Origin of the sequence: Mycobacterium sp. DBP42 (genome assembly GCF_005924235.1) — a bacterium.
Lineage (GTDB): Bacteria > Actinomycetota > Actinomycetes > Mycobacteriales > Mycobacteriaceae > Mycobacterium > Mycobacterium syngnathidarum.
On sequence record NZ_VCMY01000038.1, the window covers coordinates 1 to 56,900 of the forward strand.

General features: G+C 66.1%; 49 protein-coding genes, 2 pseudogenes and 1 riboswitch. Of the genes and pseudogenes, 34 read left to right on the plus strand and 17 right to left on the minus strand.

The genetic code is table 11. The features are described 5' to 3' along the window. Nucleotides 1-187: 187 nt before the first annotated feature. A complete protein-coding gene (clpB, locus tag E0T84_RS25005; RefSeq protein ID WP_138745815.1) occupies nt 188-2,734 on the minus strand; it encodes an ATP-dependent chaperone ClpB in 2,547 nt (848 codons plus the stop codon). 156 nt (nt 2,735-2,890) lie between these two features. Here clpB and E0T84_RS25010 point away from each other — a divergent pair, with 156 nt between their 5' ends. The 9 genes and pseudogenes from E0T84_RS25010 to E0T84_RS32450 all read left to right on the plus strand — a co-directional run bounded on the left by E0T84_RS25010 (nt 2,891) and on the right by E0T84_RS32450 (nt 7,747). Next, complete coding sequence (locus tag E0T84_RS25010) at nt 2,891-3,559, plus strand: GAP family protein (RefSeq protein ID WP_138745816.1); 669 nt, start codon at nt 2,891-2,893, stop codon at nt 3,557-3,559. A gap of 37 nt (nt 3,560-3,596) precedes the next feature. Further along, the gene (locus E0T84_RS25015; RefSeq protein WP_070946367.1) at nt 3,597-4,220 is read left to right on the plus strand and encodes a hypothetical protein; all 624 of its coding nucleotides are present in this window, start codon (nt 3,597-3,599) and stop codon (nt 4,218-4,220) included. A 113-nt stretch (nt 4,221-4,333) separates the two neighbouring features. Continuing rightward, nucleotides 4,334-4,450, plus strand: a pseudogene (locus E0T84_RS32785) (DUF2510 domain-containing protein); the annotation flags it as partial. A gap of 195 nt (nt 4,451-4,645) precedes the next feature. Further along, nucleotides 4,646-5,113 carry a hypothetical protein gene (locus tag E0T84_RS32445; RefSeq protein ID WP_249383744.1) on the plus strand — a complete coding sequence of 156 codons (468 nt, stop codon included), beginning with the start codon at nt 4,646-4,648 and terminating at the stop codon, nt 5,111-5,113. Nucleotides 5,114-5,220: 107 nt separating this feature from the next. Beyond that, complete coding sequence (locus tag E0T84_RS25025; RefSeq protein ID WP_138745817.1) at nt 5,221-5,958, plus strand: EspA/EspE family type VII secretion system effector; 738 nt, start codon at nt 5,221-5,223, stop codon at nt 5,956-5,958. Nucleotides 5,959-5,972: 14 nt separating this feature from the next. After that, nucleotides 5,973-6,290, plus strand: coding sequence for an ESX-1 secretion-associated protein (locus E0T84_RS25030; protein ID WP_138745818.1), 318 nt, complete (start codon nt 5,973-5,975; stop codon nt 6,288-6,290). 116 nt (nt 6,291-6,406) lie between these two features. After that, nucleotides 6,407-6,925, plus strand: coding sequence for a hypothetical protein (locus tag E0T84_RS25035; protein ID WP_249383745.1), 519 nt, complete (start codon nt 6,407-6,409; stop codon nt 6,923-6,925). A 12-nt stretch (nt 6,926-6,937) separates the two neighbouring features. Continuing rightward, a pseudogene (locus E0T84_RS32790) lies at nt 6,938-7,054 on the plus strand (DUF2510 domain-containing protein); the annotation flags it as partial. A gap of 201 nt (nt 7,055-7,255) precedes the next feature. Further along, a complete protein-coding gene (locus E0T84_RS32450; RefSeq protein WP_249383746.1) occupies nt 7,256-7,747 on the plus strand; it encodes a hypothetical protein in 492 nt (163 codons plus the stop codon). 250 nt (nt 7,748-7,997) lie between these two features. Here the strand turns inward: E0T84_RS32450 and E0T84_RS25045 are convergent, their stop codons facing one another. Then, the gene (locus E0T84_RS25045) at nt 7,998-8,573 is read right to left on the minus strand and encodes a TetR family transcriptional regulator (protein WP_070185542.1); all 576 of its coding nucleotides are present in this window, start codon (nt 8,571-8,573) and stop codon (nt 7,998-8,000) included. A gap of 154 nt (nt 8,574-8,727) precedes the next feature. Between E0T84_RS25045 and E0T84_RS25050 the strand changes: the two genes are divergently transcribed. From E0T84_RS25050 to E0T84_RS25060, 3 genes are read left to right on the plus strand one after another with little or no spacing between them, the layout of a single operon-like run. Next, entirely contained in the window at nt 8,728-9,762 is a 1,035-nt protein-coding gene (locus E0T84_RS25050; RefSeq protein WP_138745819.1) for an ABC transporter permease, read from the plus strand. After that, nucleotides 9,749-10,915, plus strand: a complete 1,167-nt coding sequence (locus E0T84_RS25055) for an FAD-binding oxidoreductase (RefSeq protein ID WP_070185541.1) — start codon at nt 9,749-9,751, stop codon at nt 10,913-10,915. Before E0T84_RS25050 ends, E0T84_RS25055 begins: the two co-directional genes overlap by 14 nt. A gap of 18 nt (nt 10,916-10,933) precedes the next feature. Beyond that, on the plus strand, nt 10,934-11,836 hold the full coding sequence (locus tag E0T84_RS25060; RefSeq protein ID WP_138745820.1) for an aldose 1-epimerase: 903 nt from the start codon (nt 10,934-10,936) through the stop codon (nt 11,834-11,836). Here the strand turns inward: E0T84_RS25060 and E0T84_RS25065 are convergent. From E0T84_RS25065 to dnaK, 4 genes are read right to left on the minus strand one after another with little or no spacing between them, the layout of a single operon-like run. Then, nucleotides 11,833-12,216 carry a heat shock protein transcriptional repressor HspR gene (locus tag E0T84_RS25065; protein ID WP_070185539.1) on the minus strand — a complete coding sequence of 128 codons (384 nt, stop codon included), beginning with the start codon at nt 12,214-12,216 and terminating at the stop codon, nt 11,833-11,835. The genes E0T84_RS25060 and E0T84_RS25065 overlap by 4 nt on opposite strands. After that, entirely contained in the window at nt 12,213-13,379 is a 1,167-nt protein-coding gene (gene dnaJ / locus E0T84_RS25070; protein WP_075909152.1) for a molecular chaperone DnaJ, read from the minus strand. The genes E0T84_RS25065 and dnaJ overlap by 4 nt, the downstream gene beginning before the upstream one ends. Nucleotides 13,380-13,416: 37 nt before the next feature. Further along, complete coding sequence (gene grpE / locus E0T84_RS25075; RefSeq protein ID WP_138745821.1) at nt 13,417-14,058, minus strand: nucleotide exchange factor GrpE; 642 nt, start codon at nt 14,056-14,058, stop codon at nt 13,417-13,419. Then, nucleotides 14,055-15,914 carry a molecular chaperone DnaK gene (dnaK, locus tag E0T84_RS25080; RefSeq protein WP_138745822.1) on the minus strand — a complete coding sequence of 620 codons (1,860 nt, stop codon included), beginning with the start codon at nt 15,912-15,914 and terminating at the stop codon, nt 14,055-14,057. Before dnaK ends, grpE begins: the two co-directional genes overlap by 4 nt. A 313-nt stretch (nt 15,915-16,227) precedes the next feature. Here dnaK and E0T84_RS25085 point away from each other — a divergent pair, with 313 nt between their 5' ends. Together E0T84_RS25085 and E0T84_RS25090 are read left to right on the plus strand one after the other, a co-directional pair. Continuing rightward, a complete protein-coding gene (locus E0T84_RS25085; protein WP_138745823.1) occupies nt 16,228-17,355 on the plus strand; it encodes an NAD(P)/FAD-dependent oxidoreductase in 1,128 nt (375 codons plus the stop codon). 34 nt (nt 17,356-17,389) lie between these two features. Further along, on the plus strand, nt 17,390-19,036 hold the full coding sequence (locus E0T84_RS25090; protein WP_249383749.1) for a LuxR family transcriptional regulator: 1,647 nt from the start codon (nt 17,390-17,392) through the stop codon (nt 19,034-19,036). A gap of 27 nt (nt 19,037-19,063) precedes the next feature. Here E0T84_RS25090 and E0T84_RS25095 read toward each other — a convergent pair whose 3' ends face one another. Genes E0T84_RS25095 through E0T84_RS25110 form a run of 4 tightly spaced genes read right to left on the minus strand, consistent with a single transcriptional unit; the run spans nt 19,064 to nt 23,503 of the window. Beyond that, nucleotides 19,064-19,537, minus strand: coding sequence for a hypothetical protein (locus tag E0T84_RS25095; RefSeq protein WP_138745825.1), 474 nt, complete (start codon nt 19,535-19,537; stop codon nt 19,064-19,066). After that, complete coding sequence (locus E0T84_RS25100; RefSeq protein WP_138745826.1) at nt 19,534-22,449, minus strand: RND family transporter; 2,916 nt, start codon at nt 22,447-22,449, stop codon at nt 19,534-19,536. Before E0T84_RS25100 ends, E0T84_RS25095 begins: the two co-directional genes overlap by 4 nt. After that, nucleotides 22,446-22,892, minus strand: a complete 447-nt coding sequence (locus E0T84_RS25105) for an MmpS family transport accessory protein (protein ID WP_171055160.1) — start codon at nt 22,890-22,892, stop codon at nt 22,446-22,448. The genes E0T84_RS25100 and E0T84_RS25105 overlap by 4 nt, the downstream gene beginning before the upstream one ends. Continuing rightward, a complete protein-coding gene (locus E0T84_RS25110; protein WP_138745827.1) occupies nt 22,889-23,503 on the minus strand; it encodes a TetR family transcriptional regulator in 615 nt (204 codons plus the stop codon). The genes E0T84_RS25105 and E0T84_RS25110 overlap by 4 nt, the downstream gene beginning before the upstream one ends. 176 nt (nt 23,504-23,679) lie before the next feature. Here E0T84_RS25110 and E0T84_RS25115 point away from each other — a divergent pair, with 176 nt between their 5' ends. The 3 genes from E0T84_RS25115 (at nt 23,680) to E0T84_RS25125 (ending at nt 27,082) form a co-directional block, all read left to right on the plus strand. Beyond that, a complete protein-coding gene (locus E0T84_RS25115; RefSeq protein WP_138745828.1) occupies nt 23,680-24,774 on the plus strand; it encodes a class I SAM-dependent methyltransferase in 1,095 nt (364 codons plus the stop codon). Nucleotides 24,775-24,951: 177 nt separating this feature from the next. Then, entirely contained in the window at nt 24,952-25,770 is an 819-nt protein-coding gene (locus E0T84_RS25120) for an Abi-alpha family protein (RefSeq protein ID WP_110764924.1), read from the plus strand. Between the two features lie 4 nt (nt 25,771-25,774). Continuing rightward, nucleotides 25,775-27,082, plus strand: a complete 1,308-nt coding sequence (locus tag E0T84_RS25125) for a hypothetical protein (protein WP_070185533.1) — start codon at nt 25,775-25,777, stop codon at nt 27,080-27,082. Here the strand turns inward: E0T84_RS25125 and E0T84_RS25130 are convergent. Beyond that, nucleotides 27,079-28,470, minus strand: a complete 1,392-nt coding sequence (locus E0T84_RS25130; RefSeq protein ID WP_070185532.1) for an L-serine ammonia-lyase — start codon at nt 28,468-28,470, stop codon at nt 27,079-27,081. The two genes, E0T84_RS25125 and E0T84_RS25130, sit on opposite strands and share 4 nt — an antisense overlap. Nucleotides 28,471-28,499: 29 nt before the next feature. Continuing rightward, nucleotides 28,500-28,596, minus strand: a riboswitch (glycine riboswitch). A 234-nt stretch (nt 28,597-28,830) separates the two neighbouring features. Between E0T84_RS25130 and E0T84_RS25135 the strand changes: the two genes are divergently transcribed. The 5 genes from E0T84_RS25135 (at nt 28,831) to E0T84_RS25155 (ending at nt 33,074) form a co-directional block, all read left to right on the plus strand. After that, on the plus strand, nt 28,831-29,676 hold the full coding sequence (locus E0T84_RS25135) for an oxidoreductase (RefSeq protein ID WP_070185572.1): 846 nt from the start codon (nt 28,831-28,833) through the stop codon (nt 29,674-29,676). Beyond that, nucleotides 29,657-30,286, plus strand: a complete 630-nt coding sequence (locus E0T84_RS25140; RefSeq protein ID WP_249383747.1) for a TetR/AcrR family transcriptional regulator — start codon at nt 29,657-29,659, stop codon at nt 30,284-30,286. Before E0T84_RS25135 ends, E0T84_RS25140 begins: the two co-directional genes overlap by 20 nt. A gap of 164 nt (nt 30,287-30,450) precedes the next feature. Further along, complete coding sequence (locus tag E0T84_RS25145) at nt 30,451-31,320, plus strand: alpha/beta hydrolase fold domain-containing protein (protein WP_070185530.1); 870 nt, start codon at nt 30,451-30,453, stop codon at nt 31,318-31,320. Nucleotides 31,321-31,413: 93 nt separating this feature from the next. After that, nucleotides 31,414-32,262 (plus strand): SDR family NAD(P)-dependent oxidoreductase, encoded by an 849-nt coding sequence (locus E0T84_RS25150; protein WP_070185529.1) that lies wholly within the window; start codon nt 31,414-31,416, stop codon nt 32,260-32,262. Between the two features lie 23 nt (nt 32,263-32,285). Then, the gene (locus E0T84_RS25155) at nt 32,286-33,074 is read left to right on the plus strand and encodes an SDR family oxidoreductase (protein WP_070185528.1); all 789 of its coding nucleotides are present in this window, start codon (nt 32,286-32,288) and stop codon (nt 33,072-33,074) included. A gap of 16 nt (nt 33,075-33,090) precedes the next feature. Here the strand turns inward: E0T84_RS25155 and E0T84_RS25160 are convergent, their stop codons facing one another. Beyond that, the gene (locus E0T84_RS25160) at nt 33,091-34,404 is read right to left on the minus strand and encodes a CdaR family transcriptional regulator (RefSeq protein ID WP_138745829.1); all 1,314 of its coding nucleotides are present in this window, start codon (nt 34,402-34,404) and stop codon (nt 33,091-33,093) included. A 115-nt stretch (nt 34,405-34,519) separates the two neighbouring features. Between E0T84_RS25160 and E0T84_RS25165 the strand changes: the two genes are divergently transcribed. The 9 genes from E0T84_RS25165 to E0T84_RS25205 all read left to right on the plus strand — a co-directional run bounded on the left by E0T84_RS25165 (nt 34,520) and on the right by E0T84_RS25205 (nt 42,488). Next, a complete protein-coding gene (locus E0T84_RS25165) occupies nt 34,520-36,004 on the plus strand; it encodes a wax ester/triacylglycerol synthase family O-acyltransferase (protein WP_075909158.1) in 1,485 nt (494 codons plus the stop codon). Next, complete coding sequence (locus tag E0T84_RS25170) at nt 36,001-37,617, plus strand: long-chain fatty acid--CoA ligase (protein ID WP_371726333.1); 1,617 nt, start codon at nt 36,001-36,003, stop codon at nt 37,615-37,617. The genes E0T84_RS25165 and E0T84_RS25170 overlap by 4 nt, the downstream gene beginning before the upstream one ends. A gap of 14 nt (nt 37,618-37,631) precedes the next feature. Continuing rightward, nucleotides 37,632-38,228, plus strand: coding sequence for a hypothetical protein (locus tag E0T84_RS25175; RefSeq protein ID WP_138745831.1), 597 nt, complete (start codon nt 37,632-37,634; stop codon nt 38,226-38,228). A gap of 58 nt (nt 38,229-38,286) precedes the next feature. Beyond that, nucleotides 38,287-38,853, plus strand: coding sequence for a hypothetical protein (locus E0T84_RS25180; protein ID WP_138745832.1), 567 nt, complete (start codon nt 38,287-38,289; stop codon nt 38,851-38,853). Nucleotides 38,854-38,863: 10 nt separating this feature from the next. Next, on the plus strand, nt 38,864-39,487 hold the full coding sequence (locus E0T84_RS25185; protein WP_138745833.1) for a TIGR03085 family metal-binding protein: 624 nt from the start codon (nt 38,864-38,866) through the stop codon (nt 39,485-39,487). A 73-nt stretch (nt 39,488-39,560) separates the two neighbouring features. Further along, complete coding sequence (locus E0T84_RS25190) at nt 39,561-40,490, plus strand: LLM class F420-dependent oxidoreductase (RefSeq protein WP_138745834.1); 930 nt, start codon at nt 39,561-39,563, stop codon at nt 40,488-40,490. Nucleotides 40,491-40,529: 39 nt separating this feature from the next. Beyond that, complete coding sequence (locus E0T84_RS25195) at nt 40,530-41,012, plus strand: hypothetical protein (RefSeq protein WP_249383748.1); 483 nt, start codon at nt 40,530-40,532, stop codon at nt 41,010-41,012. Nucleotides 41,013-41,031: 19 nt separating this feature from the next. Further along, a complete protein-coding gene (locus E0T84_RS31945; RefSeq protein WP_070185522.1) occupies nt 41,032-41,481 on the plus strand; it encodes a hypothetical protein in 450 nt (149 codons plus the stop codon). Between the two features lie 71 nt (nt 41,482-41,552). Continuing rightward, complete coding sequence (locus E0T84_RS25205) at nt 41,553-42,488, plus strand: type IV toxin-antitoxin system AbiEi family antitoxin domain-containing protein (RefSeq protein ID WP_070185521.1); 936 nt, start codon at nt 41,553-41,555, stop codon at nt 42,486-42,488. A 64-nt stretch (nt 42,489-42,552) separates the two neighbouring features. Here the strand turns inward: E0T84_RS25205 and E0T84_RS25210 are convergent, their stop codons facing one another. The 5 genes from E0T84_RS25210 to E0T84_RS25230 all read right to left on the minus strand — a co-directional run bounded on the left by E0T84_RS25210 (nt 42,553) and on the right by E0T84_RS25230 (nt 49,914). After that, nucleotides 42,553-44,409: an Hsp70 family protein gene (locus E0T84_RS25210; protein ID WP_138745836.1), complete on the minus strand. Its 1,857-nt coding sequence runs from the start codon at nt 44,407-44,409 to the stop codon at nt 42,553-42,555. Nucleotides 44,410-44,431: 22 nt separating this feature from the next. Next, nucleotides 44,432-45,931, minus strand: coding sequence for a dynamin-like GTPase family protein (locus tag E0T84_RS25215; protein WP_070184554.1), 1,500 nt, complete (start codon nt 45,929-45,931; stop codon nt 44,432-44,434). A 42-nt stretch (nt 45,932-45,973) separates the two neighbouring features. Further along, the gene (gene iniA, locus E0T84_RS25220; protein ID WP_171055161.1) at nt 45,974-47,830 is read right to left on the minus strand and encodes an isoniazid-induced dynamin-like GTPase IniA; all 1,857 of its coding nucleotides are present in this window, start codon (nt 47,828-47,830) and stop codon (nt 45,974-45,976) included. A gap of 93 nt (nt 47,831-47,923) precedes the next feature. After that, nucleotides 47,924-49,072, minus strand: coding sequence for an IniB N-terminal domain-containing protein (locus E0T84_RS25225; RefSeq protein WP_070184552.1), 1,149 nt, complete (start codon nt 49,070-49,072; stop codon nt 47,924-47,926). 284 nt (nt 49,073-49,356) lie between these two features. Next, nucleotides 49,357-49,914 (minus strand): IniB N-terminal domain-containing protein, encoded by a 558-nt coding sequence (locus tag E0T84_RS25230; RefSeq protein ID WP_070184950.1) that lies wholly within the window; start codon nt 49,912-49,914, stop codon nt 49,357-49,359. Nucleotides 49,915-50,111: 197 nt separating this feature from the next. On the opposite strand from E0T84_RS25230, the gene E0T84_RS25235 reads away from it, so the two are divergent. From E0T84_RS25235 to E0T84_RS25245, 3 genes are all read left to right on the plus strand, one after another. Then, complete coding sequence (locus tag E0T84_RS25235) at nt 50,112-51,893, plus strand: Hsp70 family protein (RefSeq protein ID WP_070184949.1); 1,782 nt, start codon at nt 50,112-50,114, stop codon at nt 51,891-51,893. A gap of 10 nt (nt 51,894-51,903) precedes the next feature. Further along, nucleotides 51,904-54,396, plus strand: a complete 2,493-nt coding sequence (gene iniR / locus E0T84_RS25240; RefSeq protein WP_070184948.1) for an isoniazid response ATPase/transcriptional regulator IniR — start codon at nt 51,904-51,906, stop codon at nt 54,394-54,396. A 148-nt stretch (nt 54,397-54,544) separates the two neighbouring features. Then, nucleotides 54,545-56,900 (plus strand): heterodisulfide reductase-related iron-sulfur binding cluster (locus E0T84_RS25245; protein WP_138745837.1); only part of this gene is annotated, 2,356 nt, incomplete at its 3' end.

A 56,900-nucleotide genomic window follows, 5' to 3' on the forward strand; every position in this document is an offset into this window, starting at 1 on the left:
ACACCTGGTGCCGGCACTACTGCTCAAATGCCAACCCACAACGGGCGACAGACACAAATCGAGCCAGACACCAGATGATCCAGACCCAACCACCGCAACGCGGCAAAAGCCAGACTGACACTGAGACGCAAATGTGCCCAATTCCGCTTGGAAAAACGGCACAATTGCGTCTGTTCGGCGGATGAAATCAGCCCAGTACGAGGCTTTCGCCGTCGGCGCTGACGTTGACCGGCACCACGTCGCCGTCGTGCGCCTCACCCGCCAGCAGCATCTTGGCCAGCTGGTCGCCGATGGCCTGCTGCACCAGGCGGCGCAGCGGCCGAGCACCGTAGAGCGGGTCGAAGCCACGCTGCGCCAGCCACTGCTTGGCCGGCAGCGACACCTCGAGCGTGAGCCGGCGCTGCGCCAGCCGCTTCTGCAGCTGCTGCAGCTGGATGTCGACGATCGAGACCAGCTCGCCGGGTTCGAGGCCGTGGAAGATGATCACGTCATCCAGCCGGTTGATGAACTCGGGCTTGAACGCCGCCCGCACCGCGGCCATCACCTGCTCCTCGGTGCCTCCGGCACCCAGGTTGGAGGTCAGGATCAGGATCGTGTTGCGGAAGTCAACCGTGCGGCCCTGGCCGTCGGTCAACCTACCCTCGTCGAGCACCTGCAGCAGCACGTCGAACACGTCCGGGTGGGCCTTCTCGATCTCATCGAAGAGCACCACGGTGTACGGACGCCGGCGTACCGCCTCGGTCAGCTGACCACCCTGGTCATAGCCGATGTATCCCGGAGGCGCACCGACCAGCCGAGCCACCGAGTGCTTCTCGCCGTACTCGCTCATGTCGATGCGGACCATGGCGCGTTCGTCATCGAACAAGAACTCCGCCAACGCCTTTGCGAGCTCGGTCTTACCGACACCGGTCGGGCCCAGGAACATGAACGAACCCGTGGGCCGGTTGGGGTCGGCGACACCCGCGCGCGAACGGCGCACGGCATCCGACACCGCGGTCACCGCGGCCTTCTGACCGATGACGCGTTTGCCCAGCTCCTCCTCCATGCGCAGCAGCTTGGCGGTCTCGCCTTCGAGCATCCGGCCGGCCGGAATGCCGGTCCACGCCTCGACCACCTCGGCGATGTCGTCTGGTCCGACCTCTTCCTTGAGCATCACGTCTTCGCGGGCCTCGGCCACCGGCAGTGCGGCGTCGAGTTTCTTCTCGACCTCGGGTATGCGCCCGTAGCGCAACTCCGCAGCCTTGGCCAGGTCACCGTCGCGCTCGGCCCGGTCGGCGGCGCCGCGCAAGCTGTCCAGCTGCTCTTTGAGCTCACGGACCACGTCGATGGCGCCCTTCTCGTTCTGCCAACGAGTGGTCAGCTCAGCGAGCTTTTCCTTGTAGTCGGCCAGCTCGCCGCGCAGCTTCTCCAGCCGCTCCTTGGACGCGTCGTCCTCTTCCTTCTCGAGCGCCATCTCCTCGATCTCGAGGCGACGGACCAGCCGCTCGACCTCGTCGATCTCGACGGGCCGGGAGTCGATCTCCATGCGCAACCGGGACGCGGCCTCGTCGACGAGATCGATGGCCTTGTCCGGCAGGAACCGCGCGGTGATGTAGCGATCCGAAAGAGTCGCAGCGGCAACAAGAGCCGAGTCGGTGATGCGCACACCGTGGTGCACCTCGTAGCGGTCCTTGAGGCCGCGCAGGATGCCGACGGTGTCCTCGACCGACGGTTCACCGACCAGCACCTGCTGGAACCGGCGCTCCAGGGCAGCGTCCTTCTCGATGTACTTGCGGTACTCGTCGAGCGTGGTCGCACCGACCAGGCGCAGCTCACCACGGGCCAGCATGGGCTTGATCATGTTGCCCGCGTCCATCGCCGACTCACCGGTGGCACCGGCGCCGACGATGGTGTGCAGCTCGTCGATGAACGTGATGACCTGACCGGCCGACTCCTTGATGTCGTCGAGCACAGCCTTGAGGCGCTCCTCGAACTCGCCGCGGTACTTCGCGCCGGCCACCATCGAGCCCAGGTCCAGGCTGATGACGGTCTTGTCCCGCAAGCTTTCCGGCACGTCGCCGGCCACGATGCGCTGGGCCAGGCCCTCGACGATCGCGGTCTTGCCGACGCCGGGCTCACCGATGAGCACCGGGTTGTTCTTGGTGCGACGGCTCAGCACCTGCACGACACGACGAATCTCGTTGTCGCGCCCGATGACCGGGTCCAGCTTGCCTTCCCGGGCACGAGCGGTCAGGTCCGTGGAGTACTTCTCCAACGCCTGGTAACTGCCCTCGGGGTCCGGGCTCGTGACGCGGGCGCTGCCGCGCACCTTGGTGAATGCCTCACGCAGCGCTTCCGGCGAGGCGCCGTGTCCGGTCAACAGCTTGGCGACCTCTGAGTCGCCGGTGGCCAGGCCGACCATCAGATGCTCGGTGGAGACGTACTCGTCGTCCATCTCGGTGGCCAGATGCTGGGCCGTGGTGATCGCAGCGAGCGATTCCCGGCTCAGTTGGGGTTGGCTGCTGGCGCCACTGGCGCTGGGCAACTGGTCGAGCAACCGCTGCGCCTCGGTCCGGATCGTCGCGGGGTCCACGCCGACGGCCTCGAGCAGGGGTGCGGCAATGCCCTCCTTCTGGGTGAGCAATGCCATCAATAGGTGGGCGGGCCGGATCTCCGGATTGCCTGCGGAACTGGCCGCCTGCAACGCTGAGGTCAGCGCCGCCTGAGTCTTGGTCGTCGGGTTGAACGAGTCCACGACACCTCCCTTTTCCGATAGAGAAAATGCTTGTCGCGATGTACAACGTAGTCAAGGTTGAGTCTGTTCCGCTCAACTTTAAAAATTTTCCCGAGCTGCCCCGACCAGCCGCGTAACGCTGGTCCACGGCGTTTAGGTGTTGCTAGGTTGCTCGCTATGACGCAGAGCTGGGGTTCGGTATTCACCGAACTCATCCCGCTGGCCATGGTGGTGGCCCTCTCGCCACTGTCGATCATTCCCGCGGTACTGGTACTGCACAGCCCCCGCCCCCGGCCGACCGGGCTGTCGTTCCTCGCCGGATGGTTCCTCGGACTTACCGCGCTGACCGCCATCTTCGTCGGCGTCTCCGGGCTTTTCGGCCAGCTCGACGAACCCCCGACATGGGCGTCGTGGCTGCGCATCGTGGTCGGCGCCGCCCTGATCGTCTTCGGGGCGTATCGCTACCTGACGCGGGCCAAGTCAGAGCACAGTCCCAAGTGGATGGCCAACCTGAGCAAGCTCACGCCCGCCCGGGCAGGTGCTGCCGGCGCGGTACTCACCGTGGTGAACCCCAAAGTGCTGTTCATCTGCGTGGCAGCAGGTTTGGCGATCGGTACCGCCGGCCTCGGTCAACCCGGAGTGTGGGCGGCGGGGCTGTACTTCGTGCTGGCCGCCGGATCGACCGTCGCCCTCCCCATCCTCGCCTACGCGGTATCGGGCCAGCGTCTGGATCCCGCGCTGGCCCGCCTCAAGGAATGGATGGAACGCAACCACGCGGTGTTGGTTGCCGCCATTCTCGTCGTGATCGGCCTCCTCGTGCTCTACAAGGGAATTCACGCCCTATAGGCGACGTATTCGGCGCGGGACCGGCTACGGTGTGCGCATGTCCGAATCCGGTTTCGGTGATTTCGAATTCGAGCGGAAGTTCTTTGTCCGCGAATTGCCCGCAGCGGCAGCATCGGATCCCATGCCTGCCCTCATCGTGCAGGCATATCTGTTCGCATCCGACGGATACGCGGTGCGCGTCCGGGTACAAGGGCCTGCGCCCGCGAAATTGGAGGCCACGCCCGCAGAGCTCGTCGCGGCATTGGGCGAACAATCGCTCGGGACCATGACCGCCAAAGGCCCCGCCGTCGGCGGCACCCGATACGAGGCCGAACGCGAACTCGATCCGTTGGTCGCCGCCCAGATCGTCGGTCGATCCGAACACGTGATCGCAAAGGTCCGTTACTCGATGTGGCTGGGCGAGGACGGCTGGATCATCGACCAGTTCCTCGGGCGAAACGCGCCGCTATTGCTCTCCGAAGTCGAACGCGGCGGTCCCGTGGTCGATCTGGTGATTCCATCGTTCTGCGTTTCCGAGGTGTCCGAAGACGACCGGTTCCGCAATGAATATCTGGCACATCAACCATTCGGTACCTGGGCCGAGATGTATCTGAATGAACTCGAACGACGCGGGCCCAGTTTCGTCGACACCTTGGGACACAATCACTTCGAAGGCAGGTGAGCGGCAGGCCATCTACTATCTGCGGCAGCGGCTCGACGTCCCCGAGATAGCATCGACGAAACGCGGCGAGGCCGAGAGCGAATCTTCTCGGCAAGTATGAAGGGTTCCGAATCATCGACAACAGCGTTCCACCAGCTGGACCGCCCGGCTGGTTCACCGATCCGTGGAATCCTCAGCAGCTCCGCTACTTTGACGGCCGACAATGGACCACTCAGTCCGCACCCGGTGCCGCCGCTAAGCCGCAGTTCACAGCACCAGTAGAGGAATCCGGTTACCCGTTCGGTGAGAGAATCCTGATACTGCGCGCCATCGCGACCCAACATGACGCCAGCATCATGTGTGGGGTCGAGAATTCGCGCGGCGAGCACATCGGACTGATACGTCCTACGTCGAAAATCGGCTGGCTCACCAGGGGAGCCGAGGGGATGACGTTCGTCATGATTCGTCCTGACGGATCGCCGCTGCTGTACTTGACCAGTTCCGGCGGATACCGACAGACCATTCAGGTGCAGGACCCCGCCGGGCAGGCAGTGGGCAGTCTGCGTCGAGGTGGATCGCGTTGGCGGATTTACACCCTGACCATGGAGATGGAGTTTCAAGGGCAACGTCTCGGGCAGTCCAATGTAGGCACCACCATCGCGAAAATGGACAAGAAAGTCCACGAACCCATCTACGACGCCGCCGGCGGGTTGCTCGGCCACGTCGATCGCCAGTGGCACCCGAATACCGGATCACGAAATCCGCACTTTGACTACACGCTGGACTGCGCGGCGCCAACGTCACATCCACTCCCCACTCTGATGCTGACGATCGCCTTCGCGCACTACATGAACGACCGAATCCAGATGGGTGGCCCGCTCGGGGGCCCGCGTTGGAAATCACCGAACAACTGAGCGGTGACGGATCGCCCCGTGAACTTGCCATGGCGATCATGCACAAAATTGGTGAGCAGAGGCCCCTTGGCGCGCCGGTACACTCATCTGCGGACAGGGGGTCATAGGTGGCAGCTTGGGACGATATTCTCGGCGGTATCAACACGGCGTGGTCGGCAAAGAGCCACGTGGAGACCGCACAAGACGGAAATGTGCATCCAGTAACGAACGTCTTGACGACCGCATCCGACGGGATAGGGCTGACGCAGTTGGCCGGCACCGTGATTCCCGCCGTTGCGAACAAGTTCTCCCCGAACCTCATCCCCAAATGCCCACAGACCCCGATCATTCAGGGCGGGTTGCTGGCTATCGCCGCGATGAATCTGCAATGCGGAATCGGCACACCCGACAGCGGTGACCGGTTCGCCAACGGCAACAAGGAACTCAATACGGTCGGGCAGATACTCCAGTCGGCCACTCCAACTCAGAACTGGCAAGGCAGTGCCTCAAGTGCTTATGCCTCGCAGGACGTCAAGCAATTGGATCGCTCCCAGCTCATGGCCGAGGCCGACCGCACGATGCAGGCGGTCGTTCAAAAACAAGCGGGCCAAGTGACAAATACCCGGTCCATCTTGGACGCATGTTCGGTTGCACTGGGAATCATGGTCGCACCCGCAATGGCCGCCTACCCGCTCGTTCCCGCGGGGCCTGCTATCTCGATGTCGATCCAGATCGGTGCCGTCGCAGGCTCGGTACCGATCGCGATGGCAGCCATGACGAAAATGGGCGTCGACGCGGCCATGAACGGCGTCGAAGTCGCCAAGGCGACACGTATCTACAACCAGGTAGCCGCGACCGCGCGCTGACGAAGGAGGCATCCATGCCTGATTTCTTGAAGGTAAACACCTCCCACGTGCTGGATCTTGCTGAATTGCAGGGAAAGGCAGCACAACAACTTCTCACGGCCGCCGCGGCCGCACAGGGCGTCGGCACATCGATGATGGTGAATCACGGTCTGGTGTGCACGACGTCGAATACAGCTGTCCTGATGGCTGAACAGGCACGCGCCGCCGCCTGCGCAAAGTTGAATTCCGTTTCGACCGGCCTCTCCACGAAGCTGACGACGGCTGCGTCCCGGTACGATCAGACCGATGCGCAAGCCGCAGGCAAGCTCGGCAAGGAAATGCGTCCGCGGTGAGGGTGAAGCCGTAACAGGCTTGGTCACGATGGGATGCGAAACGACACATGACACCTCACGCTTCGGACGACAATTGGGACGCAGCAGACGACGCGAACGGCCTCGATGCTCTCGACGTGAGCATCGCTGAGTCCGACGGCGGCACATCCGAACTTGATTCTTTGCCGGACTACGCCCCCGGCGACGTTGACGAGAGAGTGGACCTCGACGCTGTTTACGACTATGGAAACCATGAGGCCGAAGACTCCGGAGTCGACGACTTCGCCTCCTCCCCGGCAATGGCCGACACCGAAGATGACGATCAGGGCACCGTCATGCAGGCCATCAACCCGCCGGGCACCGTCGCCGTCACGGCCTATCTCAACGGCTCAGTCGCCCAGGTTGACCTGGACCCGCGAGTGACAACATTGACGGAGTCCCAACTGGCAGACGAGATTCGCTTTGTGGCCGCGGTAGCCGCCGCGAAAGCGACGGCGGTGGTGCATGTCGGTGTGGTCGACATGATGGTCGAGCAGGGTGTGGATCTCGGGGAAGCCACGAATTTCGTGGCGGCGAACATGCCGTTCGCGACTCCGCAGCAAGCCGCAGACGCCGAGCTCGCGCTCATCGCGCGCCACTCCGAGCGGGAAGACTGACCGAGGAGCCACATCAACGAATTCCCGGCCCCGTCCGCGCATGCGGGTTGGTTCACCGACCCGTGGAGCCCACAGCAACTCCGGTACTTTGACGGCAGGCAGTGGACAGCCCATGTGACTTCCGGTCCGCCAATACAGCCGGAGACCGCGGCACCATTACCTTCTCCGCCTGTGTCGTCGGGTGGCTACCCGTTCGGGGAACCCACTCTGTTTCTGCAACCGATCCGCGGCAGCTTCAGCAGCGACATTCGTTGCCACATTACGAACCGCGGTGGGCAACTACTCGCTCTGATCCAACCACGGAAGGCATTGCCCCGAGGGGCTGAGGCAATGAGCGAACTTGCATTCGAGGTCGTTCGGCCCGATGGCACCCAACTGCTGCAGTTCACCCGATTCGTTGGATTCAGGGGTTATGGGAAACACCGTCTTCAGGTCCACGATCCGTCCGGCCAAGATCTCGGCTGCCTTCGCCAGACCAGCTCGTACTGGCAATACTTCCGAACCCACAAAATTTCGTTCGAGCTCGAGTATCAGAACCAACCGGTAGGCGCCACCAAAATACGTTCCTATATCCCGAAGTTCACCAAGTTGGAACTCGACGAACCGATTTGCGACGCCAGTGCAGAGATCGGACGCGTACAAAGTCAACGGAACCAATCCAAGCTTGAACGCATGTTCATGTACGCGACCTTCGATTACCGGCTCGACTGTTCGCGTCCCACTTCCCCACCAATGCCTACGCTGCTGTTGGCCACCGCATTTGCACACTTTCTGTACGACGATCTCGATTCGCTGGCGCCGTTCTCGCGGTTTGCCCGGTGAGCGTGCCGTTAGCTTAGAGGCCAGCCCTCCGCCCATTCAGTGTTGGTCCAGAGAACGCCAAGCCGCGTGTTGAACGCCCAAAATTGTTGTGTAGCAACATATTGCCATGCTATTGGGCTCGCTGCAGCAAGGAGGGCCAGACCGAATGCCAACACTCTGGGTCCACAAAGTCTCACCATGATGCCGGGGACAAGCTTGGGTGGGATCAGACGCGATCGGCGTCGTGCAGATGTTTCTCAACAAGTAGCACCTACAACTCAGGCAAGCCCAGCTCATCCGCATCGGCGGTGAGGTAACGGGTCAAGGTTGGTGCGAGCAGACGCACCACCTGTTCACCGTCGAGTGTCGCCAACGGTGGCACGGCCATCACGTAGCGCAGCATCGCGGTGCCCACCAGGCTCGACGCGGCGAGCATCGCCCGTAGCCGGGCCTGCTCGCCACCACCTAGCACGCCGGACACCGCGGCCAGCACGTAATCCTGCATGAACGCTCGAAATGCCACGTGCGCATCGGAATTCGATGTTGCCGATTGCAGCATGACCCGCATGCTGGCCGCGGTTTCAGGCGTTTCCCACATCTTGAGGTAGACGCGGACCATACGTTCGCCGATCTGCTCTGCCGACCCTTCCAGGGCAGCCACCAGAACGTCGGGATCCAGGATCAGGCGTAGCGATTCCCGGAACAGGTCAGCCTTCGAGCCGAACAGATACAGCACCATCGACGCGTCGACGTGGGCGTCCGAGGCGATGGCGCGCAGCGTCGTCTTCTCGTATCCCTCAGCCGCGAAGCGCAGTTTGGCGGCCGCCAGCACAGCATCGCGCGACACCGGATCACCCTGACGACGCCCGCGTCGGTTGGCAGTTTTCCCAGGTGAAGCCACACGTCGACACTATCATTTCAATAACCGTTGAAAAACTACCCCGCCAAGGCCTACCCTCAGACCAACCGATTAATTCAACGTCGGATGAAAAGAGGGAATGATGCTCTCGACCCAGACCGCCACACCCGTCCACCACGCCGCACCCGAACACGAGCCGCCCGCAGCGCTACGTGCCGCCGGAATCGTCGCCGTGCTGTCCCTCGCGATCGCCGTCGTCGCCATCGCCTTCGCATTGCCCGCTGCGCGGTCAAAGCCCCACGACGTCCCGATCGGCGCAGCCGGCCCGCAGGCAGCCACCAGCCAGGTCACCGAACTCCTCGAACGGCAGGCCCCGGATGCGTTCGCGGTGACCTACTATCCCGGCGAGAAGGCTCTACGGGAAGCCATCCTCAACCGAAACGTATACGGCGGCATAGCATTCGGTCCGCAAGGACCGACCCTGCTGACCGCCACCGGAGGCAGCCCGGCCGTGGCGCAGCTACTCACCCAGATCGGAAACGGCATCGCTGCTCACCAGGGTGTGCCCCTCCACACCGAAGATCTCGCCCCGCCCGCAAGCCAGGATCCCCGCGGCACCGGCCTGGCTGCCTCTGCCTTGCCGATCACGCTGGCCGGGATCCTGCCCGCCGCCGCGCTGGTACTGCTGTTGCGGCGTGAGGTGTGGACCCGGCTGATCACTGCGATTGTGTTCTCCGCGACCGCAGGCATTACCGTCGCGGCCCTGCTCCAGCACGTGTTCGGCTCGATCGACTCGAACTTCTGGGGAGTGGCGGCCGGACTGACGCTGGGAATCGCCGCGGCCGGCCTGACCGTACTCGGACTGGGCTCACTGTTCGGCAAGGCCGGCCTGGGCGTCGGCGCGGCGCTGGCCCTGTTGCTGGGCAACCCCCTGTCGGGGTTGACGGCCGCACCGGAGATGCTGCCCGCCGGCTGGGGTCAGCTCGGCCAGTTGCTGCCACAGGGCGCCACCGCCACGCTGCTGCGATCCACCGCATACTTCGGCGGTGCAGGCGCGGACTTGGCCATCATCGTGCTCAGTTGCTGGGTGCTGGCCGGGCTGACGTTGGTGATCATCGCCGCATTGCGGCGGCCCGCAAGTTCCGCGCATATGATGCGACTCCGTGGGACTCGATGACCGTCAAGCACTGGAGACGCTCCAGCGTGCCGTCGACCCCGAGCAGGGCTCCGCGCCCCTGATCCGCGACTTCTACACCCAGTGGTTCGCCACCGACCTCTCGGCCCGCGATCTGTTCCCGCCCGACATGGACAGCCAGCGCGATGTCTTTGCCCGCGCCCTGACCTGGTTGTTCGGAGAGCTGATCGCCCAGCGCGCCGAAGAACCGGTGGCGTTCCTGGCTCAGCTGGGCAGGGACCACCGCAAGTACGGTGTCACGCAGAGCCATTACGACTCCATGCAGGAGGCGCTGTACAACGCGCTGCACCGCCACCTCGAACCCGAATGGGACGAACGGCTGGCAGAGGCCACCCACGATGCCGTGGCACTGGTCATCGGGGTGATGCGCGGCGCCGCCGACGCCGAGGACTCCCCCGCGTACTGCGACGGCACCGTGATCGAGCACCACCGGGTCACCCGTGACGTCTCGGTGATCCGACTGCAGCTCGACCAGGCATTGTTCTACCACCCCGGCCAGTACGTGACGGTCCAGGTGCCGCAGTGGCCGCGCCGGTGGCGCTATCTGAGTCCCGCCGTCCCCTCCGACCGCTCCGGGGGCATCGAGTTTCACATCCGGTCCGTCCCCGGCGGCATGGTGAGTACCGCCATCGTCGCCGAGACCAAGATCGGGGATCGGTGGCGGATGTCCAGCCCACACGGCGGGTTGCACGTCGACCGCGACGGCGAAGATGTGCTGATGGTAGCGGGCAGCACGGGCCTGGCCCCGCTGCGCAACATCATCATGGACATGACATTGCACGGCGAGAATCCGCGCGTGCACCTGTTCTTCGGCGGCCGCTATCCGTGCGATCTGTACGACCTGAAAACCCTGTGGCACATCGCCTCGACCAACCCGTGGCTGTCGGTGACCCCGGTGTCCGAATACAGCACCGATCCGCCCTGGGCCGGCCAGTATCCCGACGTCCAGCCGCCGCGCGGCCTGCACGTGCGCCAGACCGGCACCTTGGCCGAAGTGGTGACACGGTACGGCAACTGGGGTGATCGGCAGATCCTCATCTGCGGCGGCCCGGACATGGTCACCGCCACCAAAGCCGCCCTGGTCGAGCGGGGTGCGCCGGCCGAGCGCATCCAGCACGACCCACTGACGCGCTGAGGATGCCAGACTTGCCCCATGCCCGAGGTCCAACAAGTCACCTTGTCTGACCCGTCGTCATCGCTGACGGCCACCTACGTTCCGGCGGCGGGGATGATCTGTACCTCGCTTGCCGACGGCGATGTCGAGTACCTGGGCCAGCGACGCGGGCTGCAGGCATACCTCACCGACGGCAAGACCATGGGCATCCCGATCCTCTATCCGTGGGCGAACCGCTTGAGCGCCAACCAATACCGCGTCGGGGACACGGTGGTGGACGTGGCACCCGGAGTAAACGGTGTGCGCGCCGACGCCCACGGGGCGCCGATGCACGGCGTGCTGGCCGCCAATCCGGATTGGCAGGTGACCGAGAAAACCGAGGGTGCACTCATCGCCGACCTGGACTGGGGCGCCCACCCGGGCCTGCTGGCGACATTCCCGTTCCCGCATCGCCTGACCATGGCCGTGACGCTGGCCGACCGGACCCTTACCGTCGCCACCACGGTGACGCCGACCACCGACCGGTCGGTACCACTGTGCTACGGCTACCACCCGTACGTGACAATCCCCGTTGTGCCCCGCGAAGATTGGCAATTGCAGACCCCGACCATGCGGCACCTACTCGTGGATGACCGGGGACTGCCCACGGGCGAATCCCGGGAGTGGCCGGGCGGCGAGGAACGGCTGGGCACCACCGAACTCGACGACGGATGCGATGACGTTGGGCCGGGCGCGGTGTTCACCCTGTCCGGCGGCAGCCACCGGGTCGATGTCAGCTTCGACGAAGGTTACACGGCCGCACAACTTTTCGCTCCCGGGAACGACGCCGTGGTGGGCATCGAGCCGATGGCCGCACCGACCGACGCGCTGCGCCGAGGGAATTACAGAATGGCCGCCCCCGGAAGTCCGGAGACGGCCACCTTTTCGATCAGAGTGGGCTAACGCGCACCGCGGCGGGGCGGCCGCGGCTGCCACAGCACCACCGCTTTGGATGCGACGGAGACGTCGCGGCGCTGATCACTGAGTTGTTCGACCTGCTGGGTCAACTCGGAAACCCTGGTGCGCAGCGCGTCTACCTGATTGGTCAGTTCGATGATGCGCTTGATCCCGGCCAGGTTGACGCCCTCGTCCTGCGACAACCGCTGCACCTCACGGAGCAGGTCGACGTCGCGTTCGGAGTAGCGGCGCCCGCCACCGGAACTGCGCTGCGGGCTGACCAGGCCGAGCCGGTCGTATGTGCGCAGGGTCTGCGCGTGCATACCGGCCAGCTCGGCGGCCACCGAGATCAAAAACGTACGTGCTTCCTCTTTGCGCTGGCTCATATGTTGCCTGCCCACCCGGCCCGCGGATCGAACCCGCTGGCCCGCTCGGCTTTCGCATACGCTTCCAGTGCCTCTGCCGCTTCACCTTCCAGGTTCGGCGGTACCGCCACCTTCACCGTGACCAGCAGGTCACCGTGGCCGCCGGAGCGCTTGGGCACGCCACGTCCGCGCACCCGCAGGATCCGGCCGTCTGAGGTGCCCTTGGGCACCCGCACACCGACCTTGCCATCCAGCGTGGGAACGGAAAGTGTTGTACCCAGCGCCAATTCGTGGAAGCTCACCGGCACCGCGACCGTCAGGTCGTCGCCGTCACGCCCGAACACCTTGTCCGGCCGCACATGCACGGTGACGTAGAGGTCACCCGATGGTGCGCCTCGCAGCCCGGCTTCACCCTGGCCGGCCAGCCGGATGCGCTGACCGTCCTCGACGCCCGGTGGGATCCGCACGTTGATGGTGCGAGTCCGGGTGGTGACGCCGGTGCCCTGACATTCGGAGCAGGGGTGCTCGATGATCGAGCCGCTGCCCCGACATTCGGTGCAGGGTTCGGAGAATCCGAACGCACCTTGGTTGCGGTTGACCACACCCGAGCCGTTGCAGTTCGGGCACACCTTGGGGCTGGTGCCCGGCCGCGCACCACTGCCGTGACAGTTGGTGCACGGCGCCGGGCTGGTCAGCCGCAGCGGCATGGCCACGCCCTTGGTGGCTTCCAGGAAGGACAGCTCGGTTTCGGTTTCCAGGTCGTTGCCCCGGCGGGGCCGGCTCGGCCGCGGTTGTGCACCGCGCCCGAACAACCCACCGAAGAGGTCACCGATGTTGGCGCCGCCGCTCTGTCCGGCCGCGTCGAACAGGTCTCCGAGGTTGAATTCGGCTCCGTCGGAACCGAACCCGCCACTGAAGTTCCCACCCGGGTTGAACCGACGCCCACCCCCGGCGAACAACCGGCGGGTCTCGTCATACTCCTTGCGCTTCGCGGGGTCCGACAGGACACTGTTCGCCTCGGAAACGGCCTTGAACCGATCTGCCGCACCCGAATCGGGATTGCGGTCGGGATGCAGTTCGGAGGCCAGTTTCCGGTAGGCCTTCTTGATCTCGTCGGCGCTGGCGTCAGAGGAGACGCCGAGTTCTTTATAGAAGTCCTTCTCGACCCACTCGCGTTGGGCCATGCGCCACCTCCTTACCTCTTCTCTCTAGTTGGATTGTCTATTTCTCTGATTCTGCGGCCTGATCGCCGGCGGCGTCAGCGTTATCCGCTGTCCCCGACTGGGAATCAGCACCGGCCTCGGCTTCGGGAACAGTGTCGACCACGCCGACGAGGGCGTGCCTGACCACTTGGTCACCGATCTTGTAGCCGCGGCGCATCACGGTTCCGACTACTGGATGGGTGCCCTCGCCCTCGTGCTGCACAGCCTCGTGCAGCGACGGATCGAACTCGTCACCCTCGGCCCCGAATGCGGAAAGACCCTGCCCTTCAAGGGCGCCGACGAGCTTGTCGGCAACCGACTTGAGCGGCCCGGTCTCGAGGTCACCGTGGCTACGGGCCCGGTCCAGATCGTCGAGCACACCCAGCAACTGGGTGATGACGGTGGCCTTGGCCCGGTCCGCGGTCATTTGCTGATCGCGCAGGGCCCGCTTGCGGTAGTTGTCGTACTCGGCCTTGACGCGTTGCAGCGTGGCCTTGAGCTCGGCTACCTCGTCGCTATCGGTCGCCGGCGCACCGGCATCGGAGGCGGCCGGAGCCGGCCCACCAGGGGCCGGCTCCTGCTCGCGAACCTCACCGGTGTCGGGATCGATGCGCCGTTTGTCGGTGATGGTCACCGGCTCGTGCGAATCGTTCTCGCTCACTTGGTCTCCTGATCATCGTCGACGACCTCGGCGTCCACCACGTTGTCGTCCGCGGCACCCGAGGAAGCTCCAGCGTCGGCTCCGGCGGCCTGCTCAGCCTGGGTGGCCTCGTAGATCGCCTGGCCCAGCCCCTGCGATTCGACACCGAGCTTCTCCATGGCGTCCTTGATCGCCGAGATGTCAGTGCCTTCAAGCGCCGTCTTGGCCTCAGCGATCGCGGCGTCGACCTTGGTCAAGGTGTCCTCGGGAACCTTCGAGCCACCATCGGCCTCGCGCTGCTCCTTGACGAACTTCTCCGTCTGGTAGACCAGCGACTCGGCCTGGTTGCGGACATCGGCTTCCTCGCGACGCTTGCGGTCCTCGTCAGCGTGCGCTTCGGCGTCCTTGATCATCCGGTCGATCTCTTCCTTGGACAGGCCGGAGCCTTCCTGGATCTTGATCGTGTTTTCCTTGCCGGTGCCCTTGTCCTTGGCGGTGACGTGCACGATGCCGTTGGCGTCGATGTCGAAGGTGACCTCGATCTGCGGCACGCCGCGGGGGGCCGGCGGGATACCGGTCAGCTCGAAGGAGCCGAGCAGCTTGTTGTGCGAGGCGATTTCGCGCTCACCCTGGAAGACCTGGATCTGCACCGACGGCTGGTTGTCGTCAGCGGTGGTGAAGGTCTCCGACCGCTTGGTCGGGATGGTGGTGTTGCGCTCGATCAGCTTGGTCATCACGCCACCCTTGGTTTCGATACCCAGGGACAGCGGGGTGACGTCAAGCAGCAGAACGTCTTTCACCTCACCCTTGAGCACGCCGGCCTGCAGCGCGGCACCCACTGCGACAACCTCGTCCGGGTTGACGCCCTTGTTGGGCTCCTTGCCGCCGGTCATCTCCTTGACCAGTTCGGCCACGGCGGGCATGCGGGTCGAGCCACCGACGAGCACCACATGGTCGATCTCGCCGACCGAGATGCCGGCATCCTTGATCACCGACTGGAACGGCTGACGGGTGCGGTCCAACAGATCCTGAGTGATCTTCTGGAACTCGGCGCGGGTCAACTGCTCGTCGAGGAACAGCGGGTTCTTGTCGGCGTCGACGGTGATGTAGGGCAGGTTGATCGAGGTGCTCTGCGAGCTCGACAGTTCGATCTTGGCCTTCTCCGCGGCCTCACGCAGCCGCTGCATCGCCATCTTGTCCTTGGTCAGGTCGATGCCACTGGTGGCCTTGAACTTGTCGACCAGCCACTCGACGATCCGGTCGTCCCAGTCGTCGCCACCGAGGTGGTTGTCACCGGAGGTGGCGCGCACCTCGACGACGCCGTCGCCGATTTCCAGCAGCGAGACGTCGAACGTGCCGCCACCGAGGTCGAAGACCAGGATGGTCTGTTCCTTGCTGCCCTTGTCCAGGCCGTAGGCCAGGGCGGCCGCGGTGGGCTCGTTGACGATGCGCAGGACGTTGAGGCCGGCGATCTGGCCGGCTTCCTTGGTGGCCTGACGCTGGGCGTCGTTGAAGTACGCGGGCACGGTGATGACGGCGTCGGTGATGTCCTCACCGAGGTACGCCTCGGCGTCGCGCTTCAGCTTCTGCAGCGTGCGCGCGCTGATCTCCTGCGCCGTGTAGTTCTTGCCGTCGATCTCGACGGTCCAATCGGTGCCCATGTGACGCTTGACCGAACGGATGGTCCGGTCGACGTTGGTCACCGCCTGGTTCTTGGCGGGCTGACCGACCAGCACCTCGCCGTTGCGCGCGAACGCGACGACGGACGGGGTGGTCCGGGAGCCTTCAGAGTTTGCGACGACGACGGGGTCGCCGCCTTCCAGGACCGCCACGACGGAGTTGGTGGTCCCGAGGTCGATACCGACCGCACGAGCCATGTTGTTGCCTCCTGATAGAGATATAGGGGTCTGAGCGGACTGCGCTCAAGCTTGCTCCGGGTCAGCTTAGATTGTCAACCCAGACTTGAGTGTATATCGCTCAACTTGTTGTCGATGTGGTCAACGGCAGCGGCGTGGGATTTGTTCCCGAGCACGACAGCGGAGTGCCGAGCGCCCTGCCGACTTACTACGACAATCCACCCACTCGGCACCGGTGAAGATGGGTGATCCGCCCGAGGCGGCTGACGGCTCCGCCTCCTAGCGTTGGGGATATCACCCGGTCGGCACGTCCCCACCAGGCAAGGGGTGCGATATGAGCACACAACACATCGAGACACTGATCATCGGAGCAGGCCAGGCCGGCCTGTCCACCGGCTATTACCTGCAGAGAATGAACCGGCCGATCTTGATCATCGACGCGAACGAGCGGATGGGCGACAACTGGCGCCGCCACTACGATTCGCTGCGGCTCTACACGCCCGCCAAGTACAGCGGCCTGCCAGGTACGGGGTTCCCGGCGAAAGACCGGTGGAGTTATCCGAACAGGGACCAGGTAGCCGAGTTCCTCGAGCGCTACGCCCTCCAGTGGGATCTGCCGGTGCGGATGCGCACGCGCGTCGACCGACTGGCCCCACGAGCGGGCGGCGGCTACACCGCGTTCATCGGTGACGACACCATCACGTGCGACAACGTCGTGGTCGCGACCGGGACATTCGGTCGCACACCCAATCTTCCCGACTTCGCCAACCGGTTGGATCCGACCATCCGGCAACTGCATTCGAGCGAATACCGACGTCCCGAGCAATTGCTGTCCGGGGCGGTGCTGGTGGTGGGCGCCTCGCACTCCGGCACCGACATCGCCTACGAGACAGCGCTGACCCATCCGACGGTCCTGTGTGGCCGCGACTGCGGCCAGATTCCGGTCCGGTGGGACTCGCGCCGCATCCACGTCGCATTGCCCATCTTGGTATTCACCTGGCGCCACATCGTCACCAGAAGGACACCGATCGGCCGAAAAGCGATGCCGCACATTCGTTTTCATGGCGCACCGATGCTACGCGTCAAGCGCGATGATCTAGCAGCCCGAGGCGTGCTGCGGCACACCGCCCGCGTGTCAGGATTGACCGACGGACGGCCGACACTGTCCGACGGCACGGTACTGGATGTGCGAAATGTCATTTGGTGCACCGGATTCAAGCAGGTATTCGACTGGATCGAGCTACCGATCTTGGGCTCGGATGGCTGGCCGCGGGAGTACCGCGGGGTGTGCACCGAGGCACCCGGCCTGTTTTTCTGCGGGCTGAGTTTCCAGTATGCGTTCAGCTCGATGGTGCTCCCGGGCATCAGCCGCGATGCGGAATACGTCGCCACGAAGATCGCGACGCGCGTGAGACAGGGCCGACGGTCAGCCAGCCCTTCGCAGCGTCAGCTATCAGCCTGACGAGGTCCAGCGGCGTAACCTCATACCCGAGGTGATGCGCGTGGGCGTCGTCGAAGATCTCCTCTCGGCGCGCGAGGCTTATGAGCGCCGCGACTGGCTGGCGGCCTACCAGGCGCTATTGGGTCTGAACACGGCGGACGGTGCCGCCGCCACATTGGGCGGCGAGGATTTTGTGCGCCTTGCGACGGCCGCTTACCTGACCGGACGGCACAACGACTGCATCCAGGCGCTGCAGCGCGCCTACCAGATACATTTGGACGCCGACGACATCGCCGGCGCAGTGAGATGTGCGTTCTGGTTGGCGATGGTGTTGACGGACGCCGGCGAATCGGCGGTCGGTAACGGCTGGGTGGCCCGCGCACAGCGGCTGCTCGAGGACGTGCCCGATGACGTCGTCGAGCGCGGCTATGTGCTGATCCCGGTGATGATGCGCAACGTCTTCGCCGCCGAGTTCGCACCGGCCCACCAATGCGCCATGGAGATCACCGACTACGGGCGCCGGTTCGGCGATCCCGACCTTGTCGCGATGGGCGTCATGGCTCAGGGCCGGATCGCGCTGTACGCCGGGCGTGTCCCCGAAGGGCTCGCCCTGCTCGACGAGGCGATGGTGTGCATCGCGACGGGCGCCGTGTCGCCGATCTTCGCGGGCCAAGTGTATTGCTCGATGATCGAAGGCTGTCAGGAGGTTTCGGATCTGGGCCGGGCCACCGAGTGGACGGTTGCGTTGACCAAGTGGTGCGATGAGCAACCCGGCCTGGTCCCCTTCACCGGTCAGTGTGCCGTACACCGCGGCCAGATCATGACGTTGCGCGGCGCATTCGACGAGGCACTGGAGGAGTTCGCCAACGCCGTCGAGCGATACATCGAGGCGGGTGTCACCCCAGCCGCTGGACTTGCACTGGCAGAACGCGGTGACGTGCTGAGCATCCTTGGACAGTTCGATGCGGCCGAGGCGGCGTATACCGAGGCGCTGGAATACGGCCACGAGCCGCAACCAGGCCTGGCTCTGCTGTGGCTGGCCCGAGGCCGCGTCGCTGCAGCAGTCGCGGCAATCAAACGGCTGCTGGCCGAGCGGCGCGACTCGGTGCACCGTTCGCAGTTGCTGCCGGGTGCGGTGGATGTCCTGATCGCCGCCGACGAGACGGACATTGCCGCCGACGCCAGCAACGAATTAGCTGATATTGCACGAAATTTCGGCTGCGTAGCGCTTCGCGCCATGGCCTGCCGCGCCGTCGGTCACGTGGCTCTGACTCGAGGCGACCACGCGGGCGCGATCCCGGAATTGCGGCACGCGGACCGGCTCTGGAGGGAGCTCGACGCGCCATACGAGGCGGCGCGATGCACTGTTCTGCTCGGCCGAGCGCTGCGCGCCCTCGGCGACGAGGATTCGGCGGTCGCCGAACTGACCGCAGCGCGCGGCAGCTTCGCCGGACTCGGCGCCGTACCGGCTGAGCGGGAAACCGCGGCGCTACTGCATCCCCGCGCGCCCGGCGGGCTGAGTACGCGGGAGATCGAGGTGCTGCGTCTGGTTGCCGCGGGCCAGACCAATTCCGAAATCGCGGCCGCGCTGTTCCTGAGCGAGAAGACTGTCGCCCGGCATTTGTCCAACATCTTCGCCAAAATCGACGTCGCCTCCCGTACTGCCGCCGCTGCATACGCATTCGAACACCGGTTGGTTTGACGGGATATCCGGGACCCGATGAACAAGCTATTCGGTCGCGGTGCGTGGCCCGGTGCCGGAGCTTGTCGAAAGGTCAGGCTTCAGCTGCCGGGCACGCTTGTGCAAGTTGCCAATCCGGTGGAGCTGAGCGGTGAGATTGACGGCCGCCAGCATGGGTAGCACCCCGATGAACGTGGCCCAGGAAGGTGCGGCTCCGTGCAACTGGTCCAGCCTGCCGAACACGTAGAGGGAACCGATGGCAAAGAGTCCCGCGGGGATGGAGTAAGCCATGGGGGATCGACGCTCGGCGATGGTTTTTAGCGCGAAGTCCACCTCGTCGGCCGACATCGGTTCACCTTTACGCACCTTGTGCATAACCGATTTGACGCTGCCGATTCGTTCGCCCGCCGGAGTTGGTGGGCGCTGCAGCAAGCGTCGGACGAACACAGAGGCGACGGCGGCACACACCAATGCGGCCAGGAACGCGAAGCCCGCCAGCCAACCGAACACGCTCACATTCACGGTTTCGCTCCGTGGGGGGCGATGGTCTCGTCGTCGTCATCCCAGAGCAGCAGTTGGCGAACGGCGGGTCGGAGTCCGTACGGTCGCAGCATCGAACTGGCCGGCCGGGGACGCACGCGCTGGGGCCACCAGAACCAGCGGCCGAGCAGCGTCGCGATTGAGGGCGTCATGAATGCACGCACGATCAGCGTGTCGAACAGCAGCCCCAGCGCGATGGTGGTCCCGACCTGTCCGATCGCACGAAGATCGCTGAACACGAAAGAGGCCATGGTGGCGGCGAACACCAAGCCGGCCGAGGTGACGACCGAGCCGGAACCGGCCATCGCGCGGATGATGCCGGTGTTGAGTCCGGCATGGATCTCCTCCTTGAACCGCGAGACCAGCAGCAGGTTGTAGTCCGACCCCACCGCCAACAGCAGGATCACCGACAGGGCCAGCACGATCCACAGCAATTGGATCCCAAGGATGTGCTGCCACACCAGCACTGACAGACCGAACGAGGCGCCTAGCGACAGCACGACCGTGCCCACGATGACCAGCGCGGCCACCAGGCTTCGGGTGATGAACAGCATGATGAGCAGAATGAGGCTGATCGCGGCGATACCGGCGATCATCAGATCGTATTTCGCGGCCTCGCTGATGTCCTTGTACGTGGCCGCCGCACCACCGATGTAGATGTCGGCGTTACCCAGCGGCGTGCCCTTGACAGCGTCCTTGGCCGATGCACGGATGGCGTCGATATGTGAGATGCCTGCGAGGGTCGCGGGATCGCCGTCGTGGGTGATGATCATGCGGGCGGCTTTGCCGTCCGGTGACAAGAACAGTTTCAGTCCCCGCCGGAACTCGGGGTTGTCGAAAACCTCGGGCGGCAGATAGAACGAATCGTCGGTTTTGGCGGCGTCGAACGCCTGACCCATCGCGGTCGCGTTGTCCAAAGATGCCTCGCTGTTGGCGGCGATCCCCGACTGCGTGGCGTAGTTCGTCATCGCCAGTTCGCGGTTGACCTGCTGGCTGGCGATCTGGTTCGGGATGAGCGCAAGCAGTTGCGGCTGCAGGTTGTTCAGCTTGTCCAGGCTTTCCGTCACGTCCCCGAAATGCTCGGTGAGCGCATCGATTCCGTCGAGAGCGTCGAACACCGAGCGCAGCGCCGAGCACATCGGTATGTCGAAACAGTGCGGCTCCCAGTAGAAGTAGTTGCGGATGGGTCGGAACTGATCGTCGAAGTTCGCAATCTTGTCGCGCAGGTCCCTCACCGTGGCCACCGTGTCGTGAAACGCCTGGGTCTGATCGGCGGTGGCGGCGACCGCCTGCTGCTGCAGTGCATACTGCTGTCTCAGGGTGGCGATCGACTTGTCGATTTCAGCGACCTGTTTGAGCAGGTCGTGGGCGCGGGCCTGTTGGTACGGCAGGTTCTGGATCTGCCCGACGCTCTGGGCGCTGATCTGAAACGGGATCGAGCTGTGGTCCAGCGGGGTGCCCAACGGCCGGGTGATCGACTGCACCTGCGCGATGCCCGGAGTGTGAAAGACCGCTCTGGCCACCCGTTCCAACAGGATCATTCCGGTCGGGGTGCGCAGGTCGTGGTCGGTCTCGATCATGACGAGTTCGGGGTTCAGCCGGGCTGCGGAAAAGTGTCGTTCGGCGGCGGCGTATCCGAGGTTGGCCGGGGCGTCCGCAGGCAGATACCGACGCATGTCGTAGCTGACCTTGTAGCCGGGCAGGGCCAGCAAACCGACCACGGACACTGCCACGGTCGCCACCAGGATCGGGCCGGGCCAGCGCACCACCGCGGTACCGATGCGCCGCCATCCCCGAGTCTGTACCGCGCGCCGGGGGTCCAGGAGGCCGAAGACCGAGGCCACCGTCACGATGGCCGGCGCCAGGGTCAGCGCGGCAGCCAGTGCGACCAGCACACCGATCGCACCGAGCGGACCCATGCTTTCGAAATACGGCAGCCGGGTGAAGCTCAGACAGAACACCGCCCCGGCCACCGTCAACCCTGAGCCCAGGATCACGTGCGCGGTCGATCGGTACATCGTGTAGAAGGCGGTTTCGCGGTCCTCGCCGGCGTGGCGCGCTTCGTGGTAGCGGCCCAGTAGAAATATCGCGTAGTCCGTGCCCGCGGCTATGACAAGCAACGTGAGCAGATTTGTCGCGAACGTCGACAGTCCGATGATCCCGGAGTTGGCGAGCAGGGCCGCGACCCCCCGGGCCGCGCTCATTTCGATGATGACGGTCAACAGCACCAGGGCCACGGCCACGATCGATCGGTAGATCAGCAACAGCATCATGATGATCACTCCGATGGTGATCAAGGTGACTCTCACCAGACCTTCGCCCCCGACCTCGATCTGATCGGCGAAAAGCGGTGCGGCGCCGGTGACATAGGCCCCTACCCCCGAGGGCGGCGGGGTGTGCGCCACGATGTCGCGCACCGCAGCGACCGACTCCAGGGACAGCGAGTCACCCTGATCTCCGGCGAGAAACACCTGCGTGTAGGCGGCCTTGCCGTCGTCGCTCTGGGAGCCTCCGGCCGTCAGCGGGTCGCCCCAGAAATCCTGTACGTGCTGCACGTGGGTGACGTCCGCCGACAGCTTGTCGATCAACGTGTCATAGAACCGGTGAGCGTCGGCACCCAACGGTTCCTCACCTTCGAGCACGATCATCGCCGAACTGTCCGAGTCGAACTCGTCGAACACCGTGCCCATGCGCTTCATCGCTTGCAATGACGGCGCGTCCGGAGAGCTCAGGCCAACGTTGTTGGCTTCGCCGACTGTCTCCAATTGCGGCACAAAGACGTTGGTGAACACCGCAATGAGCAACCACGCCACCACGATCGGCACCGACCACCATCGGATGGTCCGCGAGATGCTGTACGCCACCGAACTGTCCTCGACGCGATGCTCACTCACCCGGACTTCTCCAAACAATAGGTGTAGGCGTTCACCGTGTTGACCGTTCTTTCGTCCCTGACCTCGCCGTCGATTGTGATGCGGCAGCCCAGGGAATCGCTGTCGCCCTGGGCAACCACGTTGACGAACACCCCGGGCTGGGTGGTGGTCACGTCATAGGACCAGGGCAGGGGCGCGTCATCGACGCGTTGCGGTTGCGCGTCGACGTCTAGATAGTTGATCGACGCCACTGCGCCCGGCTCGCCGAAGACCTCGATGACGACGTGCTTGGGGTTCAGTGAGACGGCTTCGTTGGGCAACTCGCCGCCGGCCGAGACGTCGTGATCAGACCCGAAGATGCCGTGCAGGCGGTACACGGCGAACGCGGCCAGCGCGACAACCACCACCGCGACCAGCAACAGCCACCTCCGGAGGAGGAGACGACCAACCGCGATTCGGGTCAATGGCTCAGCTCCTCCAGCAGATAGCGCTGCAACGTGGCACCCAGATCGGCGGCTACCAGCTCACGTGGATGAGTGGCGAGCGGTTCAATCCCGACTATGTAGCGGGCCAGCGTGAACCCGACGATTTGGGACATCGCCAGCCCGGCCCGGTATTCGGGATGGTCGGCCTCGAGCCGCTGTGCGATCGGCAGAAGCATGTTGCGGGTCAAGAAGTCCCGAACAAGCCGGGCGGCTTCGGGTTCGGCTGTCGCTGCGCGGATCATCCCCATCATCGGGCGACGGCGCACCTCGTCGTCGAGAACGTCCAGCACTGCATTTGCCAACCGCATACCGGCACCGGCGGCGCCACCGCTGACCACCCGATCGATCAGTGCAGTCGGGTCGATCGGCAACTCCACGACAGCCAGGAACAGATCCAGCTTGGTGCCGAAGTAGTGGGACACCAGCGCCGGATCGACCCCGGCCGCCAACGCGACCTGCCGCATCGAGGTGCGGTCGTAGCCGAAGGCGGCGAAGTGCTTACGGGCGGTGTCGGCGATCCATTCCCGGGTGACGTTGGGACCCGGCCGACGCCCGGTGTGCTTGACGACAGGTCCGGCCGGACGGCTCATCCGTGGAACCAGATTTCTGTACACAATGAATTCCACACGAATTGAAATATAGCGGCAGGACGGCGCCAGGACCAGACTCCCGAGCGCAACATTTTGTGCCGCAGGATGCCGTCAACGAGACGACAATCAAGGGGGCCAGGAACCGGGAAATATGAGAAACGAAAGGGGTGGGCGCGATGGCGACACTCGACGGAAGCACGACGCCGCCCATCGACGAAGACACCGAACAGTTTGCTGCTCGGATGACGGGGGCGATCGACAGCGCCTGCCTGGCCATCCTCGTCAGCCTCGGCCACCAGACCCGACTGTTCGACGTGCTCGCCGAACTCCCGCCGGCCACGAGTTCCCAGATCGCCGAGACCGCCGGCCTCAACGAACGCTACGTGCGGGAATGGCTCGGCGGCGTGGTCGCGGGTGAGATCGTCGACTACGACCCTGCCGCGGCGACTTATTTTCTGCCGCGCCACCGCTCTCCGGTGCTGACCCGCGCCGCCGGCCCCGACAACCTGGCGCGGGTCGCGCAGTTCATTCCGCTGGCAGGCGAAGTCGAGCAGAAGATCATCGGCTGCTTCCAGCACGGTGGCGGCCTGCCCTACAGCGACTATCCACGCTTCCACGCTCTGATGGCCGAGGAAAGCGGAGAAGTGTTCGATGCCGCACTGATCGATGACATCTTGCCGCTTGCCGAGAATTTGCCCGAGAAGCTGCGCGCCGGCGTTGATGTGGCCGATTTCGGTTGCGGCAGTGGACATGCCATCAACCTCATGGCACAGGCATTCCCGGCCAGCCGGTTCACCGGCGTGGACTTTTCCGAGGAAGGCCTGGCCGTCGGCACCGCAGAGGCCAACCGGCTCGACCTACCGAACGCCCGGTTCGAGCGGGGTGACCTTGCCGAACTGGACATGACCGACGCCTATGACGTGATCACGGTGTTCGACGCGATTCACGACCAAGCCCATCCGGCGCGGGTGCTCGCCAATATCCATCGGGCCTTGCGTCCCGGCGGCACCTTCCTGATGGTCGACATCAAGGCGTCGAGTCAACTGGAAGACAACGTCGGCGTGCCGTTCGCCTCGTTCCTCTATACGATCTCCACGGTTCACTGCATGAGCGTTTCGCTGGCCATGGGCGGCGACGGGCTGGGCACGGTGTGGGGACAGCAGTTGGCCATCGCGATGCTCACCGAAGCCGGCTTCCGCGACGTCGACACCCGCGAGATCGAATCCGACCCGCTCAACCTTTACTACATCGCGCGCAAGTCACCCGAGTAGTTGATAGCTGGGTTCCTGTCTTCCACCGGCTCGACGTCACCAGCCGGACGGCCGCCGCCGCGACCCGGTACCCTGCCCCATAATCAATTGCCGCCGGTCGCCTCGGCCACGGCTTGAAGTCCGGCGCACAGCGACGGTGTCGGGGGCAATCAGCCACTTGAGGGGGATCGACCGGCGATGGCAGACGAGATAACCAGGACCGAACCGGACAGGTCCGAGAAGAAGCCGGCCAAGCACGGCTACCAGCGCCGGGGATTCAGGCTGGCCACCCCGGTCGGCGACATCGCCATTGCCATCCGCACACCGCGCAACCCTCGCCCGCTCGTACCCAAGCGGTTCGATCCGTTCGGTATCGCCGACCGTGCGGTCGACGCCGCGAAGACCAGCATGAAGCTGGCTGCCTGGGGCGAGGAGCAGCTGGCCACCCTGGTGAAGAACCGGCTGGAGGCCCTCGACTCGGCGCCGAGGCCCGTGACGATCGCCACGCCCGAAGAACCGACAGCCGAATCGCTCAACAACAAGATGGACCGCCTGCTGGACCGGGCCCTGGACCAGAGCACCGCAGGCAGCCAGGTAGAGCTGTACCACCGCCTGCTCGATCAGTTGGTGGCCGACGAGGCGCGGATCATCGGCGCACTCTCCGAGGGGGCGACGTCACCGCTGGTCAACATCCACACCTGGACCCGGGCCCGCACGCCCGGCCAGGCGGTGTTGGAGAACGCCTGTCTGATCGGCCGAACCGCGAATGTGGCGTTGCCCGGCATGGTTCCGCAGTACGTCGGTCATCTGCTCTCCCTCGGCCTGGTGGAGACCGGGCCAGAGGATCCGTCTCAGAAGGCCGAGTACGAGGTGCTCCTGGCCGAGCCCATGGTGTTGCGGGCGATCAAGAGCGCATCGCGCGGGCCGCTGGCCGCGAAGGTCGAACGGCTGACCCTGAGCTTGTCGGGCCTGGGCCGCGGCCTGTGGGAGGCTGCGGTGGAACGAGACGGTTCGTAACCGCATGAGCGGCAGCGAGACCGTTCTCGCGATCCAGACCTGGCAGGAGATCAAAGCAGATTTCGGCGTCAACTGGCTGATCTATCTGTCCATGCCGTTCGTGGCCGCCTTCGTCGGGTGGAGCACCAAGATCGTCGCGCTCGAGATGCTCTATCGACCGATGGAGTTCAGGGGCGTCGGTCTGCTCGGTTGGCAGGGCATCGTGCCGCGGCGCGCGGGCAAGGTGGGATCGAAAACCATTGAGCTACTCACCCAGAATCTGCTGAAACCCGAAGAGCTGCTGGCGAAGGTCGACGCCAAAGAAGCCGTCGAGGCGTTGCGCGAGCCGCTGACCCAGGCGGTCGACGACATCTCCCGCGACATCGCCGAGCAGATCCGCCCCGGATTATGGGATTCGCTGCCCGACGCCGCGCGAAACGCGATCCAGGCCCGCATCCACGACCAGACGCCCAAGGTCGTGGAGAAGATGCTCAACGAGATGCGCGCGGACCTCAACCGGTTCGTGGACATCCAGTACCTGGCCGTGACGACGCTGGTCCGCAACAAGGACAAGCTCAACAGACTCATGCGCGGGCTCGGCGACAACGCGATGGCCTTCGTCCGCCGCAGCGGCATCTACTTCGGGCTCGTGATCGGCGTGGTCCAGATGGTTGCGTGGGCGTTGTTCCAGAACCCGTGGATCATGCCGGCGTTCGGCTTCGGGGTCGGCCTGATCAGTGACTACATCGCGCTCAACATGTTGTTCCGGCCGGTGCAGCCCACCAAGTACCTCGGCTTCATCCCGTTCCAGGGCCTGCTGCACGCTGAGCGCGACAAGATCACCGAGGACTACGCGCGGATTCTGTCCGAGGACCTGTTCTCACCCGAGATCCTGTTCGACGGCGTGCTACGGGGTCCAGGCTCCGACAAACTGTTCGCGCTGGTGGGCAAGGAGGTCGAAGCGGCGATCGATGCACAGACCGGTATTGCCACCCCGCTGGTCAAGCTCGCCGTCGGCACCCAGCGGTACAACGCGGCCAAGGACCATCTGGTCAAGGTCGTGCTCGAGCGGCTTCCCACGACATTGGTCGAGGCTCAGGACTACGCCATGAACGCGCTGGATCTGGAAAAGACCATCATCGACAAGATGAGTCAGCTCACCAACGAGGAGTACGAGTCGATCCTGCGTCCGGTGTTCAAGGACGACGAACCGACCATGATCGCCGTCGGAGCGATCCTCGGTGGCCTCGTCGGCGAGATCCAGGTGCAGGTCGTCGAGCACTTCGGCAACGATCCCGAAGCCGTCGCGTTGCGCACTCTGCTGCATCACTAGCAATCGACGACATTGACCGCGACGGCGAGCCCACCCGTCGAGGTCTCCTTGTACTTGACGCTCATGTCCATCCCGGTGGCACGCATGGTCTCGATCACCTGGTCCAGGCTGACGCGGTGGGTGCCGTCGCCCCGCAGCGCCATACGTGCCGCATTGATCGCCTTGCCGGCCGAGATGGCGTTGCGTTCGATGCACGGGATCTGCACCAGCCCACCGATCGGGTCGCAGGTGAGGCCGAGGCTGTGCTCCATGGCGATCTCGGCCGCGTTCTCGACCTGTCGCGGTGTGCCACCAAGGATTTCAGCCAGGCCCGCGGCGGCCATGGAAGCGGCGGAGCCGACCTCGCCCTGACAGCCGACCTCGGCACCCGAGATCGAGGCCCGCTCCTTGTACAGCGATCCGATGGCCCCGGCGGTGAGCAGGAAGCGGACGGCGGTGTCGTCGGGGTCGGCGTTTCCGGCCGGGGTGTAGTGCACTGCAAAGTGCAGCACCGCCGGGATGATTCCGGCCGCGCCGTTGGTCGGCGCGGTCACGATCCGGCCGCCCGACGCGTTCTCCTCGTTGACCGCGAGCGCCACCAGGTTCACCCAGTCCTCGGCGAAGGCCGGATCACGCTGTGGATCCTCGGCTTCGAGTCGCACGAACCAGTCCTTGGCGCGGCGCCGGACCCGCAGATTGCCGGGCAGGTCACCGTCGCGGGACATCCCGTTGGCCTGGCAGGCGACCATGACGTCGCGGATGTGCAGGAGGCGCTCCCGCACCTCGACTTCGGTTCGGGCGACACACTCCTGCCGCAGCATCACCTGGCTCACCGACAACCCGTTCCGCTCGGTCAACGCGAGCAACTCAGCCGCGGAACGGAATGGGGCTTCGGCGTCTTCTCGCACCGACGCTTGCGGCTCCGCGCGGGATTCAGAGCGGGATTCAGCGACGACGAAACCGCCACCCACCGAAAAGTAGGTGTCGCGATAGACGGTATCGCCGCCGGCCGAAAACGCCGTCAGGGTCATGGCATTCGGGTGTTGTGGCAGCCGACGGCCCGGGTGCAGTTGAATGTCGGCTTCGGTCAACGCGATCACCACCCGGCCGGCCAACCGGATCTTGCCGTCGGCGCGAATCTTGGTGAGCCGCCGTTCCATCTCGTCGGTCTCGATGGTCTCGGGCCGACAGCCCTCCAATCCCAGCAGGATCGCCGGCAACGTGCCGTGTCCGGCACCGGTCGCCGCCAGCGAACCGAGCAAGTCCACCGTGACCTCGGCGACGCGATCGACCGCATTGCGACTGGCAAGTTCGTCGACGAACATGCCCGCGGCCCGCATCGGGCCGACGGTGTGTGAGCTGGACGGGCCGATCCCGACCGAAAACAGTTCGAAAACACTGATCGTCATGACTACAACTCCGGGTATGTGTGGTGACATCTCCCCGCTCTGTCCTGAAACCTGAGAGATTTGGCGCGTCGCGCCTTTCACCTTCGGTAAGCGCGTGAGACCGCGCTGTTCTCCAGAGTTGCCTCGACACTGCGGTACTGGGCCTGAGAGATTCCCGGGGAGGATTTGCTCCTACGGCGCCTCCCAAATCGGAGGTTCTCCCGCAATGCGTCATCGACGTATTGAGTTATGTGACGGATGCTACTCGGCCGGCGGTGTCAGCCGGTCGGAATAATCCCGGCCTCGTCCCAGTTGCACAGGCCATCATCGTAACTAAACTGAACGTACAGTTCAGATAGCTCAGAATAGGTGGTCACAGACATGAGCGTTTGGTTCATCACCGGGGCGTCCCGCGGATTCGGATTGCAGATCGCCCGCGACGCATTGGCCCGCGGACACCAGGTGGTCGCCACCGCGCGTGACGCCGCCGCCGTCACCGCCGCACTCGGCGAGGACGACAACGTGCTCGCCGTCGCCCTGGACGTCACCAACGAAGCGCAGGCACAACAGGCCGCGCAGGCCGCGGTGGAACGCTTCGGCCGGATCGATGTACTGATCAACAACGCCGGACGCGGCCTGCTCGGAGCCGTCGAGGAGGCCACCGACGCCGAGGTACGCGCTGTCTACGAGACCAACGTCTTCGGCCTGCTGACCGTGACCCGGGCCGTCACCCCGGTGCTGCGGGCCCAGCGGGCCGGCACCATCGTCAACATCTCCTCGGTCGGCGGATTCGTCGGCTCGCCCGGTTGGGGCGTCTACGCATCGACCAAGTTCGCCGTCGAGGCACTCTCCGAAGCGCTGCACGCCGAACTGCAGCCGCTCGGCGTCCATGTCATGGTGGTCGAGCCCGGCTACTTCCGCACCGACTTCCTCGATTCGTCGAGCCTGCAGACCCAGCGCAACATCATCGACGACTACGCAACTGGCCCCGCCGGACAGATGCGCGGCGCTGCAGCAGAGCGCAATCACGACCAGCCGGGCGACCCGGTGAAGGCAGCCAAGGCGATCATCGACGTCGCCGAAGCCGAACAGCCCCCACTGCGTCTGATGCTGGGCAACGACACCATCGCGGCGGTCGAAGGCAAGATCGCGCACGTGCAAACCGAGCTCGCGCAATGGCGAAGCGTCTCGGAATCAACGGATTTCGATGATGTCGCCGCGAGCTGAGGCGATAGCCGGTGGGGCGGGCGAGGATTTCGTCCGCCCCACCGGCGCACGCAGCGACCGCGTCCATCAGTCCATCCTCGACGCCACCGCGACATTGCTCGACGAGGGCGGATACCCTGCCGCCACGGTCGACGCGATCGCCGCCCGATCCGGCGCCAGCAAAGCCACCATCTACAAACACTGGCCATCGCGGACCGCCATCGCGGCCGAAGCCTTCGGCACCATGATGGCCGAATCACTGCCTCTGCCCGATACCGGCACCACCGCAGGCGATCTCGTCGAGCAGGTGGTACGTGTATCGGCGTTCTACGCCGGTGCTCGCGGCGAGGTATTCGCCCAGTTGCTCGCGGCCTGCGTCGAGGACCGAACGGGCGCAGCATATTTCCGCGAGTACTTTCTCAGCGGTCGGCGTGCGGCGATCACCGAGCTATGGCAGCGTGGTGTGGCCCGCGGTGATGCCGACGCCGCCGTCGCGATCGACGACGTCATCGACATCCTGTTCGGTCCACTCATCTTCCGCCGGCTGACCGGACATTGCGCGCTCACCGAGGCACACGCCCGTCGGCTCGCCGAAACAGCGCTGCAGGGGTTGATGCGCGATACCGGCTGAATGCAACACTCCAGATCGCCGTCTGTCGTCTTCGACCAACGACAACCACACTTTTCAGCTCTTCACGACAAGCCGGCGTCGAGCGGCCTTGGCTACCGTTCCGCGGAGTGAACACAGCTACGTCCAGCAGAACGCGGCGAGCAGGCGCACGACTCTCAGCGCACGTGGCCCAGCGCCTGCTGCCGCTCGTACCCACCCCACGCAGTTTCGGTTCCGCGACCCAACGGATCGACCCGCCCGAAATCGTCGACGTGGCCACACGTCACGGCGCGGTCCGGTGTTTCATCTACTCACCGCACCCTGATGCCCCGCTCGCCAAGGCCGGCGCGGACGGGCCGCCGGTCAACCTGCACCTACACGGCGGCGCCTTCATCGTTCGCAATCCACGGCAAGAGGAGTACCTCGCGCACTACATCGCGGCAGAGGCCGGTGCAGTGGTCGTCTTGGCCGACTACGCCACGGCGCCGCAGGTTCGATACCCGGTCGCCGAACAACAATGCTTCGACGTCGCGTTGTGGGTACGCAGTGAGGCCGGCCGCCGCGGCTGGGACGCGGCCCGATTATCGGTGACAGGTGCGAGCGCCGGCGCAAAGCTCGCAATCAACGTGTGTCAGCAGGCATATCTCACCGGCGAAATCAGTTTGCGGGCGGCGGTATTGGCGTTTCCCGTCGTCGACCTCAGCCGTGCCGACCGCACTTCCGGCAAGGCACGTCCGCGCATATCGCGAAGGATCCAACGACTTGTGATCGACGCCTACCTAGTGGATACGGACCGCTCACGAGAACCGCTGGCCTCTCCTCGCTTTGATGACGACCTCGCTGACGCGATGCCGCCGACGTTGGTTCTGACCGGCGCCCTCGACACCTTGGGCCCCGAGGGCGACGAGCTGGCGGCACGATTGTCCGACGCGGGTGTCCTGACCACTCACCATTGTTTTCCGGGCATCGACCACGGCTTCACCAGATCAGAGGTGGCCACCGCCCATGACGCGACGAAACGCATTGCCGCCCATCTCGTCCAGCACCTGGGGTGAACGCGGCCGATTGGCGCGTTGCGACAACCGGCCGCGTACACGTTGGCTCATCGGCACGAGCGGGCGGCCACGCCGTGTCCATAGCGTCGGTGCATGCCCATAACTGGACCTCGATTCAAGACCGCTGACCTGACCGATCGGGTGGTGGTCATCACCGGCGCCGGCAGCGGTATCGGCCGCGAACTGGCCCTGTTGTGCGCCCGGCGCCACGCCCACCTGGCCCTGTGCGACGTCGACGAGGCCGGCCTGTCCGACACCGCTGACGCAGCCCGCGCCCACGGTGCGCAGGTTCTGACCTCGTGGGCGGACGTGTCCGAGACCGAATCGATGACACGATTCGCCGACGCCACCGCCGAATATTTCGGCCAGGTGGACCTGGTGGTCAACAACGCCGGAGTCGGCCTGGTGGGCGGATTCCTGGACACCGACAGTAAAGATTGGCAATGGTTGATCGACGTCAACCTGATGGGTGTGGTGCACGGCTGCAGCGCATTCCTGCCCACCATGATCGACGCGGGTCGCGGTGGACACGTCGTCAACCTGTCCTCGGCGGCCGGCCTCCTGGCCAACCCGCAGCTGACCGCCTACAGCGCAACGAAGTTCGCAGTACTCGGTTTGTCCGAAGCGCTGCGCATGGAACTCAAGCCCCACGGCATCGGCGTCACCGCGATATGTCCCGGCATCATCAACACCGCCATCACGCAGAACAGCCTCATCCGCGGCAGCGGGGACGTTGACGCGCGGCGCAGACATCTCGAATCGACGTACCACAAGCGCGGGTACACCCCTGAGCGCGTGGCCAAGAACATCCTGCGCGCAGTCGACCGCAACCGCGCGGTCGCTCCGATCGCCGCCGAAGCGCACGTGATGTATGTGCTCTCACGGTATGCCCCGCCACTGGCGCGGTGGCTCGGGGCACGCGTCGCCGAATTATCCAAGTAATCAACCACATCCGAGGACGTGACATGCAACTGAAGGGCCGTAGCGCGCTGGTGACCGGCGCGACGGGTGGAATCGGCCGGGCCATCGCGTGCGAACTCGCCGGGCGTGGGTGCTCACTCACGGTGACCGGCCGGCGCGAGCTGGCGCTCAAAAAGCTGGTCGGTGAACTCGGCCCGTCCGCGCGTGCGTTGACCGCAGATCTGACCGACCTGGACGCGGTGCGGGATCTGATGGACCGTACAGGCGATGTGGACATCCTCGTCGCCAATGCAGGCGTCGGCATCCCACAGGACCTCGCGATGCTCAGCGACAGCGAGATCGAAGACGCCGTGCGTATCAACCTGCTGGCCCCGGCGGCGCTTGCCCGTGCGGCGGTGACGTCGATGCAACGCCGCGGCCAGGGCCACATCGTCTTCATCTCCTCGGGAGCCGGACTCATCGCGACACCGGGGAACGGCGCGGTCTACACGGCGACCAAATGGGGCCTACGCGGCCTCGGCCTGGCCCTGCGACAAGAACTGCACGGCACCGGTATCGGGGTTTCCACGATCTTTCCCGGCCCGATCCGCGATGCGGGGATGCTGGCGGACACCGGCGTCACCGTTCCGCGAGGATTCGGCACGAGTTCACCCGAAGATGTCGCCCGGGCAGTGGCCGGGGCCATCGAGCGCGGCACCCCGGAGACCACGGTCGCCTCGGTCGGCGTGCGGCTACTCGCCGGAATCGGTGCCGTCGCACCCGTTCTGATCGGCGACCTGGCGCGCCTCGCCGGCGTCGGACGGGTGCGCGACGCGATGCTCGGCCGGGTGTGACCGGGGGGTGGGTCAGTCAGTTGGCCGGCCGCAGAGAAGCGGACGTCGTTGCGGAATCGGAGGTCTCGGCGACCACATCGGCCAGGGCCAGCGCGACACGCAACTCGAGGGTGCGCCGCTCCAACGACCTGCCCAACAGTTCCTCCGCCTGACGAATCCGGTACGCGACGGTGTTGTCGTGGACGTGGAGCCGCTTGGCTGTTCGTCCGCGACTGCAATTCTCGTCGAGATAGGCGCGCACCGTGGCGGCCAACCGCCGGGTGGTTTCGTCCGTCGCCCCGAGCGGTCCGAGTTCGCGTCGCACGAAGTCGCGCGCCTGGTCGACGTTCGCGGTCGCGAGGGCACGCAGCGCCACATTGTCGTAGCGGGTGACGCTGCCGACGGCCCGGCCGGCCAGTCGTGCGACCCTTTGTGCCTCGACGGCTTCCATGTAGCTGGACCGAAAACCCCCGATTCCGGAAGCCGGCTCGCCGATCGCAACCCGCACGCCTGGCGCCTTCGCAGTACGAAACCGCAACTCGTCCAAAACTTTCGACGGGATGTGGCTGTGCGAGCTGATCCAGGCAGCCGTGGACAGGATCCCCAGCGGATGCACGAGGGGGTTCTGATTGCCGATGGCGGAGGCGATATCGCGGATCGCCGCTTCGAGGACGGCTTGCGTATTGCGGCCTTCTTCGTGGGATTCGAGCCAGGCGATCGCTGCGACATGGACCCGGCGGACGTCGTGGCGAAGCCGCCGGGTGGCCACGTCGGTGTCGATGGGTTCACCGGCCAGGATCGTGGCGATGGTTTCTGCTTGGCTGGCGGCGGCGCTGCGCAACCATCGATCGCGTTCGGCGGTGTACACCTCCTCCACCAGGCACAGCGCAGCGTCGACATAGGCGAACATCCACGCCGACCCCAGCTCCGAAGCCAGCTGCAGCTCTTCGGCGCTGCCCGCGTGGTTCTGCAGAATCGCGTTGAAATGAGTCGCGGTGGCGGCGTGCGCGAGGCGATAACTGCGCATCAGCGTGGTCAGCGGGATGCCGTGTTGCGCTCCGTCGCGCGCATAGTCGAGTGTCGGCGACTGCAGCTGCACCGCCGCCAGCGGATCGTCGCCGGCGGCCAACACCTGTGCAAAGTCGCGAATGCTGGCCTCGGTACTCGCCCGGTTGACCTCCAGCGCCTGCTCGTCGACCAGCAGATCGCCCAGCCGCGCCCGGGTGTAATCGTTCACCGCATCGGAGATTTCGCGGGCCCGCTCGGTGAGTTCGGCGGCAGCCGGCCGCAACACCGCCGACCACACTCGCCGCTGCTCGTCCTCGTGCACGCCCGCCCAGGCCGGCTCCATGCCCTGCACGGTAGCGCCGCTCCCGCCCGGCGGTAGGCAAATTGGACAACCACCGCGCACTGCGTTGGCGCAGGCAGACAAGAGAATGCGGACGCTGCCGGCGGACGATCTTCACATGCGACAACTGACCAGCCTCGACGCGCAGTTCCTGGCCATGGAAAACGACCGTGTCCAAGGGCACGTCAGTGTTCTCGGCATCTACGACTCCCACACCGCATCGGGCGAGCCGCTCGACGCCGCCCTCGTTCGCGGGGTCATCAGCGAACGCCTGCACCTGCTGCCCACCTTCCGCTGGCGGCTCGCCCAGGTGCCCTTCTCCCTCGACTACCCGTACTGGGTCGACGACGGCTCCTTCGACATCGAGTACCACGTCCGCGAGCTGGCCCTGCCCACACCGGGCGACGAGCGACAGCTGGCCGAGCAGGTGGCTCGGATCATCGGCCGCCAGCTCGACCGGGCCCGTCCGCTCTGGGAGGTGTACGTCATCCACGGACTCGAAGACGGCGGGGTCGCGGTGCTGACGAAGATGCACCACGCCGCGGTCGACGGAGTGTCCGGTGCCGAGGTGATGAGCATCCTGCTCGACGACACCACCGGACGTGAGCGCGAAGCTGCACCCACGATCGTCGCCGAGAAGTATCCGTCCGAAGTGGAGATGCTGGGCCGCGGTCTGGTCGGGCTGGCCGGCCAGCCACTGCGGGTTCTGCGTGCCGGGCCGACCGCGCTGCCCCACCTCGACGATGTTCCGACCATCCGGCATCTCCCCGGAGTAAAGGCGATCGCGCGCAGCAGCCGGCTGGTCAAGCGAGCCGTGAAAGCCGGCAGCCCCGTGGCCGCACTGCGGGGCAGCGACGTCACCGCTCCCCGGACCCGGTTCCAGGCCCGCGTATCGCCGCACCGCCGCGTCGCTTTCGGCTCGATGCCGTTGGCCGAGGTCAAGGCGATCAAGAACGCGCTCGGCTGCACGGTCAACGACGTCGTCCTGGCGATCTGTGCGTCGGGTCTGCGGTCCTGGCTCGACAAGCAGGGCGAGCTTCCCGCAGAACCCCTCGCGAGCTTCATCCCCATGTCGGTGCGAACCCCCGAGCAACAGGGCACCTTCGGCAACCGGGTCTCGGTGATGCTCACCCAGCTGCCCACCGATGAGCCCGATCCCGTCGAGCGCGTGCGCCGGATCAACGAGGCGATGAACGCCGCCAAGGAGCGACAGCGCGCGCTGCCGGCCTCGCTGTTGCAGGACGCCAATCACTTCATCCCGCCTGCCCTGTTCGCCCAGGCCGCCCGATCCCTGTCGCGCCTGGCAGGGGTGCGCGGGCTCAATCAGCCGGCGAACGCGATGATCTCGAACGTCCCTGGGCCGTCGACGCCCCTGTATCTCGGTGGCGCAAGACAACGTGCCCAGTTCCCGGTCTCGGGAGTGCTCGACGGGATCGGCATCAACATCACCGTGATGAGCTACCAGGATTCGCTCGAGTTCGGGATCGTCGTCGACCGGGAGTTGGTCGATGATCCGTGGCCGATCCTGGCCGCACTCGGCGACGGTCTGGCAGAGCTGCGCAACGCCACCGAAGACACGAGCCCGAAGAAGGCGAAGTCGTGACCGGAAACATGTTGGGCAGCAACAGCATGGACGACTACCCGCTCACCCTCACCAGCATCGTCGAGCGCGCCGAACGATTCCACAGCGGCACGGTCGTCGTGTCGCGCCGCCCTTCCGGTGCGGTCACGCGCACCACCTTCGGCGAATGCGCGGCCCGCGCCCGACGCCTTGCGAATGCGTTGAGCGCCTTGGGTGTCCGCGAGGGCGATCCGGTGGCAACGCTGTTGTGGAACCAGAGCGAACACCTGGAGGCGTACTTTGCGGTGCCCGCGATGGGCGCGGTCATCCACACCCTCAACCCCCGGTTGTTCCCCGACGAGCTGGCGTTCATCGTCGGCGACGCCGACGACCAGGTGATCATCGTCGACGAGTCCCTGCTGGACATTTTCGACGCCTTCCGCGCCGGGCACGACTTCCGGCATGTCATCGTGGTGACCCATGATGGGGCCGTCCCCGAGGGAACACTCGATTACGAAACTCTGATCGCCGGCACCGAACCAAGGGTGTGGCCCGCGCTCGACGAACAGCGCGCGGCCGCGATGTGTTACACCTCGGGCACCACCGGCCGTCCCAAAGGAGTCGTGTACTCGCACCGAGCGCTGACCCTGCACTCACTGGTCGCGGCCCTGCCCGACCAGCTCTCCGTATCCTCCAGGGACACAGTCCTTCCCGTCGTCCCCATGTTTCACGCCAACGCGTGGGGCCTGCCCTACGCCGCCGCCCTGGCCGGCGCACGTCTGGTCCTGCCTGGCCCGCGCCTGGACCCGGAAAGTGTCCTCGACTTGTGTGCCCGCGAGCGGGTCACCATGACCGCCGGTGTCCCGACGGTGTGGATGGGCATGCTCGCCGCGCTCGATGCCGACCCGAGCAAGTGGGACTTGTCCGAGCTGGACCGGCTGATCGTCGGGGGCGCGGCGGTGCCGCGGTCGATGTTCGAAGGATTCGACCGTCACGGACTGACCGTCGTGCAGGCCTGGGGAATGACCGAAACCGCTCCCTTGGGCGCGGTGTGCCGCGCGCCGGCGCACCTCGACGCGGGTGAGCGGGACGAGCAGTACGACTACCGCATGCGGCAGGGCCTCGCCAGCCCGTTCTTCGACATCCGGGGTCGTGACGAGAACGGCGATCTCATCGCGTGGGACGACGCCGCCATGGGCGAGCTCGAAGTGCGCGGACCCTGGGTGGCGGGCAGCTATCACAGTGGCCGCGGGGCGGAAAGTTTCACCGCCGACGGCTGGTTCCGGACCGGCGACGTGGTGCGCATCGATCCGCATGGCAGCATCCGGATCTGCGACCGCTCAAAGGATTTGGTGAAGTCCGGCGGCGAGTGGATCTCTTCGGTGGACCTGGAGAACCAGCTGATGTCGCATCCGGCCGTCGCGCAGGCCGCCGTGATCGCCGTGCCCGACGAGCGCTGGGGCGAGCGCCCGCTGGCCGTGGTGGTGCTTCACGACGGTGGTCACACCTCCGCCCAGGCCCTGCGCGACCACCTCGCGCAGGACTTCGCCAAGTGGCAGCTGCCGGATCGATTCGAATTCGTCGAAGCGCTTCCCTGCACTGCCACAGGCAAATTCAAGAAATCCGAACTCCGAACCATGTTTCTCACAGCCTGAAAGGAAACCAACAAATGAGCCGCTACGACATCACCCAGACCAACCGAGCCGTGGAGCGCTTGATCGAGACGACGGACAACCCCCGCCACCTCTACATGCTGCACGCCTACAACCGGCACCGCTACCTCGAAATGGCCGGCCGCTACGAGGAGATCTTCGCCCCGGACATGACCGTCGAAAAACCGGTCTACCACTTCAACATGCTCGGCAAGACCGTCACCGTGGAAGGCACCGACGCGGTCAAGGGGCTCTACCACGCCTGGAAGGACACCGCCCAGTGTATCTTCTACGCCGATGACGAGAAGCTGGCCATCAGCGATGACATGATCGTGTCGACGTCGTATATCTATCAGCAGACTCCGGGCGTCATCCTTGCCGCCGAGGGCATGGCCGCTGATCCCGAGGCCACCTATCTGGTGAAGACCGCCGAGCACATGATCTGGCCCTACGACAACGGCCTGCTGGTCGGTGAGGACGTCTGGGAGTACGACGAAAGCGCGCGGGAGTTCATCCAGCTCGACCCGGCTGACGTCCTCACCGTCGAGCAGTCGGCGAAGCTGCTCGATCCGCTGATCAAACCGCTGCCTGAGCACAACCCGTTCCTCGTCTGACCGGGCATCGGGCAGGCTGCGCGTCTCGGCGCGTCATAACCCATCGTGATCACCCGCGATGCGTAGCCTTGGCCCGGTGAAGGCCTGGCGATCCGTGGGCAGCCTGCTGGCTGTGGGTGTGCTGCTGTCCGGCTGCCAGTCGAGCATCGACGGCACGCCGGCCACCAGCCCGCAATCGCCGACCGAGCCCAGCTTCCCGACCGCACGGCCTACCCGGTCGAGCCCGGCGCCCTCGCCCAGCACGACGGCCTCGGCGCCACCGAGCACCTCCCACGCGCCGGCCGGCGCCACCCCACTGGAGCCGGAGAACGGATACGTTTTCATCGAGACGAAATCGGGCAAGACCCGTTGCCAACTCTCCAAGCAGGACGTCGGCTGCGAATCCGATTTCACCGACGCACCGGTGATCGACGGGGAGCAGGCGAACGGAGTCAGGCTCACCCCGGACGGCCAGATCAAGTGGGTCGTGGGCAACCTGGGCGACATTCCAGTGGTCACCCTCGACTATCGCAAGTACAGCGCAGTGGGTTGGACCATCGATGCGAATGAGGACGGCACCCGGATCAGCAATGACGCCAGCGGTCACGGCATGCTCATCGCTGTCGAAGGAGTGAAAACCTTCTAGAGTTGGCGGCATGACTGTCGCTCGGCAAGAACGCGCCGCCCTGGTCGAGTCCATGCGGGCCGCGGGTCCTGATGCCCCGACCCTTTGTGAGGGTTGGACTGCCCGAGACCTGGCCGCCCACCTGGTGGTGCGTGAGCGTCGCCTCGACGCCGCCCCCGGCATCCTGGTGCCCCAGCTCGCCGGCTACACCGAGCGCGTGCAGCAGAAGATCACCGAAAGCACCGAGTGGGACGCCCTCATCGATCAGATCGCCGCGGGCCCGCCGCTGTATTCGCCGTTCAAGCTGCTGGACCCGCTGGTCAACGTCAACGAGATGTTCATCCACAACGAAGATGTACGCCGGGCCCAACCTGGCTGGGAACCAAGAGATCTCGATGATGCGACGGTGTCGGCGCTGTCCCGCGGGATCGCCACGATGGCCAAGATGGCGATGGGTAAGTCCCCGGTCCGGGTGGCATTGACGACACCGGCGGGCAAGACATTGGCGACCGTCGGCACCGGACCGGAGGTGACGGTCACCGGAGAGCCGGGCGAGTTGCTTCTGTTCGCCGCCGGCCGAGAGCCGGCCCGGGTGACCTTCAGCGGCGACGACGACGCGATCGCCAAGCTGCGCGGCGCCAAGCGCGGGCTCTAACGCACCGGGTGGTACCGGCAGGCGTACTCATGGAATTGCTCGCCCACCCGAGATGGCCGATAGGCTGGCGGGCGTGGATTTCCGTGTCTTCGTCGAACCCCAGCAAGGTGCTACCTACTCCGACCAACTCGCAGTGGCCCGCGCCGCCGAAGCCCTCGGCTACTCCGCGTTCTTCAGGTCGGACCACTATCTGGCGATGAGCGGTGACGGCCTGCCCGGGCCGACCGACTCCTGGGTGACGCTGGCCGGCATCGCCCGCGAAACCTCGACGATCCGCTTGGGCACCATGGTCACCTCCGCGACCTTCCGTCATCCGGGCCCGCTGGCCATCTCGGTGGCGCAGGTCGATGAAATGAGCAGCGGCCGTGTCGAATTGGGCCTTGGTGCCGGTTGGTTCGAAGCCGAGCACCAGGCATATGCGATCCCGTTCCCTCCGCTGGGCGAGCGTTTCAACCGGCTCGAAGAGCAGCTGCGCATCCTCACCGGCCTGTGGAAGACGCCCGTCGGCGAGACGTTCGACTTCACCGGCAAGCACTACACCGTCGTCGACTCGCCGGCGCTGCCCAAGCCCTCCCAGGCCACGCTGCCGATCGTCATCGGCGGCCAGGGAGCCAAGCGCACACCGGCGCTGGCGGCCGAGTTCGCCGCTGAGTTCAACGTCCCGTTCGTGCCCCTGGACACCCTCAAGACCCAATTCGCGCGGGTGGCCGACGCGGTGACCTCGGCGGGACGCGCCGCGGACTCACTGACCTACTCGGCGGCGTTCGTGCTGTGCGCGGGCCGCGACGAACCGCAGATCGCCCGGCGGGCCGCCGCGATCAACCGCGAGGTCGATGAGCTGCGCAGCAATTCGCCACTGGTCGGCACACCGGCCGAGATCGTCGACAAGCTCGGACCTTTCCTCGAGGCCGGAGTACAGCGGGTTTACCTGCAGATGCTGGACCAGTCCGATCTGGATCACCTCGAGCTGTTCGCGGGTGAAGTCGTCCGCCAACTGAGCTGATCGAGACGCGCTCGAAGGCCGGGCATAGTATCGGTGCCCGTGACCGGTGACGACGACGACCAGGGGCAGCCTCCCGAGGCTCCCTGGCATCACTCGACGCCGGCAGTCGCAGGGGCCAGCGCGGCCGCCCTCGCCGTGATCGGCCTGGTCCTGTGGGCTGCGATCTCGTTGACCAGCTCGAGCGGGCCCGAAGATGCGCCGATCGATTTCGTCCCGCCGACCTACACGTCGACTTCGATGAAGACCACGAAGTCCACCACGACCCGGACAACCAGCAGCAGCCTCCCGGTCACCACCGAGTTCGGCTTGCCGGGCGAGTCAGAAACCACCACGACCACGTCGTCCGACACGTCCGAAACCTCGACCACGACCGAGACGTCGCCCACGTCTACGACCACGACAACCACCACCACCACCACGACTGAGTCGAGCAGCGCCGGCTACGGCGAGTACCCGACCACGACGCGCCACCGGCCGCGCACCAACGTGACACGCACGCTGTATCCACCGCCGGGCGGCTGAACCCGCCTACCATCGGCGAGTGTCGAACTATTACGACGACGACGAGCCCACTGAATACGCCCCGAGCTACGGCGAGTACGCCGAACCGCCCGCTCCCGAGCCCGTTCCCTGGTACCGCAAGCCCGCTGCACTGATCGGCATGGGCGCCGCCGGCGCGGTCATCGCAGCGCTGGTCATCTACGCCCTGGTGCAACTGTTCTCGTCGGACTCCCCCTCGACGACAACCACCACCACGACATCGACCACCACGACATCGGTCGCGACGTCGGCCCCGGTTGTCCCGGCACCAACCCATACCGTCACCGAGACGGTCGTTCCGACCACCACGGTTGAGGAGACGACCCCCACTACCACCGAGACCACGACGACAACCGAGACCACGACCACGACCACGACGACCGCGCCGACCACAACCACCACCACTGCGCCGGTGACGACGACTGCGGAGCCGCCTGTGGACAACCCCTAGCCCGGCCGGTTATCCACAGGTCTTCGAAATGCTTCTGGCCGCCATCGCGGCTGTCCACGAGTATCGAGTCGGTGGACGTCGGCAACGTGCTTCGCCAACAGGACGGGGTGATATCGCGTCAGCAGGCTTTGGGCGCGGGCCTGCGCGAGCACGAGATCCGGCGACTGCTCAGACGCAATGAGTGGGCCCGAGTCCACGGGGGCGTGTACGTCGACCACACCGGACCGCTGACTTCGTCGCAACGCGCCTGGGCTGCAGTGCTTTACGCGGCCCCGGCGGCGCTGTGCTTCGAATCGGCGCTGGGAGCCGACGCGTTGCCCGTCCACGTCGCGGTCTCGCGACACCGAACAGTACTGGCTGAACCCACGGGAGTCCGCATTCACCGTGTCGCGCACCTCGAGGACAAAGTGCTGTGGAACGTCAGCCCACCGCGGATGCGTTACGACGAAGCGGCGATCGACGTCGCGTGCCGCGCCGCGTCCGAACTCGATGCCATCGCTGTCCTGGCCAACGCCTGCCAATCGCGGCGAACCACCGCCCATCGGCTGCTGCAAGTGCTCGATTCTCGGGCACGGGTCCGCCGTCGCCGGTGGTTGCGCGCGGTGTTGGTCGATATCGCCGACGGCACCTGCTCGGTTCTTGAGCACGGCTATCTCGTTCGCGTCGAGCGACCGCACGGTTTGCCTCGGGCCATGAGGCAGAAGCGGGCCGCGGCATCCGTCGGTGTCTGCTACCGCGATACCGAGTACGGCGACCAGCTCATCGTCGAGCTCGATGGCCAGGCCCATCACAATTCCACGATTAGGCGTGATGCCGATTTCGAACGCGATCTCGATGCTGCCGTCGACGGCCGTTCGACAGTCAGGCTCTCCTACGGGCAGGTCTTTGACCGGCCGTGTCAGACCGCGGGCAAGGTCGCTCAAGTGTTGCAGCGGCACGGAATCGCCGTAAATGGCCACCCTTGCGGGCCTGGATGTGACTTCACCCGACTCGATTGCGCCGCCTAGCCATCAAGGTGTCGGATTTCAGTCACGATCAAGCAGTAACCCGACACCTAGACAACGCGCAGCGTCAAGGTGACGGCGCAGCTGAGGTCGGTGTGGGCTCGGGCGCCGCAGTCGGCTCAGGCGTAGGCGTGGGCGTAGGCGTGGGCTCAACCGTCGGCTCTGGGGTCTGTGTCGGCTCCGGCTCCGGCTCCGGCTCCGGCGAAGGTGAAGGCGTAGGAGTCGGCGACGGCGACGGGCTGGGCGAAGGCGTTGGCGGGTTGAACGTCGGGATCGGCAACTGTGGCAGCGCCACAGGCGGAAACGTCAACGGCGGCACGGGAATAGGTGGCAGCGCCGGTGGCGGCGCAGGCAACGGAGCAGGTGGCGGTGCTGCCGGCCGAGGGCGGGGCGCCTGCGGCGGCGGGGCGGCCCGCTGCGGGGCCCGGGCAGCCGGTGGGGCCTGCCTGCTCTGCACCAGCCGCGGCGCTGCGGCCGGCCGCGGTGCAGCTGGCACCTGCGCTCCGGCACCAGGTCCCGGCCAGGACGGGTCACGCACCACCACGGTCCGGGTCGGCGGTGCCGGCACGTTCTGAGCCAGTGGGGACTCGGCCGGAACGTTTTGCGGCGCCAACATGCTGGATCCGGTCGCGGCGGCATCGAGCCGATCGGCCCGCGCCGACAACACCATGCCGGCCGTGCCGACGACAGCCAGGAACACCGCCGCGTAGGTCACCACTCCCCCACGCCGATACCAGGCAACACGAGCGGGAGCAGGCGCCGCCGGAGGCTCGGAGAACATGAAATCCGGCCGGGCCGAGTCGTCGGTCACCGATTCCGGGACGAACTCGGCAACCTCGGCCGCGGAGTCTTCCACCGACCAGGCCATTGCGGAGGCCGCGACCGTGCCCGTGCCTGTGCCCGTGACAGGAAGCGATGCAGGAGCCACCGCCACCTGCGTCGCGGTCTCGTCGGCTCCACGGCGGCCGATCAGCGCCGCCCCGACTGCCGCAATCACCTGGGCCTGCGGCACCGTGGTGACCGGAATCCGGAAGGCAGATGAAAGCCGTTGGGTGACAAGGGGTATCCGGGCCCCACCGCCGACGGTAACCAGTGCGGCCAGCTGCGCCGGGTGAATACCGTTGCGGCGCAGCAGGTCCAGCAATGCCTCGATCACACCACCCAGTGGCTGATCTACCACCGTGTCCAGTTCGGCGCGGGTGAGCCTGATCACTGCACCCGGGGCCGCCAGGGTGGTCGAGCTTTCATCGCTCAACCGCTCTTTGGCGGCCCGGCACTCGTCGCGCAGCTGGGCCAACGCGGCCACGGCTGCCGTGCCGGCTGGTTCGGCATCCAAATTGCTCAGGACGTGTCGCAGCACTTCCTGGTCGATCAGGGCGCCGGAGAAGTCCGGGTACCGCACCGTCTGCCCGATGGTCGTGTAACCCGCGGCGGCGTCGACAAGGGTCAGGCTGGTGCCGGAGCCGCCGAAATCGCACAGGGCGACGACGCCCCGGGCGGGCAGACCCGGATGCGCCTGGATGGCCGTCAGCGCAGCGACCGAGTCGGGCACCACCCGGACGCCGGGCATCGCGCCCCGCACAGCGTCGAGAGCGGCGGCACTCCAATGTGCGGGGACAGCCAGCACGGACACGTCAGGGCGATGCGCTGGGCTGGCCTCACGCGTCAGCGCCTCGACAGTGCCGGCCAACAACCGGTCGGCGCTATGCGTCGAACCGTCGCCGGCAACGAGCGGCACCGGGTCACCGACCCGTTCCACGAAATCGGTGAACACCAGTCCGCCGGGCGCAGACAAGGAGGGCGCGCCGACCACGGCCCCATGTTGCGCGGACACGGTGAGCACCGCCCGCCGCACCAACGGCGCGTGATCAGCGATCGCCACCAGATTGGTCGCCCCCACAGACAACCCCAGGCAATCACGCATACCTGTATGTCGGCAGAGCGGCCTAATTCGTTAGGCCGCGCGATGAATACTCGGCGACCAGCGCCTCAGCACTGCGCACCGCGGCCCGGCAGGCCCGCGTGGTGAACGGGTCGTTGAGCGGATGCTCGGCCCGCCGTCGCCAGCGCTGTGCTGCGGCAAAGGCCGAGCGAGGCCCGTCGAACGGCGCATCGGGCTGTAGTCCGAGCCGGCTGGCCGCATCGGTACCCGAACCGCCGATGATGCGGCGCAGCGAGGCCATCTCGTCTTCATTCAGCGTCGTGGGACGCGAGCGCAGCAGGCTGAGCAGCCGCAGCTCTTCGAAGGCATGGGTGTCGGCCAGCAGCGGGTCGATGTCGGCCAGAATGTATGGGGTCGCGTAGATCGGGTTGTGCTGCACGAACTGCCGCAACGACAGCAGCGCGGTGTGCGCCTTGAGCAGCTCCGAGCGTTGCGCGAACTGCTGGTCGATCACGTCACGCAAGGCAATGAGGCCGCTGCGTTCCAACAGTTCGTCGGCCAGGGCAACGGAGTCCGACACTCCCGCGTGCATCACCGCGATCGAGATTCGGATGCCGAACATGCCGAACCGGTCCAGCAGCGCCGCGCGGGTGGCCGCGTCGACCGGCAAGGCACTGTCCTCACGCACGAACCGGTCCACCGAAAGCATCGCTTTCGTCAGTTGAGCAGGTTCGACGCTGGCCAGCTTCTGCAGTGCGACGAATTCGCTCTGCCGCAGGGTGCGGGCGGTCAGGGCCAGCAGACCGGACACCGGGACGACGGCCTGGCAGATCCCGGTCTTGTCCATCTCCTCGGTGAACCGCTTGGCCACGTCCTTGGCCGACATCATCGCGTCGATGCGACCGGCACCGATTTCGTCGGCCCGGGAGGCCACACCGATCACACCGAGCGCGCCGGACGAGCCACCGACGAGTTCACCGATCTGTTTGAGCAGGGCGATGTCGGCGGCATTGAGAGTGCGCAGCAGGAACACGACGGCATCGACGCGCGGCACGCCGTCCTCGGGCACCAGGAGCCGGTGGGTGCGCATCGACACGTCGCGCGACAGCGACGAGGTGCCCGGGGTGTCGATGATCGTGGTGTCGACGAGCTCAGCTGCCGGCCATTCGACGTCGAGGTCCACCACGTCCTCGGGGTTCAGCCCGGTGAAGCTGAAGGTCAGACCGCGGTCATGCGGATCCCGTGCGATCGGCACATTGGCCCGCCGCCCGCCGCGGTGATTGGCGGTCACCTTCGGTGTGGGACCGTGCCGGAACCAGGTGACGATGCGCGTCGCCTCGGTGGCGTCGGTAGGCGCGATGTCCTCCCCGACCAGGGCGTTGACGAGCGTCGACTTACCCGCCTTGAGCGTGCCGGCCAACGCGATGCGGATCGGCTGGTTGAGCCTTCGTCCGATGCGGTCGAGCTCGTTGTGCACATCGGGCCGATTGCGGTAAGCCGGATCACCCCGGTATGCGTTGATGGTGCCGCCCAGAATTGAGCGCACCTGATCGGCCGTGCTCACGCTGCGGAGTCCAACCCTTCCAACCAGAAAACGAAATCGAAGCTAACTGTTGGAGCCTAGTGGGGCTTGGTTGGCCAGGTTCTTCGCGTGGTCGACCACCTGGGTCAGGATGTTCTTCTGACGTTCCAGTTCCCGGACGCGGTTGTTGCGTTCATTCGCTTCGGTCTTGGCCGCGGCGAGCGTGGCCTGCAGCGACTCGTTGAGCGAGCGGGTGGTCTGGTTGGCGATCCCCCGGTAGTGGTCGCGCAGTTGCCGTTGGATCCCTTTGAGCCGGTCCCGGGATTCCTTGCCGACCACGAATGCGACGTCGTCGATGAACTTGCGCATGTTGGTCTTGGCCTCGCTGCGCACCCGGAGCATGCGGTTCTCCATGTCCTCCTTGTATGCCTTGCGGCCCAGCACCAGGCCGGCACCCAGTGACAGCGGGTTGAACATGCCGAGTCCGGCGAAGGATGTGAGCATGCCGAACATCAGCACGCCGCCGTAGGAACCGCGCATGCCCGTGATGACCTTGTGCCCGGCCTTGATCGGTTTGGCCTCCAGCTTGGCCAGCGATTTCATCTCTCCGAACCCGGCGCCCATGTCGCGGGCATCGATCTGCGGCAGCTGCACGGCTTCCAGCCCCGCCTCGGTGAAGGTGCGGGCCACCTCGGCGGCCAGCGCCTCAGCGCGCTGGTAGGCCCAGACGAAGTTGTCGCCGACGGCGGTGGCCACGGCTTCCTCCAGCTCCGAGCCGATCTCGGCCCAGTTCAGGGTCGGATCGCCGGTGTCGATCACCTTCTCGGCGTGCTGGGTGATGTTGCGGAACCGGTTGCGCAGATCGTGTTCGACATCGGCGGTCAGGTCGGTGATGCCGTCGTTGAGCACCTGCTGCCACAGCGCGGTCTGCTGCAGGGCGTCTTGGGCTTCTTGCTTGCGCCGTTCCAGCTCGGCGGTGAGTCTCTCTCGCTCGTTCGGATCGGTGAAGGCGGACAGCTCGGACTCCACGGCCAGCAGAAGATGTTCTGCCGCCGAATGGATTTCGGCGACCACCTGATCACGGATCCGGTCGCTCTCACGGGTCAGCACCCGATCGGACAGGAACTTCACGATGGCCGGGAAGTTCGATTCCTCGTTGAGTTCTTTGTCGTTGAGCTGGATCGCGTGGCTGCGCAGCACGGAAGAAACGGGGGTGATCGGCGTCGATATGCCCGCCCGTTGCAGGTGCGCGGTATTGGCGCCGACGATCTCGCGCCAATGTGGGTACAGGTCGGTCTTGGTCGCGACAATCGTTGCCACCGGGCAGATTTCGATTGCCTGCCGAATGAAGGTCATCTCCGGTTCGGTGAATTCCTGGCTGGTGTCACTGACCATCAGGAGCGCATCGGCGTCGGGCAGCAGGCCCAGGGTCGCCGAAAGGTGCGGCTGCCCAAGGCCGCCGACGCCGGGGGTGTCGACGAAAGCCAACCCGCCTTTGAGTAGCGGGCTCGGGGCGGTGACCTCGATGCGCAGCACCTCGCGGCCGCCTGCCTGCGGGGCCCGACGCAGGTCGTTGGTCACCTCCGAGGGCGGGATCTCGATCAGTTCAGGTTCGGCGCCGTCGGGCCGCGCCACCACCAGGCGGGCCGACGGCTGTTCGCCGTGGGAGACAACGGTGGCCAGCACTGTGGATTCGTCATCGCCGACGCGGGCCACCGGAATGTTGAGCAGCGAGTTCAGCAGCTGGCTCTTACCCTGCTTGAGCTGGCCGGCGATCACCACCCGGATCTGCGGGTCGCTGATGCGCACCTTGGCAACGCGCAGCCGCTCCACCAGGTCGCCGCGGTCATAAGTGGCGGCGATCGTGCTGGTGTGGTCGATGAGTTCGGCGATCACCTTGACCGGTCTGGCCGGCCCGTTCGCCGTACTGGGTTGCGTCATCAAAGTTCCCTCCTGCCGAGCTCAACCGTAGGCGCGCCAATGGGACGGGGACCACCCGCGTAACGGATGGTCCCCGCCCCTTGTGGGATCGGATCAGAAGGCGTCGAACCCGGTGTTGGTCGAGTTGCTCGACGCGACATCGGTGTCGGACTGCGACTCGAAGCTGTTGCCGGAGCCGAATGCCGAGCTGCCGTCATAGCTGTTGCCCGAGCCGAACGCCGAGCTGGTGTCGTAGCTGTTGCCCGACGCGAGCGCGGTGTTGGTCTCGTTACCCGAACCGAGGGCGGTCTCGTTACCCGAGGCGATGTTCGACTCGTAGGACGACGAGTTGTCCTCGACGCTGGAGTGCGTCTCGGTCTCCACCGAGGTGCTGACGGAGTTGTCCTGGGTGTTGTCGCTGCCGTAGTCGCCGTCGACCGAGGTCTGGTTGCCGCCCACGGCAGTGGTCGAGGCGTCGGTCAGGATGATCGAGCCGGCGTTGCCACCGTCGCCACCGGACGCACCACCGCTTCCGATACCGATCAGGCTGTCACCACCGGACGCACCACCACCGTGGCCACCGCTCATGTCGACGTCGCTGATGACCGGGCCCTCGTTGTCGGAGATCAGGTCGCCACCGGCGGTCTGCGAGTTGTCCTCGATGTCGTTGTCCTTGCCGACGGCAACGTTGGAACCGGCACCGGCCCAGATGTCGCCGTTGTTCATGGTGTTGCCGTCACCGAGCACCGCGCCGTCACCGCTGACGATGTCGCCGTCGTTGTCGCCGTCGACCACCACGCCGCCGTTGGTGGCGGTGTTGGTGCTCTTGTCGCCGAGGGTGATGTCACCGAAGCCCAGGTTGAACGCACCCTGCTGGGCGTTGGCGCCGGCGTCCTGGTTGGGGCTCATGATCGGCGTGTGGTTGTTGCTGGCGAAATCGGTGTCGTTGTGGCTGGCCCAATCGGTGGTGTTGTTGCTGGCCACCTGGGTCTGCGGCGAGAAGGGCGAGGCGACCTGGTTGCCGAACGAAGCCGGGATGCTGTGGTGGTCGGCGACTGCGCGCTGCAGGCCGACGACCGGGTTGCCGCCGCCGAGCAGGACACCGGCCGGGGCCGCGGTGGCGGCGACGGCGTGCAGCTGGGCCGCGGTCACGTTCGGCAGGCCTGCGTCACGCAAGCTGCCGTCCGGATCGGCGATGAACGAGGCGGCGGAAGCCGGGCTGCGGAACAGGTCGAGGATGAAGTCGATCAGAGAGATTGCCATTGCTCCAACCCTTTCGGTTGTTGTCGGGAAATTCTTTTTCCGAAGTCCCCCGCCGGGCTCTCCGGCGATCTGGAGACCAATCTATGGATCGGCGGCGGCCCCGGAAACGGGGTCGATTCCCCTCCCCGTATCGCCCCTACTCGGGGTACAGGGGGCGGCCCCAATAGGGGATTAGGGGATCGGTAGGGGTGGCGGGTTCGGCCCAAGGACTATTGACGTTTTCGCAGGTGAACGCAAAAAACGCACGACCACAAGGGTCGTGCGTTTCGTGACGTGGCGAGAAGTCAGTCGAAGATGTCGAATCCCGCGCCACCGTCGGTGGGGTGTTGGTCATCGATGACCGGCTGGGCCCAATCAGGCGCCGACGCCGGATCGACGATGGGCGCATCCTCGATAGCGGGCTCGTTGAGCTGCAGCGACAGATCATCGAGCGGGTGATTCGCCAGGCCGCCGTCATCGATGGCCGACCCTGACGACACCGAGGTGGCGAGATCGTCCAGCGAGCCCGGCTGGTCGATGACGTGGCCGGCCGTGGCATCCCAGGCGTCGTTGGGGGAATCGAGGGGCACATGATCACCGAAGGCGTCGAATGCCGCGGTCGCCGCACCGCTGGCCCACACGTTGCCGCCCGCGTCGGCGGCACCGAGATCGCCGAACCCGCCACCGGCGCCGGTCGCCGAGAGCGACTCCGACACGACAGGAATCAGGTTGTTGACATCAGTGCTGGTCACATCGGTCAGATGGGCATCGGCGATCGCCTGCGCCGGGTCGGCGGCATAGCGGGCCGCGGCATCGGGGTCGCGTACCAGCGCCATCACAAAGTCCAGCAATGTGTTCGCCATGCTCCACCTCCTCAACAGTTCGATTTGAATGCTAGCCAGCTGCACGGGCGCTGGGATCGGTGCCGAACCCACCCCTTCCGTCCACGTATTAGGGGGCTGGCCATTAGGGGATTGACGCCACTAGGGGATCAATCACCGGCTCGGCACGCCCCAGCGGCTAGGGTGAGGTTCGGCCGAGACAACAGGAGTGACGCCTGATGACCGACTCACTGGGATTGTCGATCGGGATGACCAACCTGGTGGCAGCCCGCGAGGGTCGCCAACCGGTGATCCGCCGATCGATCCTCACCCTGCACAACGACCGTGCCCCGGACGTGGGCGATTACACAGGCCACGGGCTGCCGCTGGCCGGCTTCGTGGAGCGGGTCGGTGACCCGGTTCCACTGGTCGCGGCCGACGGGTCCCAGCACCGCGGTGAGCTGGTGCTGGGCGAGGCGCTGGCCGCGATGGCACGCCTGGCCGGTGGCGGGACGCCGGTGGTGATCGCGGTCCCGGCGCACTGGGGTCAGAACACCGTCAGCGCCCTGCGCGATGTGCTGCCGCGTTATCCCGCGCTCGCCCCCTCCGGTGCGGCGCCCGGCCTGGTGCCGGACTCGCTGACCGCACTGGCGGCCCTGCAGGCTGATCCGGGGTTGCCCACCGAGGGTGTCGTGGTGTTGTGCGATTTCGGCGGCAGCGGCACCAGCGTCACGCTGGCCGACGCGGGCGCGGCGTTCGCCACCATCGGCCCGACGGTGCGCTATCCAGACTTCTCCGGCGACCTGATCGACCAGGCGCTGCTCAACCATGTGCTCAGCGGAGTCGCCGCGGCCGGCGATGCCGATCCGGCAGGCACCGCCGCGGTGGGCTCGCTTGCCCAGTTGCGGTCCGAATGCCGCCAGGCCAAAGAGCGGTTGTCGGCCGATACCGCCACGGTGGTTCACACCGAGCTGCCGGGGTTCAACTCCGATGTCCGGGTGACCCGCTCCGAACTCGAACAACTCATGTCCGCACCGCTGGCCGGCCTGCTGGACACCATCGAAGACACGTTGCAGCGCAACAACATCGCGCTGTCGAGCGTGAACGCGGTAGCCACCGTCGGCGGGGGTGCGGCGATTCCGCTTGTCACCCAACGGCTGTCGGAACGGTTACGCTCTGCGGTCGCCACCACCGCCCGCCCGCAGTTCAGTGTGGCGGCGGGGGCCACGCTGGTGGCCGAACGGGTCATCGACGCGGGCGCGCCCACCGGGATGGCACCCATCGTGGCGGCCGCCGACGCACCAACGGGTTTGGCTCCCGAGGTCGCCGCCGCCGACGCTCCGACCGGCATGGCCCCGACGGGACTGGGCCCCTCTGCCAACGCCGACTCGGGAAACTTCGGGGCGCTGGCCTGGTCCCAAGACGACGCACCCGGCAACGAGCCGGTGCCGTATGCGGGCAGCGAGTACGAGACGCCTGCGGGCAACACGGCGGCACGACCACCCGTCGAGTTCAGCCACGACGAAGAGATGTTCGACTCCGGCCCGGCTCCACTCGCCTGGTACAAACGCCCACCGATCCTGTTCGGGGCTGCGGCAGCGGCCGCCCTGCTGGCTGCCGGCGGCCTCGCGGTGACATTGACCAGCTCCGAAGGGGATTCGACTCCGGTCACCGAGACCAGCACCACCTATTCGATGGGCCCGTCTCCGGAAGGGCCACCGCCTGAGCCGATCACGACCGTCACCGAGGGTCCCGACGGGGTCAAGACGACCACCGTCGTGGCGCCGCCCCCGCCGCCGCCGGAGACGACGACATCCTCGGAAACCACCACGACGAGCAGCCCAACCACCACAACGACCACGACGACCACCACGGCGCCGACGACCACGACCACCCGCACCACGACCACCACGACGCAACCGCCGACGACGACAACCCAGCCACCGACAACGACACAGCCGCCGACCACCACCCAGCAGCCGGTCACAACGACTGCGGCGGAGGGCGACGGCGGCGCCTAGGCGGACACCGATGACCGCACCGGAGCCCGTTCCGGAGCTCGCATTGGCTGCCCGGCCGGCGATCGAGGCCGTACTGGCCGGCCCGACCGCACCGGTCAAGCTGCTGGTGTCCGGTGGCATCGGAACTGGAAAGAGCACCGTGCTCGCCCAGCTTCGCGGGGTACTGCGCGCGGCCGACCGGGTTGTGTTGACCCGGGCTCCCCGACCGGACGACGCACCCGAAGCGGCGTTCGTCATCGACGATGCGCATCTGCTCGATGACGGTGAAATCGACTGTCTTGCAGAGAAAGTCGCCGATCCGGGAGCGACTGTCGTGGTGGCGAGCGAGCCGTTGGCACACCGCCCGGCACTGCTCGCGTTGGCCACCGCATTGGAACGGGAAAACCCCCCGGTACGGCTGGGCCCGCTGCCCCCCGTCGAGGTGGGCCGGGTTCTGAGCTCAGCGGTGGGCACCCCGGCCACCCAGGAGACAGTCAAGTCGGTCCTGGGCGTGACCGCGGGGTTGCCGTTTCTGTTGGCGGCGGCAGCCGCGGCCGAGGCGCCGGCCGACGCGGCCCGATTCGCCCTGCTGCAGCGGTTGCGCCGCGTTGACGAGGACGCCCGCGATGCCCTGTTGATCCTGTCGTTGAGTCACGACCTCGGCCCTGACGACGTGGCGGCCGCGCTGCGGTTGAGCAGCGCCGAGGCGTCGGCGCTGGTGGATCGGGCCCGGGCCGCCGGATTGGTGGAGCCGTCGCACGATCGCCGGTTCGTGCGCATGGTTCACGAGTCACTCGCCCAGATCGCCGGCGCCGCTCGTCACCACGAGATCGAGATGTCCCTTCTCGCTTCACAACTCGAACTGTCCACGTTGTCTGCCGACCTCGCGGTGCGGCTGGCCGAACACGGCCTGCGTGACGATCGGCTGGCCGAGGCGCTGGCCGAGCACGCTGCTCACAATCGCGCCCGGCCTGCGCGCGCGGCACGCCTCTACCGCGCCGCGGTCACCGCGGGCGCGGCGGCGGTCAGCACCCGGCTGGCCGACGCGCTGGCACTGGCCGGCGATTGCACCACCGCGGCACGGATGGCCGATGAGTTGCTCGGCTCCGAAGACTCCGATGAACGGGCCACCGCGGTACGGATCGCAGCCAGCGTCGCCATGCACGACGGCAGCGCGGCCCAGGCCGCCGATCTGTTCCGGTGGCTCGGCCCGTACCCGGACATCTTGGTCAGTTCAGCGAGCACGACAGCGTTCCTCGCGGCCGGTGACGCGGACGCGGCCCGGGCGTCGTCGAGCACCGAGGCAGCCGGGCCGCCCACCTCGACCGCGCGCGCGGCCCGCAGCCTGGCCGAAGGTTTGGTGCTGTCGCTGGATCAGCCGTTCGCCGTGACCGTGGCGCGGCTGGGACAGGCGGTCACGTCCGAGTATCAGGCCGGCGGCGTCGGCCCCGACACGCCGGCGGCGTTGGTCACCCTGGCCGCGCTGCACGGCGGCGACTCGGTGCGGGCACGCAGCGTGATCAGCCGGGCGGTGCGGGCCGGCGGCCCAGATGAGGCGTTCAGCGCGGCCCGGCATCGTCTGCTGCTGGGCTGGGTGAAGATGCAGGACGGCCAGCTCACCGCCGCCGGGGCCGACGTCGCCGCCGCCGAAGCGGGTGAGGATCTGCACCGGCGCGACGCGTTGTGGGCTGCCGCCTTACGTACGGCGATCGCCCGGCGCAGCGGTGACAGCGGCGCGGTGCAGAAATATTGGTATGCCGCGGTGGAGGTGCTCGCCGAGTATTCGATCGACCTGTTCTCCCTGTTGCCGCTCGGTGAGTTGTGGGTGGCCGGGGCTCGTATGCGGCAGGTAGACCGCCTGGAGCACGCGCTGGCCGAGTCGTGGGAGCTGCTCGCAGCGCTCGGGACTCCGGTGTTGTGGTCGGTACCCCTGCACTGGGCCGGCGTGCACGCCGGGATCCTGGCCAACTCGCCTGGCGCCGTCGCCCCGCACGGGCAGGCGCTGACGGCTGCGGCCGGGCAGAGCGCCTTCGCCCGGGCGCTGGCCAACGGGGGGCGCACCTGGCTGCGGGTGTTGGCCAACCATGTCGACATCGATGAGGTGACCGCCGCGGCCCGGGCCCTCTCGCAGTTCGGCCTGACCTGGGATGGCACCCGGCTGGCCAGCCAGGCCGCGCTGCAGACTCCGGACGCGCGGGTTTCGCAGGCCATGCTGCAGCTGGCCCGCGATCTCAAGCAGACCACTGCGGTCGAAGAGGCGGACGGCACCCCGGCGGCGTCGGCCGCGCCGCCCACCGCACCCCAGGCCGCCTCCGCCGCGTCGTCGACCAAGTTGTCCGACCGCGAGCGGGAAGTGGCCGAACTGCTGCTGCTCGGGATGCCCTACCGCGACATCGGCGGTCAATTGTTCATCTCGGCGAAGACCGTCGAGCACCATGTGGCCCGCATCCGGCGGCGTCTAGGTGCCGAGTCACGCACCGAAATGCTGTCGATGCTGCGGGCGATGCTGGCCCCGCAGGGCTGAGAGCTATACCACAGTGCGCTCGAAGTTAGGTAAGCCTCGGTAGCGGTACGAAACACCTAAATGTCACTATGAGCTGAAGGAAGCTAAGTTACCGACGGGTAACTATGCCCAAGTTACCCGCGAGTAACTCGCGAATGGAGGCGTTTCTGTGGAGAGTCTCGAACACACACTGGCTGTGTCGCGGCTGATTCTCGGTGTGCTCGCAACGCTCGTCGTGCTGGCGTTCGCCGGCAAGCGTGTGTTGTGGCTGACCAAGTTGATCAGCTCGGGACAGAAGGTCGGTGACGAGCGCGGCCGCAAGGACCATCTCGTCACCCGCTTCCTGAACCAGAACAAGGAAGTCTTCGCGCAGTCGAAGCTGCTGAAATGGTCGATCCCCGGCCTCGCGCACTTCTTCACCATGTGGGGCTTCTTCGTCCTGGCGACGGTGTACCTCGAGGCCTACGGCGTGCTGTTCGACCCCGAGTTCCACATCCCGCTGGTCGGCCGCTGGGCCGTGCTGGGCTTCCTGCAGGACTTCTTCGCCGTCGCCGTGCTGGCCGGCATCATCGTCTTCGCGATCATCCGCATCCGGAAGAACCCCGAGCAACTGGGCCGCGATTCCCGCTTCTACGGCTCGCACAACGGCGGCGCCTGGACGATCCTGATCATGATCTTCCTGGTCATCGCCACCTACGCGGTGTTCCGCGGTGCGGCCGTCAACGTGCTCGACGAGGATTTCCCCTACCAGTCGGGCGCCTTCTTCTCCGATGCGATGGCCGCGCTGCTGGCCCCGCTGGGCCACACCGCCAACGTGTGGCTGGAGACCATCGCGCTGCTGGCCCACCTGGGCGTCATGCTGGCCTTCCTGCTGATCGTGCTGCACTCCAAGCACCTGCACATCGGCCTGGCCCCGATCAACGTCACCTTCAAGCGTCTGCCCGACGGCCTCGGTCCGCTGCTGCCCATGGAATACAAGGGCGACAAGATCGACTTCGAGGATCCTGCCGAGGACGCGGTGTTCGGCAAGGGCAGCATCGAGGACTTCACCTGGAAGGCCAACCTCGACATGGCGACCTGCACCGAGTGTGGTCGCTGCCAGTCGCAGTGCCCGGCCTGGAACACGGGTAAGCCGCTGTCTCCCAAGCTCGTGATCATGAACCTTCGCGATCACCTGTTCGCCAAGGCTCCGTACATCATCGAGGGCAAGCCCATGCCCGAAGAGGGCTCGGTGGACTTCGCCAAGCTGGGCGACAGCCTGCACGGCCACGGCGTGCCCGAGGACGGCTACGCGCGTATCGAAGGCTCCGGCCCCGAGCAGGCGCTGCGTCCGCTGGTCGGCACCGCCGAGCAGGGTGGCGTCATCGACCCCGACGTGCTGTGGTCCTGCACCAACTGTGGTGCCTGCGTCGAGCAGTGCCCCGTCGACATCGAGCACATCGACCACATCGTCGACATGCGCCGCTACCAGGTCATGGTCGAGTCGGAGTTCCCCGGTGAGCTCGGCGTGCTGTTCAAGAACCTGGAAACCAAGGGCAACCCCTGGGGCCAGAACGCCAAGGACCGCACCAACTGGATCGACGAGGTCGACTTCGACGTGCCGGTCTACGGCGAGGACGTGGAGAGCTTCGACGGCTTCGAGTACCTGTTCTGGGTCGGTTGTGCCGGCGCCTACGAGGACCGGGCCAAGAAGACCACCAAGGCCGTCGCCGAACTGCTGGCGGCATCCGGGGTGAAGTTCCTGGTGCTGGGTACCGGTGAGACCTGTACCGGCGACTCGGCTCGCCGGTCCGGCAACGAGTTCCTGTTCCAGCAGCTGGCCGCGCAGAACGTCGAGACCATCAATGAGCTGTTCGAGGGTGTCGAGACAGTCGATCGCAAGATCATCGTCACCTGCCCGCACTGCTTCAACACGATCGGCCGCGAGTACCCGCAGCTGGGTGCCAACTACACCGTCGTGCACCACACGCAGCTGCTGAACCGCCTGGTCCGGGACAAGAAGCTGGTGCCGGTCAAGTCCACCGGCGGGCCCGAGGTCACCTACCACGACCCGTGCTTCCTGGGTCGCCACAACAAGGTGTACGAGGCTCCGCGTGAGCTGGTCGAGGCCTCCGGCGTGACGCTCAAGGAAATGCCCCGCCACGCCGACCGCGGCCTGTGCTGTGGTGCCGGTGGTGCGCGGATGTGGATGGAAGAGCACATCGGCAAGCGCGTCAACGTCGAGCGCACCGAAGAGGCGATGGACACCGCCTCGACCATCGCGACCGGCTGCCCGTTCTGCCGCGTGATGATCACCGACGGTGTCGACGACGTGGCCGCTGCCCGCGACGTCGAGAAGGCCGAAGTGCTCGACGTGGCTCAGCTGCTGCTGAACTCACTGGACAAGAGCGCCGTCACGCTGCCCGAGAAGGGCACGGCGGCAAAGGAATCCGAGAAGCGGGCCGAGGCACGCGCCGAGGCAGAGGCCAAGGCCGCCGCGGCGGCACCGGCACCGGCCGTCGAGGAGGCCCCGGCAGCTGAGGAAG

Excerpts from the sequence above, each read along its gene's own strand:
- E0T84_RS25010 (WP_138745816.1), top strand. The coding sequence starts at position 2,891 with ATGACGCAGAGCTGGGGTTCGGTATTCACCGAACTCATCCCGCTGGCC.
- E0T84_RS25015 (WP_070946367.1), top strand. The coding sequence starts at position 3,597 with ATGTCCGAATCCGGTTTCGGTGATTTCGAATTCGAGCGGAAGTTCTTT.
- E0T84_RS32445 (WP_249383744.1), top strand. The coding sequence starts at position 4,646 with ATGACGTTCGTCATGATTCGTCCTGACGGATCGCCGCTGCTGTACTTG.
- E0T84_RS25030 (WP_138745818.1), top strand. The coding sequence starts at position 5,973 with ATGCCTGATTTCTTGAAGGTAAACACCTCCCACGTGCTGGATCTTGCT.
- E0T84_RS32450 (WP_249383746.1), top strand. The coding sequence starts at position 7,256 with ATGAGCGAACTTGCATTCGAGGTCGTTCGGCCCGATGGCACCCAACTG.
- E0T84_RS25050 (WP_138745819.1), top strand. The coding sequence starts at position 8,728 with ATGCTCTCGACCCAGACCGCCACACCCGTCCACCACGCCGCACCCGAA.
- E0T84_RS25060 (WP_138745820.1), top strand. The coding sequence starts at position 10,934 with ATGCCCGAGGTCCAACAAGTCACCTTGTCTGACCCGTCGTCATCGCTG.
- E0T84_RS25065 (WP_070185539.1), bottom strand. The coding sequence starts at position 12,216 with ATGAGCCAGCGCAAAGAGGAAGCACGTACGTTTTTGATCTCGGTGGCC.
- dnaJ (WP_075909152.1), bottom strand. The coding sequence starts at position 13,379 with ATGGCCCAACGCGAGTGGGTCGAGAAGGACTTCTATAAAGAACTCGGC.
- dnaK (WP_138745822.1), bottom strand. The coding sequence starts at position 15,914 with ATGGCTCGTGCGGTCGGTATCGACCTCGGGACCACCAACTCCGTCGTG.
- E0T84_RS25085 (WP_138745823.1), top strand. The coding sequence starts at position 16,228 with ATGAGCACACAACACATCGAGACACTGATCATCGGAGCAGGCCAGGCC.
- E0T84_RS25090 (WP_249383749.1), top strand. The coding sequence starts at position 17,390 with ATGCGCGTGGGCGTCGTCGAAGATCTCCTCTCGGCGCGCGAGGCTTAT.
- E0T84_RS25110 (WP_138745827.1), bottom strand. The coding sequence starts at position 23,503 with ATGAGCCGTCCGGCCGGACCTGTCGTCAAGCACACCGGGCGTCGGCCG.
- E0T84_RS25115 (WP_138745828.1), top strand. The coding sequence starts at position 23,680 with ATGGCGACACTCGACGGAAGCACGACGCCGCCCATCGACGAAGACACC.
- E0T84_RS25120 (WP_110764924.1), top strand. The coding sequence starts at position 24,952 with ATGGCAGACGAGATAACCAGGACCGAACCGGACAGGTCCGAGAAGAAG.
- E0T84_RS25125 (WP_070185533.1), top strand. The coding sequence starts at position 25,775 with ATGAGCGGCAGCGAGACCGTTCTCGCGATCCAGACCTGGCAGGAGATC.
- E0T84_RS25130 (WP_070185532.1), bottom strand. The coding sequence starts at position 28,470 with ATGACGATCAGTGTTTTCGAACTGTTTTCGGTCGGGATCGGCCCGTCC.
- E0T84_RS25135 (WP_070185572.1), top strand. The coding sequence starts at position 28,831 with ATGAGCGTTTGGTTCATCACCGGGGCGTCCCGCGGATTCGGATTGCAG.
- E0T84_RS25140 (WP_249383747.1), top strand. The coding sequence starts at position 29,657 with ATGATGTCGCCGCGAGCTGAGGCGATAGCCGGTGGGGCGGGCGAGGAT.
- E0T84_RS25150 (WP_070185529.1), top strand. The coding sequence starts at position 31,414 with ATGCCCATAACTGGACCTCGATTCAAGACCGCTGACCTGACCGATCGG.
- E0T84_RS25155 (WP_070185528.1), top strand. The coding sequence starts at position 32,286 with ATGCAACTGAAGGGCCGTAGCGCGCTGGTGACCGGCGCGACGGGTGGA.
- E0T84_RS25160 (WP_138745829.1), bottom strand. The coding sequence starts at position 34,404 with ATGGAGCCGGCCTGGGCGGGCGTGCACGAGGACGAGCAGCGGCGAGTG.
- E0T84_RS25165 (WP_075909158.1), top strand. The coding sequence starts at position 34,520 with ATGCGACAACTGACCAGCCTCGACGCGCAGTTCCTGGCCATGGAAAAC.
- E0T84_RS25175 (WP_138745831.1), top strand. The coding sequence starts at position 37,632 with ATGAGCCGCTACGACATCACCCAGACCAACCGAGCCGTGGAGCGCTTG.
- E0T84_RS25180 (WP_138745832.1), top strand. The coding sequence starts at position 38,287 with ATGCGTAGCCTTGGCCCGGTGAAGGCCTGGCGATCCGTGGGCAGCCTG.
- E0T84_RS25185 (WP_138745833.1), top strand. The coding sequence starts at position 38,864 with ATGACTGTCGCTCGGCAAGAACGCGCCGCCCTGGTCGAGTCCATGCGG.
- E0T84_RS25210 (WP_138745836.1), bottom strand. The coding sequence starts at position 44,409 with ATGCGTGATTGCCTGGGGTTGTCTGTGGGGGCGACCAATCTGGTGGCG.
- iniA (WP_171055161.1), bottom strand. The coding sequence starts at position 47,830 with ATGACGCAACCCAGTACGGCGAACGGGCCGGCCAGACCGGTCAAGGTG.
- E0T84_RS25225 (WP_070184552.1), bottom strand. The coding sequence starts at position 49,072 with ATGGCAATCTCTCTGATCGACTTCATCCTCGACCTGTTCCGCAGCCCG.
- E0T84_RS25230 (WP_070184950.1), bottom strand. The coding sequence starts at position 49,914 with ATGGCGAACACATTGCTGGACTTTGTGATGGCGCTGGTACGCGACCCC.
- E0T84_RS25235 (WP_070184949.1), top strand. The coding sequence starts at position 50,112 with ATGACCGACTCACTGGGATTGTCGATCGGGATGACCAACCTGGTGGCA.
- iniR (WP_070184948.1), top strand. The coding sequence starts at position 51,904 with ATGACCGCACCGGAGCCCGTTCCGGAGCTCGCATTGGCTGCCCGGCCG.